General features: G+C 70.6%; 50 protein-coding genes and 1 pseudogene (1 of these 51 running past the window's edge). 31 read left to right on the top strand and 20 right to left on the bottom strand.

The features are described from left to right. From mnmG to O5O54_RS17515, 4 genes are all read left to right on the top strand, one after another. A protein-coding gene (gene mnmG / locus O5O54_RS17530; protein ID WP_279483130.1) for a tRNA uridine-5-carboxymethylaminomethyl(34) synthesis enzyme MnmG crosses the window boundary here: on the top strand, positions 1 to 806 show its final stretch. It extends 1078 nt beyond the left edge of the window; the window shows 806 of its 1884 coding nt (coding positions 1079-1884); its start codon lies off the left edge, out of view; it ends in the stop codon at positions 804 to 806. Then, entirely contained in the window at positions 790 to 1530 is a 741-nt protein-coding gene (gene rsmG / locus O5O54_RS17525) for a 16S rRNA (guanine(527)-N(7))-methyltransferase RsmG (protein ID WP_279483129.1), read from the top strand. Before mnmG ends, rsmG begins: the two co-directional genes overlap by 17 nt. Positions 1531 to 1590: 60 nt before the next feature. Beyond that, positions 1591 to 2400 (top strand): ParA family protein, encoded by an 810-nt coding sequence (locus tag O5O54_RS17520; RefSeq protein WP_279483128.1) that lies wholly within the window; start codon positions 1591 to 1593, stop codon positions 2398 to 2400. 62 nt (positions 2401 to 2462) lie between these two features. Then, positions 2463 to 3437 carry a ParB/RepB/Spo0J family partition protein gene (locus O5O54_RS17515; protein WP_279483127.1) on the top strand — a complete coding sequence of 325 codons (975 nt, stop codon included), beginning with the start codon at positions 2463 to 2465 and terminating at the stop codon, positions 3435 to 3437. Positions 3438 to 3443: 6 nt separating this feature from the next. On the opposite strand, the gene O5O54_RS17510 is transcribed toward O5O54_RS17515, so the two are convergent. The 5 genes from O5O54_RS17510 to leuS all read right to left on the bottom strand — a co-directional run bounded on the left by O5O54_RS17510 (position 3444) and on the right by leuS (position 9251). Next, positions 3444 to 3848 (bottom strand): lysozyme inhibitor LprI family protein, encoded by a 405-nt coding sequence (locus O5O54_RS17510; protein WP_279483126.1) that lies wholly within the window; start codon positions 3846 to 3848, stop codon positions 3444 to 3446. Positions 3849 to 3936: 88 nt separating this feature from the next. After that, on the bottom strand, positions 3937 to 4980 hold the full coding sequence (locus O5O54_RS17505) for an aldo/keto reductase (RefSeq protein WP_279483125.1): 1044 nt from the start codon (positions 4978 to 4980) through the stop codon (positions 3937 to 3939). Between the two features lie 54 nt (positions 4981 to 5034). After that, positions 5035 to 6081, bottom strand: coding sequence for a DNA polymerase III subunit delta (holA, locus tag O5O54_RS17500; protein WP_279483124.1), 1047 nt, complete (start codon positions 6079 to 6081; stop codon positions 5035 to 5037). A 13-nt stretch (positions 6082 to 6094) separates the two neighbouring features. Next, positions 6095 to 6652: a hypothetical protein gene (locus tag O5O54_RS17495; protein WP_279483123.1), complete on the bottom strand. Its 558-nt coding sequence runs from the start codon at positions 6650 to 6652 to the stop codon at positions 6095 to 6097. Beyond that, positions 6639 to 9251, bottom strand: a complete 2613-nt coding sequence (gene leuS / locus O5O54_RS17490; protein ID WP_279483122.1) for a leucine--tRNA ligase — start codon at positions 9249 to 9251, stop codon at positions 6639 to 6641. The genes O5O54_RS17495 and leuS overlap by 14 nt, the downstream gene beginning before the upstream one ends. A gap of 392 nt (positions 9252 to 9643) precedes the next feature. Here leuS and O5O54_RS17485 point away from each other — a divergent pair, with 392 nt between their 5' ends. Continuing rightward, positions 9644 to 10312, top strand: coding sequence for a YggS family pyridoxal phosphate-dependent enzyme (locus tag O5O54_RS17485; protein WP_279483121.1), 669 nt, complete (start codon positions 9644 to 9646; stop codon positions 10310 to 10312). Between the two features lies 1 nt (position 10313). On the opposite strand, the gene O5O54_RS17480 is transcribed toward O5O54_RS17485, so the two are convergent. Further along, a complete protein-coding gene (locus O5O54_RS17480; RefSeq protein ID WP_279483120.1) occupies positions 10314 to 11630 on the bottom strand; it encodes a DUF6056 family protein in 1317 nt (438 codons plus the stop codon). 131 nt (positions 11631 to 11761) lie between these two features. On the opposite strand from O5O54_RS17480, the gene O5O54_RS17475 reads away from it, so the two are divergent. Together O5O54_RS17475 and acs are read left to right on the top strand one after the other, a co-directional pair. Next, positions 11762 to 12832, top strand: a complete 1071-nt coding sequence (locus tag O5O54_RS17475) for an AI-2E family transporter (protein WP_279483119.1) — start codon at positions 11762 to 11764, stop codon at positions 12830 to 12832. Positions 12833 to 12945: 113 nt separating this feature from the next. After that, positions 12946 to 14895, top strand: a complete 1950-nt coding sequence (gene acs / locus O5O54_RS17470; protein WP_279483118.1) for an acetate--CoA ligase — start codon at positions 12946 to 12948, stop codon at positions 14893 to 14895. An 18-nt stretch (positions 14896 to 14913) separates the two neighbouring features. On the opposite strand, the gene O5O54_RS17465 is transcribed toward acs, so the two are convergent. Further along, entirely contained in the window at positions 14914 to 15561 is a 648-nt protein-coding gene (locus O5O54_RS17465) for a YqaA family protein (RefSeq protein WP_279483117.1), read from the bottom strand. A 554-nt stretch (positions 15562 to 16115) separates the two neighbouring features. On the opposite strand from O5O54_RS17465, the gene O5O54_RS17460 reads away from it, so the two are divergent. Beyond that, the gene (locus O5O54_RS17460) at positions 16116 to 16598 is read left to right on the top strand and encodes a DUF1003 domain-containing protein (protein WP_279483116.1); all 483 of its coding nucleotides are present in this window, start codon (positions 16116 to 16118) and stop codon (positions 16596 to 16598) included. On the opposite strand, the gene O5O54_RS17455 is transcribed toward O5O54_RS17460, so the two are convergent. The 4 genes from O5O54_RS17455 to O5O54_RS17440 all read right to left on the bottom strand — a co-directional run bounded on the left by O5O54_RS17455 (position 16589) and on the right by O5O54_RS17440 (position 19215). Further along, positions 16589 to 17887 (bottom strand): cyclopropane-fatty-acyl-phospholipid synthase, encoded by a 1299-nt coding sequence (locus tag O5O54_RS17455; protein WP_279483115.1) that lies wholly within the window; start codon positions 17885 to 17887, stop codon positions 16589 to 16591. The genes O5O54_RS17460 and O5O54_RS17455 overlap by 10 nt on opposite strands. 77 nt (positions 17888 to 17964) lie before the next feature. Next, positions 17965 to 18285, bottom strand: coding sequence for a multidrug efflux SMR transporter (locus O5O54_RS17450; RefSeq protein WP_279483114.1), 321 nt, complete (start codon positions 18283 to 18285; stop codon positions 17965 to 17967). A gap of 128 nt (positions 18286 to 18413) precedes the next feature. Further along, complete coding sequence (locus O5O54_RS17445) at positions 18414 to 18893, bottom strand: thermonuclease family protein (protein WP_279483113.1); 480 nt, start codon at positions 18891 to 18893, stop codon at positions 18414 to 18416. Positions 18894 to 18996: 103 nt separating this feature from the next. Beyond that, on the bottom strand, positions 18997 to 19215 hold the full coding sequence (locus O5O54_RS17440) for a DUF1674 domain-containing protein (RefSeq protein ID WP_279483112.1): 219 nt from the start codon (positions 19213 to 19215) through the stop codon (positions 18997 to 18999). Between the two features lie 156 nt (positions 19216 to 19371). Between O5O54_RS17440 and htpX the strand changes: the two genes are divergently transcribed. Together htpX and O5O54_RS17430 are read left to right on the top strand one after the other, a co-directional pair. Next, entirely contained in the window at positions 19372 to 20313 is a 942-nt protein-coding gene (gene htpX / locus O5O54_RS17435) for a zinc metalloprotease HtpX (RefSeq protein WP_279483111.1), read from the top strand. Positions 20314 to 20441: 128 nt separating this feature from the next. After that, the gene (locus tag O5O54_RS17430; protein ID WP_279483110.1) at positions 20442 to 21605 is read left to right on the top strand and encodes a GGDEF domain-containing protein; all 1164 of its coding nucleotides are present in this window, start codon (positions 20442 to 20444) and stop codon (positions 21603 to 21605) included. Between the two features lie 11 nt (positions 21606 to 21616). Here the strand turns inward: O5O54_RS17430 and O5O54_RS17425 are convergent, their stop codons facing one another. Beyond that, a complete protein-coding gene (locus tag O5O54_RS17425; protein WP_279483109.1) occupies positions 21617 to 22129 on the bottom strand; it encodes an ankyrin repeat domain-containing protein in 513 nt (170 codons plus the stop codon). Positions 22130 to 22234: 105 nt separating this feature from the next. On the opposite strand from O5O54_RS17425, the gene O5O54_RS17420 reads away from it, so the two are divergent. From O5O54_RS17420 to purH, 5 genes are all read left to right on the top strand, one after another. Continuing rightward, positions 22235 to 23617, top strand: coding sequence for an RsmB/NOP family class I SAM-dependent RNA methyltransferase (locus O5O54_RS17420; protein WP_279483108.1), 1383 nt, complete (start codon positions 22235 to 22237; stop codon positions 23615 to 23617). A gap of 165 nt (positions 23618 to 23782) precedes the next feature. After that, entirely contained in the window at positions 23783 to 25477 is a 1695-nt protein-coding gene (locus O5O54_RS17415) for a heparinase II/III family protein (protein ID WP_279483107.1), read from the top strand. 78 nt (positions 25478 to 25555) lie between these two features. Continuing rightward, positions 25556 to 25759, top strand: coding sequence for a hypothetical protein (locus O5O54_RS17410; RefSeq protein WP_279483106.1), 204 nt, complete (start codon positions 25556 to 25558; stop codon positions 25757 to 25759). Between the two features lie 343 nt (positions 25760 to 26102). Beyond that, positions 26103 to 26894, top strand: a complete 792-nt coding sequence (locus tag O5O54_RS17405) for a DUF2189 domain-containing protein (protein ID WP_279483105.1) — start codon at positions 26103 to 26105, stop codon at positions 26892 to 26894. Between the two features lie 117 nt (positions 26895 to 27011). Next, positions 27012 to 28625 carry a bifunctional phosphoribosylaminoimidazolecarboxamide formyltransferase/IMP cyclohydrolase gene (purH, locus tag O5O54_RS17400; RefSeq protein WP_279483104.1) on the top strand — a complete coding sequence of 538 codons (1614 nt, stop codon included), beginning with the start codon at positions 27012 to 27014 and terminating at the stop codon, positions 28623 to 28625. Positions 28626 to 28668: 43 nt separating this feature from the next. Here the strand turns inward: purH and O5O54_RS17395 are convergent, their stop codons facing one another. After that, positions 28669 to 29121, bottom strand: a complete 453-nt coding sequence (locus O5O54_RS17395; RefSeq protein ID WP_279483103.1) for a PaaI family thioesterase — start codon at positions 29119 to 29121, stop codon at positions 28669 to 28671. A 129-nt stretch (positions 29122 to 29250) separates the two neighbouring features. Here O5O54_RS17395 and O5O54_RS17390 point away from each other — a divergent pair, with 129 nt between their 5' ends. Together O5O54_RS17390 and O5O54_RS17385 are read left to right on the top strand one after the other, a co-directional pair. Continuing rightward, complete coding sequence (locus tag O5O54_RS17390; protein ID WP_279483102.1) at positions 29251 to 29673, top strand: SRPBCC family protein; 423 nt, start codon at positions 29251 to 29253, stop codon at positions 29671 to 29673. 93 nt (positions 29674 to 29766) lie between these two features. Further along, entirely contained in the window at positions 29767 to 30102 is a 336-nt protein-coding gene (locus O5O54_RS17385) for a hypothetical protein (protein ID WP_279483101.1), read from the top strand. 45 nt (positions 30103 to 30147) lie between these two features. Here O5O54_RS17385 and O5O54_RS17380 read toward each other — a convergent pair whose 3' ends face one another. Beyond that, positions 30148 to 35031: an NAD-glutamate dehydrogenase gene (locus O5O54_RS17380; protein ID WP_279483100.1), complete on the bottom strand. Its 4884-nt coding sequence runs from the start codon at positions 35029 to 35031 to the stop codon at positions 30148 to 30150. Positions 35032 to 35222: 191 nt separating this feature from the next. Between O5O54_RS17380 and O5O54_RS17375 the strand changes: the two genes are divergently transcribed. The 4 genes and pseudogenes from O5O54_RS17375 (at position 35223) to O5O54_RS17360 (ending at position 37879) form a co-directional block, all read left to right on the top strand. Next, complete coding sequence (locus O5O54_RS17375) at positions 35223 to 35480, top strand: hypothetical protein (protein WP_279483099.1); 258 nt, start codon at positions 35223 to 35225, stop codon at positions 35478 to 35480. 9 nt (positions 35481 to 35489) lie between these two features. Then, positions 35490 to 36395, top strand: coding sequence for a pyridoxal kinase PdxY (gene pdxY / locus O5O54_RS17370; RefSeq protein ID WP_279483098.1), 906 nt, complete (start codon positions 35490 to 35492; stop codon positions 36393 to 36395). Further along, a pseudogene (locus O5O54_RS17365) lies at positions 36392 to 37099 on the top strand (DUF429 domain-containing protein); the annotation flags it as partial. The gene pdxY and the pseudogene O5O54_RS17365, both read left to right, overlap by 4 nt. A gap of 117 nt (positions 37100 to 37216) precedes the next feature. Next, positions 37217 to 37879: a carbonic anhydrase gene (locus O5O54_RS17360; protein WP_279483192.1), complete on the top strand. Its 663-nt coding sequence runs from the start codon at positions 37217 to 37219 to the stop codon at positions 37877 to 37879. Between the two features lie 14 nt (positions 37880 to 37893). On the opposite strand, the gene O5O54_RS17355 is transcribed toward O5O54_RS17360, so the two are convergent. After that, the gene (locus O5O54_RS17355) at positions 37894 to 39258 is read right to left on the bottom strand and encodes a dicarboxylate/amino acid:cation symporter (protein WP_279483097.1); all 1365 of its coding nucleotides are present in this window, start codon (positions 39256 to 39258) and stop codon (positions 37894 to 37896) included. Between the two features lie 298 nt (positions 39259 to 39556). On the opposite strand from O5O54_RS17355, the gene O5O54_RS17350 reads away from it, so the two are divergent. The 9 genes from O5O54_RS17350 to lpdA all read left to right on the top strand — a co-directional run bounded on the left by O5O54_RS17350 (position 39557) and on the right by lpdA (position 51409). After that, a complete protein-coding gene (locus tag O5O54_RS17350; RefSeq protein WP_279483096.1) occupies positions 39557 to 40099 on the top strand; it encodes a protease inhibitor Inh/omp19 family protein in 543 nt (180 codons plus the stop codon). Between the two features lie 127 nt (positions 40100 to 40226). After that, positions 40227 to 41429 carry a cell division protein ZapE gene (gene zapE, locus O5O54_RS17345; protein ID WP_279483095.1) on the top strand — a complete coding sequence of 401 codons (1203 nt, stop codon included), beginning with the start codon at positions 40227 to 40229 and terminating at the stop codon, positions 41427 to 41429. Positions 41430 to 41824: 395 nt separating this feature from the next. After that, positions 41825 to 43015 carry an ADP-forming succinate--CoA ligase subunit beta gene (gene sucC / locus O5O54_RS17340; protein WP_279483094.1) on the top strand — a complete coding sequence of 397 codons (1191 nt, stop codon included), beginning with the start codon at positions 41825 to 41827 and terminating at the stop codon, positions 43013 to 43015. A 53-nt stretch (positions 43016 to 43068) separates the two neighbouring features. After that, a complete protein-coding gene (sucD, locus tag O5O54_RS17335) occupies positions 43069 to 43974 on the top strand; it encodes a succinate--CoA ligase subunit alpha (RefSeq protein WP_279483093.1) in 906 nt (301 codons plus the stop codon). A 235-nt stretch (positions 43975 to 44209) separates the two neighbouring features. Next, on the top strand, positions 44210 to 47218 hold the full coding sequence (locus tag O5O54_RS17330; protein WP_279483092.1) for a 2-oxoglutarate dehydrogenase E1 component: 3009 nt from the start codon (positions 44210 to 44212) through the stop codon (positions 47216 to 47218). Positions 47219 to 47269: 51 nt separating this feature from the next. Next, complete coding sequence (odhB, locus tag O5O54_RS17325; protein ID WP_279483091.1) at positions 47270 to 48532, top strand: 2-oxoglutarate dehydrogenase complex dihydrolipoyllysine-residue succinyltransferase; 1263 nt, start codon at positions 47270 to 47272, stop codon at positions 48530 to 48532. 188 nt (positions 48533 to 48720) lie between these two features. Beyond that, entirely contained in the window at positions 48721 to 49479 is a 759-nt protein-coding gene (locus O5O54_RS17320; RefSeq protein ID WP_279483090.1) for an SDR family oxidoreductase, read from the top strand. An 85-nt stretch (positions 49480 to 49564) separates the two neighbouring features. Further along, on the top strand, positions 49565 to 49963 hold the full coding sequence (locus tag O5O54_RS17315; protein ID WP_279483089.1) for an MAPEG family protein: 399 nt from the start codon (positions 49565 to 49567) through the stop codon (positions 49961 to 49963). A 30-nt stretch (positions 49964 to 49993) separates the two neighbouring features. Beyond that, complete coding sequence (gene lpdA / locus O5O54_RS17310) at positions 49994 to 51409, top strand: dihydrolipoyl dehydrogenase (protein WP_279483088.1); 1416 nt, start codon at positions 49994 to 49996, stop codon at positions 51407 to 51409. A gap of 66 nt (positions 51410 to 51475) precedes the next feature. Here the strand turns inward: lpdA and O5O54_RS17305 are convergent, their stop codons facing one another. The 4 genes from O5O54_RS17305 to O5O54_RS17290 form a co-directional block, all read right to left on the bottom strand. Beyond that, entirely contained in the window at positions 51476 to 51715 is a 240-nt protein-coding gene (locus O5O54_RS17305) for a hypothetical protein (protein ID WP_279483087.1), read from the bottom strand. A 73-nt stretch (positions 51716 to 51788) separates the two neighbouring features. Further along, positions 51789 to 52067, bottom strand: a complete 279-nt coding sequence (locus O5O54_RS17300) for a hypothetical protein (RefSeq protein WP_279483086.1) — start codon at positions 52065 to 52067, stop codon at positions 51789 to 51791. Positions 52068 to 52183: 116 nt separating this feature from the next. Then, positions 52184 to 53302 (bottom strand): TraB/GumN family protein, encoded by a 1119-nt coding sequence (locus O5O54_RS17295; RefSeq protein ID WP_279483085.1) that lies wholly within the window; start codon positions 53300 to 53302, stop codon positions 52184 to 52186. 111 nt (positions 53303 to 53413) lie between these two features. After that, entirely contained in the window at positions 53414 to 54373 is a 960-nt protein-coding gene (locus tag O5O54_RS17290) for a tyrosine recombinase XerC (protein ID WP_279483084.1), read from the bottom strand. Positions 54374 to 54552: 179 nt separating this feature from the next. On the opposite strand from O5O54_RS17290, the gene O5O54_RS17285 reads away from it, so the two are divergent. Further along, complete coding sequence (locus O5O54_RS17285; RefSeq protein WP_279483083.1) at positions 54553 to 54987, top strand: OsmC family protein; 435 nt, start codon at positions 54553 to 54555, stop codon at positions 54985 to 54987. Between the two features lie 41 nt (positions 54988 to 55028). Here the strand turns inward: O5O54_RS17285 and O5O54_RS17280 are convergent, their stop codons facing one another. Further along, positions 55029 to 55475, bottom strand: a complete 447-nt coding sequence (locus O5O54_RS17280) for a Fur family transcriptional regulator (RefSeq protein ID WP_279483082.1) — start codon at positions 55473 to 55475, stop codon at positions 55029 to 55031. Between the last annotated feature and the right edge of the window lie 207 nt (positions 55476 to 55682).

Raw genomic sequence — 55682 nt, 5'->3', positions numbered from 1 at the left:
TCGAGGTCCGCGCGGCGAGCGGCCTGTTCCTCGCCGGCCAGATCAACGGCACAACGGGCTACGAGGAAGCGGCCGCGCAGGGGCTCCTCGCCGGTCTCAACGCCGCGCGCCGGGCGGGCGGCACCGATCCCGTCGTGATCGACCGCTCCGACGCCTATCTCGGCGTCATGGTGGACGACCTGACGCGCACCGGCGTCACCGAGCCCTATCGCATGTTCACGAGCCGCGCCGAGTTCCGCCTCTCGTTGCGCGCCGACAATGCCGACCGGCGCCTGACGCCGCTGGCGATGGACTGGGGTCTCGCGGACGCCGAGCGCGCCCGCGTCTTCGCGGCGAGCGAGGCGGCCCTGGCCGAGGCGCGGGAAACGCTGGAATCGTTGACTCTCACCAGCAGCGAGGCGGCCCGCCGGGGTCTCCCCGTCAATCAGGACGGCCGCACGCGCTCGGCCTGGACGCTCCTGTCCCATGCCGATATCGGCCTCGACGATCTCGTCTGCGTCTGGCCCGAACTGCAGGCGATCCGGGGATCGGTTCGCGAGCGGATCGAGATCGAGGCGGGTTACGACGTGTATCTGGAACGACAGCGCCGCGACCAGGCGCAGCTGAAACGCGACGAGGCGCGGCACTTCCCCATCGGCTTCGACTTCGCCGCCATCAAAGGCCTCTCCAACGAACTGCGCCAGAAGCTGATGGAGCGCCGCCCGGCGAGCCTTGCCGAGGCCGAACGTATCGACGGCATGACGCCGACGGCGCTTGCCCTCCTCCTCGTCGCCCTTCGGAAGCACGACCTTGCCCGCGCCGCGTGACCGCCGGGGCGGGCCGCCCCGCAAGCCCGCTGACCTCAAGCGACCTCCGCCCAAGCCCCGGATGGGCAAGGCGGCGACCGACGCCAAGCTCGCCGAGGAGCGCGCGTTGGTCCTGTCGCGCCATGCTGTTTCACGTGAAACAGTGGAGCGGCTCGACGCCTATGTCGCGCTGCTGCGCACCTGGCAGAAGAGCATCAACCTCGTTTCCCCCGCGACCATCCCGGAGATCTGGACGCGCCATGTCGAGGACGGGCTCGTGCTGGGCGAGCGGGCCAAGGGCATCGTGCGCTGGGCCGATCTCGGCTCGGGCGCCGGTCTGCCGGGCCTGATCCTCGCCATTCTCCTGGCGACCCGCGAGGGCGCGGCCGTGCATCTCGTGGAAAGCAACGCCAAGAAGGCGGCCTTCCTGCGCACGGTGGCGCGCGAGCTGGCGCTGCCCGCGACCGTCCATGCCAGCCGCATCGAGGATTGCGGCGCGGTGCTTTCGAGTGTCGAGGCGATCAGCGCGCGGGCCTTGGCCTCGCTGGAGGATCTTTTCGGCCTCGTCGCGCCGAATGCGCGGCCGGACACCGTCTACTGGTTCCTGAAGGGCCGGGCGCACGAGAGCGAAATCACCGATGCCGCTGCCCATTGGCGTTTCGACATGGTAAAGCATGCCTCGCCGGTCGAAGACGGCTCGGTGCTCCTGGAGATCCGCTCGCTGGAGCGCCTGCCCGCCGCCTGACGGCCGGCTGCAACTTGCAAGGTATGGCCCGGTTTCTCCCGACCGGGTTGGAGACCCCACATGGACACGCTTTCCGTCCCGCGCATGCGCGTCATCACGGTCGCGAACCAGAAGGGCGGCGTCGGCAAGACGACCACCGCCATCAACCTCGCGACCGCGCTCGCGGCCATCGGCAAGCGCACGCTCCTGATCGACCTCGACCCGCAGGGCAACGCCTCGACGGGCCTCGGCATCGACCGCGAGGACCGGGCGGTCTCGTCCTACGACGTCCTGGTGGAGAACGCCTCGATCACCGAGGCCGCAATGGAGACCGCGGTTCCCAACCTGTCGGTGGTGCCCTCGACGATGGACCTACTCGGCGTCGAGATGGAGATCTCGGGCGCGGCGAGTCGGGCCTATCGCCTGCGCGACGCGATCCACTTCCATGTCGAGGAACGGGCGCAGTTCGACTTCGTGCTGGTGGACTGCCCGCCCTCGCTGAACCTTCTCACCGTCAACGCCATGGCGGCGGCCGACGCCATCCTGGTGCCGCTCCAGTGCGAGTTCTTCGCGCTGGAAGGCCTCAGCCAGCTTCTGGAGACGGTGGAGCAGGTGCGCGACACCTTGAACCCGGCGCTGTCGCTGCACGGCATCGTGCTGACCATGTTCGACGGGCGCAACAACCTGGCGAGCCAGGTGGTGCGGGACGTGCGCTCCTACATGGGCGACCATGTCTACGAGACCATCATCCCGCGCAACGTGCGCGTGTCGGAGGCGCCGAGCTTCGGCAAGCCGGCGATCCTCTACGACATGAAGTGCCCCGGCAGCCAGGCCTATATTCGCCTCGCCTCCGAGGTCATCCAGCGCGAGCGCGATCTGGCCGCGGCCTGATCGCCGCGCCCTTCCCGCCTTTTCGGGCACGAGCCCACCCGCATCAGTTTCAGGAGACCGGCATGAACGAGGACAAGGGACGCCAGAGGCTGGGACGCGGGCTCGCGTCGCTCATCGGCGGTTCGGCATCCTCGACGCTGCCGCCGCGCTCGGGCGCGAGCTTTCCCGGCCCCGGTATGGCGCGCGAGACGCCCGTCGGCGAGCGGCGCGTGGCGCCCGGCGAGCTGCGGCCGAACCCGAAGAACCCGCGCCGGCATTTCGACGAGACGGACCTGGCCGAACTCACCGCCTCCGTGCGCCAGCACGGCGTGGTGCAGCCGATCCTAGTGCGCAAGGTGGACGGCGCCGGCGGCTTCGAGATCGTCGCGGGCGAGCGGCGCTGGCGCGCGGCGACGGCCGCGGCGCTGAAGGACGTTCCGATCGTCCTGCGCGAGATTTCCGATCGCCAGTCGCTCGAGATCGCGATCATCGAGAACGTCCAGCGTGCCGACCTCGACCCGATCGAGGAGGCGATGGGCTACGAGATGCTGATCGCGGAGCACGGCTATACGCAGGCCGACCTCGCCGATGTCGTGGGCAAGAGCCGCAGCCATGTCGCCAACACGCTGCGCCTCCTGAAGCTGCCCGACAGCGTCAAGGATATGGTGCAGCGGGGCGAACTGTCGGCGGGCGCGGCGCGCACGGCCGTCGCGCAGGACGACCCCGAGCGTTTCGCCCGCCGCATCGTGGAGGAGGGTCTCAGCGTGCGCGAGGCCGAAAGCCTGGCGCGCGGCCCCGAAGCCCCCCCTGCCCCGAAGCCCGCGCCCCGCAAGCGCACGCCGGTCGCGCCCGCCGCGCCGGAAGCCTCGGACGCCCGTGCGCTGGCCGATCTCCTCGCGGAAACGCTGGGCCTGCCGGTGTCGATCGACATGACGGGCCAGGGCGGCACCCTGCAGATCGCCTTCCGCGACCTCGACCAGCTCGACGCCGTGTGCCGCCTCCTGCAGGCGGGCGGGCGCGCGGACGGCCCCGGCGGCCCGCGCATTCGCAGTCTGTAAGCCGGCTTACCGGGCGGGCAGCGGGCAGGCCACGTCACCTTCCTCGCAGGCGAGCGTGGCCTCGAAGTCGGCGTTCCGGCGCGTCGTCTTCTCCGTCGCGCATTGCGCTTCCACCATCGGCTGCGCGCTGCCGCCCTCCACTGCCGAGGATTGGAAGGCGCATTCCGCGTCGCGATAGGCGACCCAGGCGCGCTGCGCGTCCCGCAGCAGCGTGAGCTTGGCGTCGTCGCCCTTCAGCCGTTCGCGCATCGTCGCGTAGAGCGCGTTCAGCCTCTCGTCCGCCGTATCGAGATCGGCCTGGGCGCAGAGGGTCATGTCGGTCTGGGTCTGCGGGTCCGTGCAGTCGATCTCCTCCGCCGTCGCAGGGAGCGTGACGGCGGCAAGGGCGATGGCGGCGAGAGCGAGGCGCATGGAAGTCCCTGTCTGTGGGCGTTGCGGATGGGGCGGCACATGGTCTGCGAGCGGTGGGAGCGCGGGTGGTCCCGCGCCCCTCGGGTGGTCACCCGTGGTCGAGCACCCGGTCGGCGGGGCCGAAGCGGTCGCGCGCCGTGTTGTACTGGTGCCAGTAGGGATAGAGCACCGGCGGGCGGCTGACCGCGTCGAGACGCCCGCGCTCCTCGTCCGTGAGCTTCAGAGAGGCGGCGGCGATGTTGTCGCGGAACTGGTCTTCGCGGCGCCCGCCGATCACGAGCGAGGCGACGGCCGGGCGGCCGAGCAGCCAGGCCAATGCCACCTGAGCCGCCGAAACCCCCCTGCCCTCGCCGATCTCCACCAGGACGTCGACGATCCGCCAGAGCCGATCCTCGTCGCGGATCGGCGGCTCGGTCCAGCCCGCGGTCAGGCGCGAGCCTTCCGCGCTCTGGCCCCGCCGGTGCTTGCCCGACAGGAGGCCGCCGGCGAGCGGGCTCCACACGAGGACGCCGAGCCCCTGATCCACCGAAAGCGGCAGGAGTTCGTATTCGGCCTCTCGCGCTTCCAGCGTGTAGTGGATCTGCTGGGTGACGAAGCGCGGATGGTGGTGGAGGTCGGAGATCCCGAGCCCCTTCATCACCTGCCAGGCCGAGTAGTTGGAGCAGCCGATGTAGCGGATCTTGCCTTGGCTGACGAGCGTGTCGAGCGCGGCGATCGTCTCTTCCAGCGGCGTCGTGCCGTCCCATTCGTGGCAATAGTAGACGTCGATGACGTCTGTCTTCAGGCGCTTCAGCGAGCGCTCGCATTCGCGGATGACGTGATGGCGCGACAGGCCCTCGTCGTTCGGCCCTTCGCCGACGCGCATGCGCACCTTGGAGGCGATCAGCACGTCGTTCGGACGCTCGCCGCCGAGCACCTCGCCGATGATCTCCTCCGACAGGCCGTTGGAATACATGTTGGCCGTGTCGATCAGGTTGATGGCGGCGTCGAGACAGAGGTGGATCAGCCCCCTCGCCTCTTCCGTCCCGGTCGCGCCGACGCTGCCGAAGACGCCCCGGCCCCCGAACGTCATCGTGCCCATGGTGAGCGCCGAGACCTTCAGTCCCGAGCGGCCGAGCGTGCGGTATTCCATTGGATCATCCCCCATGCTGAACGAGGGTCGATCCTCCCGACCCCCGAGATCGGATCAGCGGCGGGCGCGGGCGCGCCGTCGGGCCGCTTCGACGCCGATCTCGATCAGGCTACGGCGCATCACCGTGACAGCCAAGGCGCTTTCGCGCCGCGAGAGGAGAATGTCGTGTTCCAGGCGGCGAAGAACGGCCGCGATGCCCGCCCCGTCCCAGGCGCCGAGCGCGGCTTCCATGGCCGGGCGGCGCCGGAAGTGGGGGCGGCGCCGCTCCACCACGGCCGAGACGGGCGCGCCCTTCCCTTCCACCTCGCCGCGCATGACCTGCAGCCCCTGGAAGAAGCGCAAGAGCGCGCCGTGGAGCTGAAAGGTCGAGGTTCCCGACGAGACGAGCCGCCCGATCAGCTCCGGCAGGCGCTTCACCTCGCCGCTCGCCGCCGCGTCCACGGCCTCGTCCACCGTTTCGGCCGAAACGTCGCCGACGATCGCCTCGATGTCCTCCTCGGTGACCTGTCCCTTGCCGAGCGCATAGAGGCAGAGCTTCCTCACCTCGCCGCGCGACGCCAGGCGGTCGGCGCCGAGCCGGGCGCGCAGCGCCTCGCGCGCGGAGCGGTCGAGGCTGAGGCCGGCTGACGCCATCTCCTCGTCGATCATCCGGTCCAGCGCCTTGTCCTCGTCCTGGTAGCAGGGCAAGGCCATGGCGGCGCGGCCGCGCTCGACCTGGGTGCGCAAGGGGGCGCTCTTCTTCAGGTCGCCCGCCTCGATGACGATCGTGCAGCCGTCCGGCGGATCGGCGGCGAGATCGGCCACGGCGTCGGCGAGGTTGCGCCCGTTGCCGGCGCCCTTCACGCGCAGGAAGCGCCGGCCGCCGAAGAGCGACATGGTGCGCGCCTCGTCGAACAGGCGCCCGATATCGCGCTCGAGTTCGTCCGCCTGCAAGATCACATGCGAGAACGGATCGTCCGACGCGACGCCGGAGAGCTTGGCCGCCGTGTCCGCCCGCTCCGACACGAGGCCGGGGTCCGGCCCGTAGAGGAGGAGGACCGGAAAGGACGTATCGGGCCGCGACAGGAAGGCGTCGACCTCGTGCGCCTTCTTGGCAGCCAAGCGTCCCGCCCCGTCAGTTCTTGGCGACGGCCGGCGTCACGTCGGTGAAGGCCTCGCGCTGGAGAACCGGCGCGATGGCGCCGAGCACGCGCTCGGCCACCGCCTCGCCGGCCTGGTCGCGCGCGTCGATCACGGCGCGGCTCGCCGCGAAGAGCTGGCTTGTGCGGTCGTAGGGCACCACGGCGAAGCGCTGGCCTTTGTCGAGGGTTTTCAGGTCGGCGGCGCGGATCAGCTCGTAATTCACCGTCATGCGGTAGAGCGCGGCGCTCGGCGTGCCCGTGCCGGCTTCGACGGTGGAGATCTGGTCCGTCGCCGTCACCGAATAGCGCAGCTCGTAGAGCGGGTTCGACACCGGCGTCGCGCCGTTCAGCTTGTAGAGCATGGCGTTGCGGAACACCTGGGCGGTGCGGCTGGTCGCCGGGGTGAGGGCGACGCGTCCGCGCAGGTCGGTAAGCACGGACGAACGCGCGCCCGTCGCCGGATCGACCGAGGTCGTGCCGTAGAGCGGGCCGTGGGTGCAGCCGGCGAGCGCCAGGGCGGCGAGGAGGACGACACGGCTAGACCACGACATTGACGATCCTTCCGGGAACCACGACGAGACGCTTGAGCGAGGCGGCCGCGATCGCCTCGGCGACGAAGGGCAGGGCGAGGACGGCGGCTTCCACCTCGGCCTTGTCGGCCTTGGCGGAGACGGTGATGTCGCCGCGCTTCTTGCCGTTGATCTGGACGGGGAGGGTGATCTCGTTCTCCACCAGCAGCGCCGGGTCGGCCTTGGGCCAACGGGCGCTGGCGCACAGGCCCTTCTCGCCCAGCGCCCGCCAGCATTCCTCCGCGAGGTGCGGCATCATCGGCGCGAGGAGACGCACGAGGATCGACAGGCTCTCGCGCGCGGCGTCGCGCAAGGATGCGTCGTCCCGGAGTGCCGCCACGTTGAAGGCGGCCGACAGGGTGTTGACCAGCTCGTAGAGCCGGGCGACGGCCTTGTTGAAGGCCAGGCGCTCGATGTCGTCGCCGACGCCCGCCGCCGTGCGATGGGCGGCGCGCCGCACGGCCGTCGCCGTCGCGCTGGTCTCTCCGAGGCCTGTGCCCAGCGCGGCGAGGGTCTCGGCGGTCTCGGCCACGAGCCGCCAGACGCGCTGCACGAAGCGGTGCGCGCCCTCGGCGCCCGCCTCCGTCCAGATCACGTCGCGCTCAGGGGGCGAGTCCGACAGCATGAACCAGCGCGCGGTGTCGGCGCCGAGCGAGCCGATGATGTCGTCGGGATCGACGACGTTCTTCTTGGACTTCGACATCTTCTCGATGCCGCCGATCTCGATGGGCGCGCCGGTGGACAGGCGCCGCGCGGTGCGCCCGCCGTCCGTCTCCTCGATGGCCACGTCGGAGGGCGGGACCCATTCGCGCCCGTCGCGATAGGTCTCGTGGACCACCATGCCTTGCGTGAACAGGCCCTTGAACGGCTCGTCGAGGTTGAGATGGCCGGTCTCTCGCATCGCCCGGGTGAAGAAGCGCGAATAGAGAAGGTGCAGGATCGCGTGCTCGATGCCGCCGATATACTGGTCCACCGGCAGCCAGCGGTCGGCGACGGCCGGCACGGTCGGCTCCTGCGCATGGGGGGCGGTAAAGCGCGCGAAATACCACGACGAATCGACGAACGTGTCCATCGTGTCCGTCTCGCGCAGCGCCGCGCCCCCGCATTGCGGGCAGGTGGCCTGGCGCCAGGTTGGATGGCGGTCGAGCGGGTTGCCGGGCTTCTCGAAGTCGATGTCGTCCGGCAAGCGGACGGGCAGGTTCTCCCGTTTCTCCGGCACCGTGCCGCAGCTCTCGCAATGGAGCACCGGAATCGGGCAGCCCCAGTAGCGCTGGCGCGAGACGCCCCAGTCGCGCAGACGGAAGTTGACGCGCCGCTCCGCCACCGGACGGTTGCCCAGCGTCTCGGCGGTCAGCCTTGCGGCCACCGCCTCGAAGCCCTCGTCCGGCGTCATGCCGTCGAGGAAGCGCGAGTTGAAGAGGCGGCCCTCGCCGTCATGGGCGGTGTTCTCGACCTCGAAGGCCGCCGCGTCCGCGCCGTCGGGCAGAACGACGGGCGTGACGGGCAGGCCGTACTTCCGGGCGAAGTCGAGGTCGCGCTGGTCGTGCGCCGGGCAGCCGAAGATGGCGCCCGTGCCGTAGTCCATGAGCACGAAGTTCGCGACGTAGACCGGCACCGTCCAGGACGAGTCGAGCGGATGGACGGCGCGCAGGCCGGTGTCCATGCCACGCTTTTCCGCCGTCTCGATCTCGGCCGCCGAGGTGCCGCCGCGCTTCAGCTCCTCGATGAAGCCGGAAAGCTCCGGGTTCGTTTCGGCGGCGGAACGGGCCAGGGGATGGTCGGCGGCGATCGCCAGGAAGCTCGCGCCGAACAAGGTGTCGGGGCGTGTGGTGAAGACCTCGACCTCGCGCAGCTCGCCGGCCGGCCGATCGAGCGCCCAGCGCAGCGACAGGCCTTCCGACTTGCCGATCCAGTTGCGCTGCATCAGGCGCACCTTTTCCGGCCAGCCGGGCAGGGCGTCGAGCGCCGTCAGGAGGTCGTCGGCGAAATGGGTGATGCGGAAGAACCACTGGGTCAGTTCGCGCTGCTCGACCTCGGCGCCCGAGCGCCAGCCGCGCCCGTCGATCACCTGCTCGTTGGCGAGCACGGTCTGGTCGACCGGATCCCAGTTCACCTTGGACTTGCGGCGGTAGGCGAGCCCCTTGTCCAGCATGTCGAGAAAGAGCATCTGCTGGCGGTGGTAGTATTCGACGTCGCAGGTCGCGAACTCGCGCGACCAGTCGAGCGACAGGCCCATGCTTTTCAGCTGGCCGCGCATGGTCGCGATGTTCTGGTAGGTCCAGTCGCGCGGATGGACCTTGTTCTGCATGGCCGCGTTCTCGGCCGGCATGCCGAACGCGTCCCAGCCCATCGGATGAAGGACGTTGAAGCCCTTGGCCCGCTTGTAGCGCGCGACCACGTCGCCCATCGCGTAGTTGCGCACGTGGCCCATGTGGATGCGCCCCGACGGGTAGGGGAACATCTCCAGGACGTAATAGGCCTCGCCGGCCGCATCCGTGTCCGTCTCGAAGAGCTTGGCCTGGTCCCAGGCCTCCTGCCAGCGAGGTTCGGAGGAGCGCGGATTGTATCGTTCGATGGCCATTTCGGACGGAATTCTCGTGTGCGTGAGGCGGGCGGGCGAGGGCGCGGCGAAGCGCTGTCGGGTGAAGTCAATATTGACTTATGCCCGCCTTCACAAGCTTGAGGAGCCGCCGCATAAACGGCGATCGGACGGCAGAAGCAGACGCGCGAAGCCAGCCCGCGCCGCCGTGGAGGATGAGCCACCACGGCCGAGGCATCGGCTTTGCCGTCCGAAGGAGTGAAGCGATGTGGATGATTCCGCTAAGCGTCACGCTTGAGGTGAAAAGGACCCGGAGAGGCTGGCGAGCTATCCTCCGGGTCCAGTTCTTCACCTAAGGCGACGGGTGCCGGAGTTCGCGCTCCGGCATCCACTCCTCAAAATAGCTTCAAACCGCCCAGCCTTCAAGGAATGCCATGAGCGCCACCGCCGTCGACCGCCTCCAGGAGATCCGCGACCGCATCCGCACCGCGACGAGCGAGGCCGGGCGCCCCGCCGGCTCGGTCGAACTCGTCGCCGTGTCCAAGACCTTCGACGCCGACGCGATCCGCCCCGTGCTGGAGGCGGGTCAGCGCATCTTCGGCGAGAACCGGGTGCAGGAGGCCACGGGCAAGTGGCCGGCGCTGCGCGAGGCGTTCGACGGCGTCGAGCTCCATCTCATCGGCCCGCTCCAGTCCAACAAGACGGCGGAGGCGGTGGCGCTGTTCGACGTGATCGAGACGGTGGACCGGGAGAAGATCGCCGAGGCGATCGCCAGGGAGATGGCGCGCCAGGGCCGAACGCCGCGGCTCTATGTCCAGGTCGATATCGGCGAGGAGGCGCAGAAGGCCGGCGTGCCGCCGCGCGAGGCCGCCGCCTTCGTGCGCCGCTGCCGCGAAGAGCACGGGCTCGCCATCGAGGGGCTGATGTGCATCCCGCCGGTGGCGGAGCATCCCGGCCCCTATTTCGCGCTTCTCCAGAAGATCGCGGCCGAGGCGGGCGTGGAGAGGCTCTCCATGGGCATGTCCGGCGATTTCGAGCGCGCCATCCCGTTCGGCGCGACCAGCGTGCGCGTCGGCTCGGCGATCTTCGGCGCGCGAGGCTGAGCTAGTCGGGCACGACGCGCACGGAGGAGAGGCCGTAGGCCTTGGCGAAACAGGCGTTGTAGCCCTTGGCCGGGTCGCGCTCGAGGCCGACGAAGAGGACGGGCCCGCGCGCGCGGATCCGGCTCGTGCCGAGGAGGCGCTCGGGCAAGACGGCGTCCGTGCCTTCCTGGCCGATCGCCTTCGCCTGCCATTCCGCCGAGATCGCCGACAGGGTCGCAAGACGCGGGGCGGCAAAGCCGATCGTGCCGGCGAGCGCCAGGACGGTCGCGCCGGCCAGCCAGCGTTCCGACCGCCCGTCCCGCGCCCGTCCGCGAAACACGAGAAACAGGAAGCCCGCCAGCGCGACACTCGCGGGAAAGCCGAGGCGCGGGGCGATCGTGGGTGCCGGCAGGGCGAGGTGGAGGAGGAGGTAGAGGAGGGCGGCCAGCGGCAGGAGCCAGACCGCCGGACGCCCGAGGACGGCAAGACCCGCGCGCCGGCCGCCGGGCGCCACGAGCGCGGACAGGGCGAGAAGCGCCAGCGGCACCAGCCAGCCGAGGTCGAACAGCCGGCCCGCGAGGTCCAGCACCGCCGGCAGGCGGTCGAACGGATCGCTCGGCGGCAGGCTTGCCGCGCGCACGAAATTGCCCGGCGCCAGAACGGTGGACAGGAGGCCGATCGCGTGGGCGACGAGCGCAACGAGCGGCATGGGGCCGCCCCGGCGCCAGCGGAGCGCGCAGAGCCCGGCGAGAAACAGGCAGACGGCGATCGACAGGGGCTCGTAGAGGCTGCCGGCGACCAGCGCCAGCGGCGGCAGAAGCCAGCGGACGAGGGCGTCGCCGTCCCTGCGCAGGGCCAGAACCACTACGGCGAGCTCGGCCACCACCGCCCAGAGATAGCCGATCGACCCCGTGGTCCAGAGCGCCGTCTCGCCGATGCTCCAGGGCAGCCACCAGAGGGCGAGGGCGAGGAACAGGGTCTCGGTGAAGGCGGGCAGGGCACCGGGCGCCTCCGACCCGCGTCCGCGGACCCGCACCCGATCGAGAGCGGCGGCGAGCAGCGCGACGAGGCCGAGAAAGGCCAGCGTGTTCAGGACGTCGAAGACCGGGGAGGGGGCTCGCGCGTCGCCGAGCAGGAGATAGGTGGCGAAGGTGACGAGGAACCGGCCGGTCCATTGCCCGTATTCGCGCGCCGCCTCGCCCAGCGCTTCGAGCGGTCCCGCCCCGATCGCCCGGCACACGTCGTCGGCAAAGAGCGGCATCGCCCGGTTGGCGAGAAACAGCGGCACGGACAGGAGGAGGAGCGCGAGAAGGCGTCCGCGCGCGGTGGAGGAGAGCATGGTCGGCGTCCGTTCCCGATGGTGCCGCCCGCCTTATATCCGCAAGCGCCCGGCTGGAACCCCTCCGGGCGCCCCGACGGTCTCGCGGCCGGCCATGACCCGGCGCCGCGCCTGCCAGAAACGGACACGACGTGAGCGACCCGACCCCCCATCCCGCCGCCGTCCCGCCGCGCCTCGCCTATCGCACGGTGACCATGGCGGCGATCGTCCTCGGTCTCGTGCTCCTGATCGTGGTCTTCGCGCTGGCGTCCTCGGCCTTCTTCCTGATCTTCGCCGGCCTCCTGATCGCCTCGATCTTCTGCGGGCTGGCGCGCCTCCTGCAGCGGCTGGGCCTGCCGCGCATGGCGGCGCTCGTCCTTGTCTACCTCCTGACCTTAGTGCTGATCATCGCGCCCGCCGCCTGGGGCGGGGTGACGCTGGTGCAGCAGTTCAGCGACCTCCTGTCGGGCGTGCGCAGCCAGGCCGACCAGCTCCTGTCCTCGTTGAACGAGATGGGCCTGCCGATGGAACAGGAGATCAAAGCCGGCGACATCCAGGCGCTCCTGCCCGATCCGTCCGGTTTCGTGTCCTCGGCCGGTCAGGCGCTGTTCGGGGCGCTCGGGGGGCTCGGCAACTTCTTCATCGTCCTGTTCCTGGCGATCTTCGTGTCCTGGCAGCCGCAGCTCTACCGCAACGGGCTGGTGTCGCTGTTTCCGAGGGAGAAGCGTGCGCGCATCGCCGAGGTGCTCGACAAGAGCGCCCACTCGCTCCTGATGTGGGTGGCGGGGGACGCGGTCTCGATGGTGCTGATCTTTTCCGTGTCCTGGGTCGGCCTCTGGCTGATCGGGGTCAACAACGCGTTCCTCCTGGCACTGCAGGCCGGCCTCCTCGCCTTCATCCCGACGCTCGGCGCCTTCGTGGCGGGCGTCATCATCGTCTTGGCGGCGCTGGCGCAGGGCGTCGACATGGCGCTCTGGGCGCTCGGGCTCTATCTCCTGCTGCAGGGCATCGAGAGCAACATCGCCCAGCCCGTCGCCCAGCGCTACACGACCGCGCTGCCGCCCGCGCTCACGCTCTCGGCCCAGGTCATCTTCGGTCTCCTGTTCGGCCTTCTCGGCTTCGTGCTCGCCGTGCCGGTCGTGGCCGTCCTGATGACGCTCACGCAGGAACTCTACGTGAAGGACGTGCTCGGCGGCCCGGCTGAGCCTTCGTCCGGCGCCTGATCGTCCGATTTTTCCCCGGCGGGGCGGTTTTCTCCACCTGCGACCCGTTCTAGGTTCGCCTTGCGCCGTCGGGAGAGGCGCCGGCACCGATGGGCCGAGAGAGGGAGACGGGAATGACGACGATCGAGGTCAAGGACGCCTGGAAGGCCGGAACGCAGATCCCGCAAGCGACCTATGAGGCGTGGTACGCCAGGAGCCTGTCCGACCCGGAGGGCTTCTGGCGCGAGCACGGGGCGCGGCTCGACTGGATCAAGCCCTTCTCCAAGGTGAAGAACACCTCGTTCCAGCCCGGCGCCGTGTCGATCCGATGGTTCGAGGACGGCACGCTGAACCTTTCGGCCAACTGCCTCGACCGCCATCTCGAATCGCGCGGCGACCAGACGGCGATCATCTGGGAGGGCGACGATCCCGCCGATTCCCGCCACATCACCTATCGCGAACTGCATGCCGACGTGTGCCGCATGGCCAACGTCCTCAAGGGCATGGGCGTCGAAAAGGGCGACCGCGTCTCGATCTACCTGCCGATGATCCCGGAAGCCGCGGTGACCATGCTCGCCTGCGCCCGGCTCGGCGCCATCCATTCCGTCGTGTTCGGCGGCTTCTCGCCCGACGCGCTGGGCGGGCGCATGGAGGACTCCAGCTCCAAGGTGCTTGTCACCGCCGACGAGGGCCTGCGCGCAGGGCGCAAGGTGCCGCTGAAGGCCAATGCCGACAAGGCCCTCGGCATCGCGGCCAAGGCCGGCCACACGGTGGAGAAGGTGCTCGTCGTCCGGCGCACCGGGGCGGACGTCGCCATGGACGGGGCCCGAGACCTCTGGTGGCACGAGGAGCGCGAGAAGGTCTCGGCCGAGTGCGCGCCCGCCGAGATGAGCGCGGAGGACCCGCTCTTCATCCTCTACACGTCGGGCTCCACCGGAAAGCCGAAGGGCGTCCTCCACACGACGGGCGGCTATCTCGTCTGGGCCTCGATGACGCATCAATACGTCTTCGACTACCGCGAGGGAGAGGTGTTCTGGTGCACGGCGGACGTCGGCTGGGTGACCGGCCACAGCTACACGGTCTACGGACCGCTCGCCAACGGCGCGACGACGCTGATGTTCGAGGGCGTGCCCAACTATCCCGACGCCGGGCGCATGTGGCAGGTCGTCGACAAGCACGAGGTCGCCATCTTCTACACCGCGCCGACCGCCATCCGCGCGCTGATGGGCGCGGGCGACGAGTTCGTCACGAAATCCTCGCGCAAGAGCATCCGTCTCCTCGGCTCGGTCGGCGAGCCGATCAACCCGGAGGCCTGGAACTGGTACTACACCGTGGTCGGCGAGGAGCGCTGCGCCATCGTCGACACCTGGTGGCAGACCGAGACCGGCGGCATCCTGATCTCGCCGCTGCCGGGCGCGACGGCGCTGAAGCCGGGCTCGGCCACCAAACCCTTCTTCGGCGTGAAGCCGGAGCTGGTCGACGCCGAAGGCAAGCTTCTCGAAGGGGCGGCGGACGGGAACCTCTGCATCGCCGATTCGTGGCCCGGCCAGATGCGCACGGTCTACGGCGACCACGAGCGCTTCGAGCAGACCTACTTCTCGACCTATCCCGGAAAGTACTTCACCGGCGATGGCGCGCGGCGCGACGCGGACGGCTACTGGTGGATCACCGGCCGCGTCGACGACGTGATCAATGTGTCCGGCCATCGCATGGGGACGGCCGAGGTGGAATCGGCCCTCGTCTCGCACCCCAAGGTCGCGGAGGCCGCGGTGGTGGGCTACCCGCACGACGTGAAGGGGCAGGGGATCTACTGCTACGTCACGCTGATGGAGGGGCAGACCCCGTCGGACGAGCTGAGACGAGAACTCGTGGCCCACGTGCGCAACGAGATCGGCCCGATCGCCTCGCCGGACAAGATCCAGTGGGCGCCGGGCCTGCCGAAGACGCGCTCCGGCAAGATCATGCGCCGCATCCTGCGCAAGATCGCCGAGGACGAGTTCTCGGCGCTCGGCGACACCTCGACGCTGGCCGATCCCGGCGTGGTGGACGACCTGATCGCCAACCGCGAGAACCGTAAGGCCTGACGTTCGGGCGGGGTGCCCTCAGCGCCCCGCCCAGACCGTGACGCCGAGGACCGCTGCGAAGAGCGCCAGCGCCGAGGCGCCGAGCAGCAGCTTGTTGGTCCGCCACAGCGCCATCGCCCGCTCGCCGAAGAGATGGACGAGGAGCGCCAGACCGAAATAGCGGAGGCCCCGGGCGATGCCCGAGGCCAGCAGGAAGAGGGGGAGCGGATACTCCGCCGCGCCCGCCACCAGCATGGAGAGCTGGAACGGGATCGGGCTGACGGAGGCCGCGATCAGCGCGAAGAAGCCGCCCGCCTCGAACCGCTGCCGGAAGGTCTCGAACTCCGCCTCCCAGCCGAAGGCGGCGATCGCCGCGCCGCCGACCGTGTTCATCGCCAGGAGGCCGACGAAGTAGCCGATCGTCGCGCCCGCAAGACAGGCGAGCGTCACCACGGCCGCCGTGCGCCAGATCCGGTCGCGGTTCGCCGCCATGAAGGGGATCAGGATCACCTCCAGCGGGATCGGCACCACCAGCGATTCCGCGAAGGAGGCGAGGCCCAGCCACCAGAGCGCATGCGGCGAGCGGGCAAGGCGGCGAACGGTGTCGCCGGTGCGTTCAACGAGGGTCAGGACGAGGCTCCGTGCGGCGTGTGGCTCCTCGAATGCCTGAGACGGGCAACGAGGCAAAGCGCGACGGCCCGTCCCGCGGGTCACGTTTTTCGGAAGGCGCGGCGGGGCGGGGCGCGATGACGCAGCCTGCCGCCCCTTGCGAAGCGCCCCGCGGCATCCCATACTTTGCCTTGTGTTTAACGAAGCGAGAGGAGGTGATCCGATGTCGAGTGGTTATCCTATGCCGGCCGGGTCCATGGGTTCGACGATGACGAAGGGGCAGCCCTCTTCGCGCATCTGACGATCCGGTGCCCTCTGGTCGAGGTCCGCACGGGACCCGCCGGCAAGGCAGAGATCACGGAAGGCCGCTCCCTCGGGGGCGGCCTTTTTTGCGTGCCGGTACGCCGCCGAACGGCGCGACGATCACGCGGACTTGACCCCGATGCTCCCGAGGCGCATATCCGCCTTCGAACGCTTAGCGTTCGTTCCAGTCATCAGCCGATCCCGAGAAGGATCATGCCCAGCAACGATCTCAGTCGATCGACCGAGCCGCTTTCGCGCTCGCGCCGGAGCTGATCCGTCGGCTCACCGGGAGCGTCCGCCAAAGCGGCCGGTCGTCCCAAAGGTGAGCCATGAACGCGGCAATCCGTTCCATCGCCGGCCGTCTGCGCCGGAACTCCACCACCCGTGACTCCCACGAGGTGTTCGTCGAGGGCATGAGCTTCGGCGAGCGCCTGGCCGACCGCGTCGCAGCGGTGGGCGGCTCGTGGAGCTTCATCATCGGCTTTGCGGTGTTCCTCGTCGGCTGGGCGGTGCTCAACGTCTGGATCCTGGCGGCCAACGCCTTCGATCCGTTTCCCTTCATCTTCCTGAACCTGATGCTCTCCATGCTGGCCGCGCTTCAGGCGCCCATCATCATGATGAGCCAGAACCGGCAGGCGGCGAAGGATCGGCTCGAGGCCCGCCTCGACTACGAGACCAACACCCGTGCCGAGGCGCAGATCCTGGCGCTGTCGGACGAGCTGGCCGCCATGCGCGAGGACATGCGCCTCCTGATGGCGGCAGTCGGGGCGACCGGCGAGGAGCCGGCGGCGCGCCCACACCTTCAGGCGTAGAGGTCGGCCCGCGTCGGGGGCAGGCCCGACGGGCCCTTGTCGCGCTTGGAGACGAGGGTCTGGTTGATCATCACCGTGCCGCGCTCGAAGGCGAGGGCGCAGCCGGCGAGATAGAGGAGCCAGAGGCGGGCGACCGGTGCGCCCGCTTCCGCCGCCGCGGCCTCGAAGTTCGCCTCGAGGCGCTCGGCCCAGATCCGGCATGTGCGGCCGTAGTGCTCGCGCCAGTTCTCCACGTCATGGACCTCGAACCGGTGCGCCTCCAGCTTCTGGAGCGAGTGGCCGATATAGTCGAGCTCGCCGCCGGGAAAGATGAAGCGCGTGATGGCGCGATACTCGCGCGAGCCCTTGTGGAAGGTCTTGAGGTCCTTCTTGGCCGGCCGGGCGATCGTGTGGTGGAGGTAGAGCCCGCGCGGGCGCAGGAGCTTGCGGACAGCGCCGAAATAGGCGTCGTGGTTCCGGAAGCCGACATGCTCGAACATGCCGATCGAGGCGATCTTGTCGAAGGTGCCGGTCAGCTCCTGATAGGGCTTCAGCTCGATCGTGATCTTGTCCTCCAGCCCCGCCTCGCGCACGCGGCGGGTGGCAAGGTCGAACTGCGCCTTGGAGAGCGTCACCCCGTGGCCCGTCACGCCGTGGCGCGAGGCGGCATGGATCAGGAGCGCGCCCCAGCCGCAGCCGATGTCCAGGAAGCGCTCACCCGGCTGAAGCCGCAGCTTGCGGCAGATCATCTCCAGCTTGTCTTCCTGCGCCCGGTCGATGTCACCGTGCCACTCCTGGAAGTAGGCGCAGGAATAGACCATCCGCCTGTCGAGGAAGAGCTCGTAGAAGCGGTTGGAAACGTCGTAGTGGTACTGGATCGCCTGCTTGGTGGAGCCGCTCGCGCCCGCATCGGCGCCCGCCTCCGCCGCGCCGCCTTGCGCCGTCGAGAGCCGGCGCAGCCGCCACAGGGCGGGCAGGAGCGTCAGGAGCCCGCGCTTCTCCAGCCGCTTCCAGGCGCCTTTCGCCTTGGCGCGTGCCTCGCGCCGCCCTGCGAGATCCAGGAACGAGCCGCCCGCGACGTCGATCGTCCCGTCCATCCAAAGCCCGAGCAGCGTCTCGACCTTCGGGCTGAAGGCAAGCCGCGCCAAGGCGTCGGCGCGCCGGACGACAAGCGCCGGCCCCTCCGCCGCCCCGATCCGCTCGCCCGTCCACAGTTCGACGGGAAAGCCGGGGTCGAGCGTTTCCACGAGATGGCGGATCGCTGCGGCGACGCGCGCCTCGTCGGCGGAAGGGGCGGGGGAATGGGACATGCTCGACCGGGACCGTGTTTCACGTGAAACCCTTCTAAAGGCGTGAAGGGCGGGCCGCCACCCGGCCCCGTCCGGTTTCAGCCAGCCGGAGCCCATTTCATCAGGACGATGCCGGACAGGATCAGGACGGCGGCAAGGATGCGCATCGGATGGGCGCTTTCACCGAACCAGAGGAGGCCGACGAAGAAGGCGCCGAGCGCCCCGATGCCGGTCCAGACCGCATAGGCCGTGCCGAGCGGCAGCGAGCGCATGGCGGCGGCAAGCAGCCCGAAGCTCCCGAACATCAGCACGAAGGTGACCACGCTGGGAACGACGCGCGTGAAGCCGGCCGACTGCTTCATGGCCGACGCCCAGCCGATTTCCAGAAGACCGGCGACGAGAAGATAGACCCAAGGCATGGAAGGGAACTCCCCTGTTTCGAACCGGGTCGTCCCGAACGGAAGGCGCCGAGCGCCGGGGCGCGGTCGTCCGCCGCCCTCCTCGCAGACATGGGTCAGGCTCTGATTTCCGTCAAGACGAGGAACGGTCAGCCCGGGCTTTCGGACGGGGCGACACGGCGCGTGCCGACGGCCGCGCACCAGTCGCGCCGCCGGCCGCCGTCATAGGCATCCACATGGCCCTCGCGCAGGAGCCGGGCGCCGAGGTCGGGCTCCGTCCGGCTCGCGACATCGGCCAGGACGCGGCCGAAATACTTGTCGCCCGACACGCGGGTCAGCCAAACCGGCCCGTCGCCGACCAGTGCGGTCAGACGGTCGCGCGCGTCGCGGGCGGCGGCGGTCTCGGCCGCACAGGCACCCTTCAGCTCCAGCGCGTCGACGCCGCGCAGGCGCACCGCCACCCGCACCGTCTGCATCGGCCAGATCAGCGCCTCCACCTCGATCGTGTCGCCGTCGCGCACCTTCACGACATGGGCGAGGATCGGCCCGTCGATCTCGCGCGGCCAGTCCTGTGCCCCGGCGGGGGTGCCGAGGAGGACGGCCAGAAGGAGACAGAGGGAGAATCGCATGGGAGCCACGATGGCGTGGATAGGTTGAAATTCCTATAACCCGCGCCCGGCTTTTCGGTTCCGCCGAAAATCGGCGGCGGTCCGGAGGATGGTGGTCCTAGCTTCAGAAGTCGGAGATGATGCCGTTCTTCTCCCAGTCGCCGAAGCGCGTCGGCTCGGCGCCGCCGCGCCCGTTCACCTCGGGCGGGCGCTGGGCATCCGCTTCGGCCGCGCGCCGTGCCTCGGCTTCCGCCAGCGCCCGGCGGGCGGCGGGCGGGAGGTCTTCCAGCCGGCGGGTGGGTGCGGTCTCGGCGGCGGGGGCGGAAGGGGACTCGTCGGACATGGCGGCGCTTTCGGATCGGCTCACGGCAAGGTCAGAGGGCGGGACGGCGGCAGGCGTTGACCACGCTCGAACGGCTTCCCACCTTTTGCCCGAGAGATCGGCGGTGCCGCGCCCTTTGGCAAGCCCGCCTGCAATGTCGAGGAGATTCGAACGCCCATGAACCGCGTGAAGACCGCCATGCTGATCGCCGGGATGACGGCCCTCTTCATGGGCGTCGGGTTTCTGATCGGCGGAGGGCGCGGCATGACGATCGCCTTCGTGATCGCTGCCGTCATGAACCTCTTCTCCTACTGGAACGCCGACAAGATGGTGCTGCGCATGCACCATGCCCACGAGGTGGATGCGCGAACCGCCCCCGAATACTACGGCATCGTCCAGGAGCTCGCCGCGCGGGCGGGCCTGCCCATGCCGCGCGTCTTCGTGATCGAGAACGACCAGCCCAACGCCTTCGCCACCGGGCGCAACCCGGAAAACGCGGCCGTCGCCGCGACGACCGGCCTTCTGCGGCAGCTGACGCCCGAAGAGGTCGCCGGCGTCATGGCGCACGAACTCGCCCACGTCCAGAACCGCGACACTTTGATCATGACGATCACCGCGACGCTGGCCGGCGCGATCTCCATGCTCGGCAACTTCGCCTTCTTCTTCGGCGGCCACCGCGACAACAACAATCCCTTGGGGATCGTCGGCGTGCTGGTCGCGATGATCGTCGCGCCGTTCGCCGCGATGATCGTCCAGATGGCGATCTCGCGCACCCGCGAATACTCGGCCGACCGGCGCGGCGCCGAGATCTGCGGCAACCCGCTCTGGCTCGCCTCCGCGCTCGCCAAGATCGCGGGCGCTGCCGGGCGCACCGTCAACTACGACGCCGAGCGCAATCCCGCGACGGCGCACATGTTCATCATCAACCCCCTGAACGGCCAGCGGATGGACGGGCTCTTCTCCACCCACCCCGACACGCAGAACCGCATCGACGCGCTCAGCGCCATGGCGTCGGAGATGGGCGCGCTCGCCGCGCCGCGCGCGCCCTCGGTGCGGTCCGGGCCGTGGGGCGGGCAAAGCGGGGGCTCGCGCCGGTCGCCGGGCGGTCCCTGGGGCTGAAGGGCCAGCTCGGAGCTCACCGCCTGGGAGTTCACCCTCCGTTAACCTCTGCAGTGTCCGTCATCGGCTCTTAACGCACACTTGATCATGGCCGTCTACCCTTAGCCGCGACGGGAGGCGAGGGCGACGTGGTCAAGCGGTTTCAGCAGGACGAGCCGGAGGAGGTGCGCGCCGAACTCGTGGCCGCGCTCGTCGACAGCTCCGTGCCCGTGCTGGTCCTGGCCGCGACCATCGGGCTCGTCGGCCTGCACAGCTGGAGCATGAGCGCCGATCCGGTCGTTCTCGCGGCCACGCTCCTCGGTCTTGCGACGTCCCTTTATAAGGTCGCCGTGATGATGTGCCACCGCCGCGCGCTGCGGACGGGCCGGCAGGGCGGCATGCGGGAGATCCGGCGATGGGAGCGCGGCCATGCCGTCTCGACCATGGGTGTCGCGGCCTCCGTCGCCTTCTTCGTGGCCGCGGTCCTCGCCCTGCCGGAGGTCTCGCTGCATCTTGGGGCCACCTGCATCCTGTTCGCCTATTGCGCCGGCGTGACGCTGCGCGTGTCGATCCGGCCGCGCGTCGCGCTGGCCGCGCTGTTCTGCGCCGGATCGCCGCCCATCGCGATGGCGGCCGCAGCTAGCAGCACCGATCACCTGATCCTCGCATTGGTCTTCACCACCTTCCTGCTCGCGGCGATCCAGAGCGTGGACTATGCCTACACGACGGCGCTGCGGGGGGTGACCCTGCGCCTCCAGATGGCGCGGCTGGCGCGGCTCGATCCCTTGACCGGCCTTCTGAACCGGCACGGTCTGCGTGAGGCCTTCGACGCCGCGGCCAAGGGCGCGCGGAGTCTCGTCGCCGTCCACGCCTTCGACCTCGACGGGTTCAAGGCCGTGAACGACGGGTTGGGACATGCGGCCGGCGACCGTCTCCTGGCGATCCTGGCCGGACGCATCCGGCCGATCGCTCCGGACCCCGCGATCGTCGCCCGAACGGGCGGCGACGAGTTCATCCTGGTCCAGTTCGGGGTGGCGGGAACGGAGGAGGCGCGGCGCCTCGCCGCCCGCATCCACGACGAACTCACCGCGCCCTGCGACATCGGCGGCGACCGCATCGTCCGTGTCGGCCTCAGCCTCGGCTTTGCCCTCGGCGCCCTCGCGGAGGCGGACCTCGACGAGCTAACCCATCGCGCCGATGCGGCCTCCTATGTCGCCAAGCGCGCCGGCGGCGGCATCCGCGCCCATGGCGAGATCGCCGCCCCGTCCATGGTTCCCGCCCTCGGCGAGCCGCAGCGGGCCGCGATGGCCTGAGCCGGGAGGCCTCAGCCTTCGCGCCCGGGCTCCAGGAGCGCCGGCGTGCGGCGCGCGCCCATGGCCCTTGCGGCCCCCAGCGCGTCGAGCCCTTCCGGCGTCCGGCGTCCCGCGTCGGCGCCGTGGGCGAGAAGCAGCTCCACCATCTCCACCCGGTCGAACATGGCGGCCATCATCAGGGCGGTGCGCCCGTCCGGTCCGGCGGCGTCGACGCGCGCGCCGCCCGCCAGAAGCGCGCGGGCCGCCGCGATCTCGCCCCTGAAGGCGGTGCCGGCGAGCGGCGTCTGGCCGCGGTCGTTGGCTCGGTCGGGGTCCGCGCCGTGGGCGATCAGGAGGGCGGCCGCCTCCGCATGGCCTTGGTAGCTCGCCAGCATCAGGAGCGTGTCGCCCTTGTCGTTGGCAAGGTCCGCCGGCAGACCCTGTTCCAGAAGCGGGCGCAGCGCCGCCACGTCGCCCTCGCGCGCGGCGGCGAAGACGCGGGCGGCAAAGGCGAGGGTCTCGTCGTCGGGGGTCTCGTCGCTCATGTCCGGGCAGGCTCCGTCTTGGATGGCCTTTCTGTGCCTTTCCGGCGCGGCGAAGGCAACGGGGCGGACTTGCCCCCGGGCGCCCGGCGGCCCATAGGGTCGGCCATGACCAAGATCGCCAAGCCGCGCCGTCCTTCCAAGCCCGCCGTCTCGCGGCCGGCCGCGCCCGAGCGCCCGGGCCTCGCCTCGCGGCGGGTCGCCGCCCGCCTCCTGTCCGCCGTGGTGGACACCCGCACCTCGCTCGACGGGCTGACCGACCGGGGCCACGGCCATCCGGAGTTCCGGGCGCTGGACGGGCGCGACCAGGCCCTGGTCAAGGCGATCCTGACCGTGGCTCTCCGCCGCCGGGGCACGATCGAGGCGGTGATCGCCGCCTGTATCGAGAAGCCGCTGCCGACGGGCGCGGCGGCGCTGCGACACATCCTCCATGTCGGCGTGGCGCAGATCCTGTTTCTCGACGTGCCCGACGCGGCCGCCGTGGACCTCGCCGTCAGCCAGGCCACGGCCGACCCGCGCGTCGCCCGCTTCGCCAAGCTCGTCAACGCCGTTCTCCGGCGCATCGCCCGCGAAGGAGAGACGCTGCTTCAGGGGACGGAGGATCCCCGCCTCGACACGCCGGCCTGGCTCTTCGAGCGCTGGACGCAGGCCTATGGCGAGGCCGCGGCGCTGGCGATCGCCGCGCACCACCGCGTGCCGGCGCCGCTCGATTTCACCGCGCGCGCGGACCCCGCGGCCGTCGCCGAACGGATCGGCGGCGACGTGCTGCCGACCGGGACGGTCCGGCTCACCGGCGGCGAGGGCCTGGTCGGCGAGCTGCCGGGTTTCGAGGCGGGCGAATGGTGGGTGCAGGACGCGGCCGCCGCGCTGCCCGCGCGCCTCTTCGGCGACCTGAAGGGCCGGCGCGCGGCCGATCTCTGCGCCGCGCCCGGCGGCAAGACGGCGCAGCTCGCCGCGGCCGGCGCCCGCGTCACCGCGCTCGACATCTCCGCCTCGCGCCTGCGGCGCCTCAAGGAGAACTTCGCCCGGCTGGGGCTCGAGGCCGACACCGAGGTCGGCGACCTCGCCGCCTTCCGCCCCGACGCGCCCTTCGACGCCGTGCTCCTCGACGCGCCCTGCTCCTCCACCGGCACGATCCGCCGCCATCCCGACGTCGCCTGGACCAAGACGCCCGAGGAAGTGGAGAAGCTTGCCGGGGTCCAGGCCCGCATGCTGCGCCAGGCGGCCGACCTGGTGGCGCCGGGCGGCCTGCTCGTGTTCTCCAACTGCTCGCTCGACCCGGTCGAGGGCGAGGCGGTGGCGCGCGACTTCCTGGCCGAGCGGCCGGACTTCCGCTGCGAGCCGGTGCTCCCCGACGAGGTGCCGGGCCTCGCCGAGGCGGTCACGCCCGAGGGCTTCCTGCGAACCACCCCCGCCATGCTGGCGCGCGGCACGCCGGAGGCCTCCGGCCTCGACGGGTTCTTCGCCGCAAGGTTGCGCCGCGCGGGCTGAGACCCCGGCCGCCGGGGCCTGGCATTCCAGTTCCGCATCAGCCTGCCGCCTTCTGGTTGCGTGCTTTTAAGGTTTCGTTAACCCTGTTGGCCGAAATTGCTCCTGCAAATCCCGTGCCCTTCTCCCGGCACGGGTCCACGGGAACGATTTGGCGGAGGAATGCGGATGACGACGGGCTTCGTCGACGAGCCCCGCCTGGCCGGCCTGATGGCGCGCGAGATCGCTCGCCGCGCCGTGGCCCGCCTGCGGGCGCTTCTCCGCCATCCCCTTCCCTTTGCCGCCAGCGGAACCGGACTTCCCGTAGCGACCCTCACCGACATGCGCCGGGGCGACCCCTCCGTCGCCCGCGGCTTCTATGTCGGCCATGTCTGGCTCGCCGGGCAGCTGGTGGAACTGAACGGCCGCTCCCCCTTCTCGCTCAAGGACGAGGCCCGCCCCTGGCGCGTCGAACTGCACGGCTTCGGCTGGCTGCGCCATTTCGCGCGGGCCGGCGACGCCCTGTCCTGCGAGCACGCGCGCTCTCTGGTCGGCGACTGGCTGCGCCTGCCCCGCCGCCAGCGCGGGGCGCTGGCCTACGAGCACGAGGTCGCGGCGGCCCGCGTCCTCGCCTGGATCTCGCATGCGCCGACCATCCTGTCCGGTGCCGACGCCGCCTTCTGCGAGCGCTTCGCGCGCGGTCTCTCCATCGAGGTCCGGCATCTGCGCCGCACCGCCTCCTCGGCCCCGGCGGGCCTGCCGCGGCTGAAGGTCCGCATCGCGCTGGTCGCGGCCGCGCTGGTGCAGCCGGCGGGGGCCGGCACCGTTCGGCAGGCTGCCCGGTTCCTCGGCGAGGAGCTCGACGCGCAGGTCCATGCCGACGGCGGCCACGTGTCGCGCAACCCGGCGGCCGTGTCTCAGATCCTCGCCGAACTCGTGCCCCTGCGTGCCCTCTTCGCCGACCAGGGGCTGCCCGCTCCGCGCGCCGTGTTCGGCGCCGTGGACCGCATGCTGCCGGCCCTGCGCTTCTTCCGCCACGGCGACGGGGCGCAGGCCCTGTTCAACGGCGCCGGCGCGGTCGACCATCACCTCTCCGCCGCGCTTCTTGCCCATGACGAGACGCTCGGCGAGCCGATCAGCCAGATGCGCCAGTCCGGCTACCATCGTCTGGCCGCGGGGCTCACCGTGGTCCTCGCCGATACCGGCCTGCCGCCGGCCCCGGACGTCTCGCACGAGGCGCATGCCGGCACCCTGGCCCTCGAATTTTCCTCCGGCGGCCGGCGCATGGTTGTCAACTGCGGATCGCCGGTGCGCATCGACGGGGGTTGGCGGCGCCTGTCGCGCACCACCGCGGCCCATTCCACGCTCACGCTCAACGACCAGTCCTCCTCGCGCTTCTCGCGCTCGGAGGCGGTGGACCGCTTCCTCGGCGGCCCGTTGCTGCCCGGTCCCACCCGCGTGCCGGTGAACCGCGAGGAAACGCACGAGGGCCAGCTCCTGACCGCCGCTCACGACGGCTATCGCCAGGCCTTCGGCTTCGTGCACGAGCGCCAGATCTTCCTGTCGCGCGACGGGCGGCGGATCGAGGGCATCGACCGCCTGTTCCAGGCGGCGGGGCGCGTCCACCGCATGGCCTGCGACGAGCCCATGGGGACCCTGCGCTTCCATCTCCATCCCGACGTCCAGGTCGACCAGGGGGGAGGGGGCCTGCGCCTCGTCCACGGCGAGGAGTTCTGGTGGTTCTTCGCCGACGGGGAGCCGCAGCTCGAGGAATCCATCTTCTTCGCCGATGCCGCCGGCCCGCGCCGGACGCGGCAGATCGTCCTGCCGCTGGACTGCCTCGACCGCACCGACCTCAACTGGCGCTTCGAGCGACAGGGCTGACGATGCAAGGCGCCTAACGGTCGCAGCCGGCCGGCCGGCGCGCCCTATCTCCCAGCGGACCCGTCCGGAGGTTCGCCCATGTCCCGCCTTCTCCTCGCCCTCGGCCTTCTGTCCCTTCTCGCCGGCTGTGCCGGCATGAACCGCGCAGTCGGGGTCCTGCCCAACACGCTGGACGATCTCGGCGGCCGGCGCGCGGCGGCGGCCGATACGCCGAACCCGGCACCCGCCCCGCCCGCCGGACCCAGCCAGCCGGGCGACGCGGCGCTCGCCGTGCGGCCCTGACACGGCCGCTCGCGACATCTTGAGGCGGCTCGCCGCTCTCCGTCTCGCCAAGCGGCGCCCGGAGGCTTAAGAGACTGTTTCGAAAGTCCGCCGGGTCGGCTCGACGGGTCTTTCGGCCGTCCACGTCGTTGCCAATCCTCGCCGATGCCGCCGGCATCGTCTGCGTTTGGCGCCTCGTGGAACGACCAAAATCCCGCACCGATCCTCCGCCGGGAACTTCCGAAACAGTCTCTAAGTTGACCCGATCGCACGCATGGGAGTTCGGCTCCTGGCCGCCCGCTCCCGCCGGTCCGACCGGCCCGACGATCCGACCGGCTCATCCTCGGCCAGAGGAGAACGGATCATGAGAGCTCTGCCCATCGACGCCTCCCGGCTGACGGGCCATCGCCTGCCCGCCATCCGCCGCATCACCACCGCCGACCTGACCCTCAGCCTCGCCAAGGGCCTGTCGGACTTCCGCCGCCGGCCGACCCATCTCGTGTTCCTGGCGGCCATCTATCCCATCGCCGGCATCGCCATCGCGCTGGCGGCCACCAACGCCAACGCCTTTCCTGTCCTGTTCCCGCTGGTCGCCGGCTTCGCGCTGATCGGTCCCGTGGCGGCGCTCGGCTTCTACGAGATCAGCCGGCGCGAGGAGCGGGGCGAACATGCCTCCTGGCGCGAGGCCTTCGGCGCGCTGCAAGGCCCCCAGCGCGGGGCGATCGCCCGCGTCGCGCTGGTGCTCTTCGCCCTCTTCGCCCTCTGGCTCCTCAGCGCGCAAGCCCTCTTCGCGCTCTTCGCGCCGGAGGTGTCCGCCGCGACCTACCCAGCCTTTCTCCAGGCGCTGCTCGCCACGCCCGCCGGCTGGGCGCTGGTGGTCGTCGGCCATCTCGTCGGCTTCCTGTTCGCGGCGGTCGCCTTCTCGATCGGCGCCCTGTCGCTGCCCCTCATTCTCGATCGCGGCTATGGGGCCGGCGAGGCGATGGCGGCCTCCGTCGCGGCGGTGCGGGCCAATCCGCTGACCATGGCGGTCTGGGCGGCCATGATCGCCGGCCTCGTGATGATCGGCTCGGCGCCGCTCCTCGTCGGCCTTGCGGTGGTGCTGCCGGTGCTCGGCCACGCGACCTGGCATCTCTATCGCCGCGTCATGGGCTGAGCGCCCTTCGAGCCGGAACCGGTTGTGCGCCGGGCCGGCCCGTCCTATGGGGGCGGCATGGGAGGCGTGCCCGGCTTGGGCGCGCGCCCCACGCGCTGCCGTCAGAAGGATGCCGCCATGGCCGTCGCCGCCAACCGCACCCCCGCTCCCGATCGGCACAGGATCGCCCGCGCGCTCCTGTCGGTCTTCGACAAGACGGGGCTGGTGGATCTCGCCCGGGGCCTTGCCGACCTCGGCGTCGAGCTCGTGTCCACCGGCGGCTCGCGCGCCGCGCTGGAAGCGGCGGGCCTGCCCGTGCGCGACGTCTCGGAGCTGACCGGCTTTCCCGAGATCATGGACGGGCGCGTGAAGACGCTGCATCCGGGCGTCCACGGCGGCCTTCTCGGCATTCGCGACGACGCGAGCCATGCGGGCGCCATGGAAAGCCACGGCATCGGGGGCATCGACCTCCTGGTGGTCAATCTCTACCCGTTCGCCGAGACGGTGGCGTCCGGCGCCGACCGGGCGTCGATCATCGAGAACATCGATATCGGCGGCCCCGCCATGGTGCGCGCGGGGGCCAAGAACCACGCCTATGTCTCCGTCCTCACCGATCCCGCCGACTATGCCGGCTTCCTGGAGGAGCTTCGCGCAGGCGGCGGCGCCGTCGGGCTCGACCGGCGCCGGCGCCTCGCGGGCAAGGCCTACGGCATGACGGCCGCCTACGACGCGGCGGTCTCGACCTGGTTCGCGGCCGAGGAGGGCGATGCCGCGCCCGCCCGGCGCGCCTTTGCCGGCACGCTGGCCTCCTCGCTCCGCTACGGCGAGAACCCGCACCAGTCGGCCGCCTTCTATCTCGACGGCTCGGGGCGCCCGGGCGTCGCCACGGCGCGGCAGGTGCAGGGCAAGGAGCTCTCCTACAACAACATCAACGACACGGACGCCGCCTTCGAGCTGGTCGCCGAGTTCGACCCCGAGCGCACGGCGGCGGTCGCCATCATCAAGCACGCCAACCCCTGCGGCGTCGCCGAAGGCGGCTCGCTCCTCGAAGCCTACGGCCGGGCGCTCGCCTGCGACCCGGTCTCGGCCTTCGGCGGCATCGTGGCGGTGAACCGCAGGCTCGACGCCGCCGCCGCCGCGGAGATCGTCAAGGTCTTCACAGAGGTCATCATCGCGCCGGACGCCGACGAGGCCGCGATCGAGCTGATCGCCGCCAAGAAGAACCTGCGCCTGCTCCTGACCGGCGGCCTGCCCGACCCGCGCGCGTCGGGACTCAGCGTCAAGTCGGTGGCCGGCGGGCTCCTCGTCCAGTCGCGCGATGCCGGCACGGTGGACGCGCTCGACCTGAAAGTGGTGACGAAGCGCGCGCCGACGCAGGCCGAGATGGCGGACCTGCGCTTCGCCTTCCGCGTCGCCAAGCACGTGAAGTCCAACGCCATCGTCTATGCGCGGGACCTCGCGACGGTCGGCATCGGCGCCGGGCAGATGAGCCGCGTCGATTCGGCCCGCATCGCCGCCCGCAAGGCCGAGGACGCGGTGGGAAGCGCCGGCGGCCCGGTGCTGACGCAGGGCTCGGTGGTGGCGTCCGACGCCTTCTTCCCCTTCGCCGACGGGCTCCTCTCGGCGGTGGCGGCAGGGGCGCGGGCGGTGATCCAGCCGGGCGGCTCGATGCGCGACGCCGAGGTGATCCAGGCCGCCGACGAGCACGACATCGCCATGGTCTTCACCGGCATGCGCCACTTCCGGCACTGACCCCGCGCCCGGCGCGAAAGGGGAGGCCCGATCCGCGCCGGTGTCAGCCCGCCGTCTCGGGCAGGACGTAGCCGACCGTCGCCTGCGCGACCGGCCGGCTTTCGCCGGCCTCCCGGATGCGCACGTCCACCGTCGCGACCCGGCGCCCGAGCTTCAGAAGCTCGGCCTCCGCCGTGATCGGCCGGAAACCGCAGGGACGCAGGAAGGTGATCGACAGGGTGTTGGTCAGGGCCATCGCCTCCGGCCCGTGATGGGCCGCGATCACGGCATAGGCCGCGACGTCGGCCAGACCCATCAGCGTCGGGCCTGCCACGATGCCGCCCGGCCGGAGCATGGCCGCGGTCGGCTCGAGCCGCATGCGCAGCCGCCCCGGCGCGATCTCGACGACCGTCCCCAGAGCCCCGCGCGCCTCTGCCGGAAAGGCGGCGTCGAGAAACGCCGTCACCTCGGCAAGGGTGAGGCGCGGCGTGAGGGAAGAGGAGGGGGCTCGGTGCATCCCGCTGGCGTAGCAACTCGTCCGCCGCTTGGCCACGGTTCGGCGCAGGGAAGAACCGCGACCGCCATTGTCTCGCCCTGCGGTTCGGGATGAAATGGGCCGGACGCAAGGCCGGGACGGAGGACGAGAATGACGAGCGACCGGATCACCGTGGAGACCCGCGTGCGCGCCCCCGTCGCGCAGGCCTGGGACGCCTATACCGCGCCCGACCGCATCCGGCAGTGGAACTTCGCCTCCGACGACTGGCACTGCCCCGCCGCCAGCGTCGATCTGCGGGCGGGCGGCGCCTTCAGCTGGCGCATGGAGGCGAAGGACGGAAGCATGGGCTTCGACTTCGCCGGGACCTACACCGCCGTCGTCCGGGAGGAGCGGATCGACACGCGGTTCGGCGATCGGCAGGCGACCATCCTGTTCGTTCCCGAGGGCGACGGGACGCTCGTTCGTGTGTCGTTCGATCCGGAGACCGAGCATTCCCGCGACGAGCAGCGGGGCGGCTGGCAGGCCATCCTCGACAATTTCCGCCGGCACGTGGACGGCGCGCCCGCCGGCTGAAACGGTCGCCGCCCTCGGCGCGATCGCCGCCGACGGGCGTCCGGGAGCGATCGGGCGCGGCCGGCGTTCCGTCTCCTCAACAGGAGATGCACGATGACCCGACGCCCGCTCGGCGCCCTTTGCGCCATGCTTCTTCTCGGCGCCGCGCCCGCCCTGGCGCAGACCACCCCGACGACGCCGGCGCCCGGCAGCCAGGACACGCCCCTCCAGGCCATTCCCCCGTCCACCGACCCATGCGCGGCGCAGCCGGACGGGGCGGACGGACAGACCCTCAGCGGCCAGCTCGCCGATTGCGGCGGCGTGCTGGTGCCGCCGCCGACCGGCGCGACCGGGATCGAAGCGCCGGTCCCGGCGCCCGATCCCGGCACGACGCCGGTGATTCCGCCGGAAGCGGCACCGGCTCAGCCCGGCGGCGCGAATCCGACCTGACGCGAAAGAGCCTCGGCGAAGCCGGTTCGCCGGGGCCGCGTACTCTCAGAGGCCGACGTCCTGGAGCAGACCGGCGGCCAGCGTCAGCCGGGAGACGGAGGTCTCGCCGGTTCCCGCCAGGCGCTGGAGCTGCTCGGCGGCGGTGCGGACGGCCTCGCCCTGCGCCGCCGTCCAGGCGGCCACGGGGTCCTCGCCGTCGCCCTCGCTGAGCGCGAGGATGGTCAGGCGCCGGCGCTCGCGCGCGATCTGGCTGCCGGCGCGCTCCAGCGCCAGCGTCTCGTAGTAGTCGGACGGGCGCAGCGAGACGAGCGCCTCCTCAAGCCGGCCGATGTGGAGCGCCTGCGTGATGGCGAAGGTGGCGCGCATCGCCTCGCCGAACGGCCGTCCCGTTTCACGTGAAACACGCTCGACGTCCGGCAGGAGGGCGAGAAGCGGCAGGCGGGCGATGCGGGTGGCCAACTCGTCGGGCACGCCGGCGGCGACCCAGGCGGCCTGGGCGGCGGTGAACTCGGCGCGCGCGCCGTCGCTGGCGAGATCCACCAGCGACGGGCCGAACTCGGTGGACAGGCGCTTGAGCGCCCCCGCCGTCTCGCCGAGGTCGAAGGCGCCCGAGCGCGCGAGGCCCGCGACCCCGACCTGCAGGAAGAAGGACACGGCTGCATAGAGGTCGTTCTGGACCGAACCCGGCAGGCGGGCGTCCAGCGCGTCGATCTGCCGGAGGAGGTCGGCGATGTCGAACCCGTCGTGGATCGCGACATAGGCGGCCGCCAGAACCGAGCCCGACCGGCCCGTCGCATCGCGCAGGACCGTGGCGAAGGACAGGCCGAGATGGTTGACGAAGCCGTTGGCGAGCCCGGTCGCCACGATCTCGCGCCGCAGGCGATGGGCGAGAACGTCCGCCTCGAACTTCTCGCGCAGCGCCTTGGGGAAGTAGGCGAGAAGCCGGCCGGCGAGATAGGGGTCGTCCGGCAGCGGGCCTGCGACCAAGGTGTTGAAGAGGTCGATCTTGGCATAGGCGAGCAGCACCGCCAGTTCCGGCCGCGTCAGGCACTGGCCCCGCGCGCGAAGGTCCGCGATGGCGCCGGGCGAGGGCAGGGTCTCGACCTGCCGGTCCAGCGCGCCCATCTCCTCCAGCGCCGACATCAGCCGGGCCTGAAGCGCGAGGCGCGACACCCCGGCCTTTTCCTCCAGCGAGATCGCCAGCGTCTGCGCGTAGTTGTTCGCCAGCACCAGCGCCGCCACCTCGTCGGTCATGGAGCCGAGCAGCCGGTCGCGCTCCTCGCGCGAGATGCGTCCCTCGGCGAGCGGCTGGCGCAGCGCGATCTTGAAGTTGACCTCGACGTCCGACGTGTTGACGCCGGCGGAATTGTCGATCGCGTCGGTGTTGAGCCGCACGCCCGAGCGCGCCGCCTCGATGCGCCCGGCCTGCGTCAGGCCGAGATTGGCACCCTCGCCGATGACCTTGGCGCGCACCTCGCGGCCGGCGATGCGCACCGCGTCGTTGGCGCGGTCGCCGACGTCGAGATTGGTCTCGGTCGAGGCGCGGACATAGGTGCCGATGCCGCCGAACCAGAGGAGGTCCACCGGGCTTTTCAGGATGGCCGAGATGATCTCGGCCGGCGTGCCTGAGGCCTTGTCGAAGCCGATGGCGTTGGCGGCTTCGGGCGACAGGCGGATCAGCTTGTCGCGGCGCGAGAAGACGCCGCCGCCGCTCGAGATGACCGAGCGGTCGAAGTCGGCCCAGGACGAGCGGGGCAGGGCGAAGAGGCGCTGGCGCTCTTCGAACGAGCGCGCCTCGTCCGGGTTCGGGTCGATGAAGATGTCGCGGTGGTCGAAGGCGGCGACCAGCCGGATCTTCTTCGACAGGAGCATGCCGTTGCCGAAGACGTCGCCCGACATGTCGCCGCAGCCCGCGACCGTGAAGGGTTCGGACTGGATGTCCCAGGCCTTCCCGTCGCGGCCCATCTCGCGGAAGTGTCGCTTCACTGCCTCCCAGGCGCCGCGCGCGGTGATGCCCATCGCCTTGTGGTCGTAGCCGGCCGAGCCGCCGGAGGCGAAGGCGTCGTCCAGCCAGAAGCCGCGCGCGCGCGCGACCGCGTTGGCCGTGTCGGAGAAGGTCGCGGTGCCCTTGTCGGCGGCTACCACGAAATAGGGGTCGAGCTCGTCATAGGCGACGACGCCGGTCGGCGTCACCGCCTCGCCCGACGGCTCGATATTGTCGGTGACCGACAGGAGCGAGGCGATGAAGACGACATAGGCCGAACGGCCTGCCTCGAACCAGGCCTCGCGGTTGGCGGCGTCCGGCAGGCGCTTGGGGTAGAAGCCGCCCTTGGAGCCGACCGGCACGATCACCGCGTTCTTGACCTGCTGCGCCTTCACGAGGCCAAGAATCTCGGTGCGGTAGTCCTGGCTTCGGTCGGACCAGCGCAGGCCCCCGCGCGCCACCGGGCCGAAGCGCAGATGCACGCCCTCGACGCGCGCGTCGAAGACGAAGATCTCGCGATAGGGAACGGGGGCAGGAATGCCCTCGATCCGGTGCGGGTCGATCTTGAAGGCGAGCGCGGGTTTGACCGCTGTCGGCACCGAGTTGGGGTCGGCCGAGACGTCGGGCACGGCGTAGAAGTTGGTGCGCAGCGTGGCCAGCACGGCGCCCATCAGACGGCGCACCACGCGGTCTTCGTCGAGGCTCGTGATGGCGTCCAGCGAGCGGCGCAGCGCCAGGAGCGGCTCCAGCGTGCCGCGGGCGGCGGCCTGGACCGCTTCCGCGTCCTCGGCGAGCTCGTCCGGCAGCGCGTCGGCGCGGCGCTCGCGCGCCGGGTCGAAGGCGCCGGTGAAGAGGGCGACCAGCGCGCGCGCCACGTCCGGCTGGCGCTCCAGCACCTGCGCCATGAATTCGGGCGTCGTGGCGAAGCCCGTCTGGCGGAGATAGCGGGCATAGGCGCGCAGCACGTTGGCCTCGCGCCAGTCGAGCCCGGCCCCGAGCACCAGCGCGTTGAAGGCGTCGTCCTCGATGCGCCCGTCCACCACGGCCTGGAGCGTGGCCTCCAGGGCGAGCCCCTTGTCGGTCGGCGCGGCGAAGGACCTGGAGCGCGGGATCAACTCCATGTCGTGCAGCCAGACATGGCTTCCGTCGGCGCGCAGGATCTCGTACGTCTGCTCGGCCAGCGGCGAGAAGCCCATGTTCTCCAGGATCGGCACCCGGCGCGACAGGGGGAGGGCCTCGCCGAGATGGAAGATTTTGAGGCGCAGCGAGGCGGCCTCGTCGCCCTCGCGGCGGTAGAAGTCGATGCCGAGCGGCGAGCCCGCGCGCAGCTCCAGGATGCGCGCGGCGTCCTCCACCGCCTCCTCGGGGTCGACCGCGTCACGGTAGCCGCCCGGCAGGCCGGGGGCGAGCGCCGTCAGCTCGCCCAGCCGTCCGGTGCGCGCGGCCGCCCGCTCGAAGGCGAGCGACCAGTCGCGCGCGATGGCCGCGATCACCATCTCGATCTCGGTGACGTCCGCCTCCGGCGTCGGCCCGCCGGTGCGTCCGATAATGTAGTGGATGGAGGCGAGCGAGCCTTCCGGGAAGTTCGGGTAATAGGCCGAGACGTGGCCGTCGTAGCGGTCGGCGAGGATGACGCCGATCTCGTCGCGCAGGCGCGCGTCGTAGCGTTCGCGGGGCACGAAGACGAGCACGGAGACGAAACGGTCGAACCGGTCGATGCGCGGCAGGACGCGGATGCGCGGGCGCTCGCCGAGTTCGGTCACGATGCCGACGAAGCGCTCCAGGAGATCGACGTCGATCTGGAACATCTCGTCGCGCGAATAGGTCTCGAGCGCGACCGCCAGCGCCTTGCCCGAATGGGAGCGCGGGTTGAAGCCGAAGCGCTCGGTGACGGTGGCGGCCTTGGCGCGCAGGTAGGGGATGGAGGCGAGCGGCTGGGTATAGGCGCCGGACGCGAAGAGGCCGACCACGCGCAGCTCGCCGGTCAGCCGCCCGTCCGCGTCGCGCAGCTTGACGCCGACATAGTCCATGTAGGCGCGGCGGTGGACGCGCGCACGGCTGTTGGCCTTGGCGACGATGAGCGGCTCGGGATCCTCCAGGAAGGCCCGCAGCTCGGGGCTCGGTGCGTCCGTCGCCCCCTCGCGGCGCAGGACACGCACGTTCGGGTCGCGCAGGATGCCGAGATCGCTGCCCTCCACGCGGCGCAGCGCCTCGCCTTCGGCATGATAGGAGAATTCGCGCAGGCCCAGGAAGATGAAGTTGCCGGCGGCGAGCCAGTCGAGAAGGGCGGCGCCCTCCCGGTCGGCGCCCGCCTTGCCCTCGTCGCGCTGCGCGGCGGCGCGCGCCTCGATGGCGCGGGCGGCCTCTTCCACCCGCGCGCGCATGGCCGGGAAGTCGGCATTGGCGACGGCCACCTCGCCGAGGATCGCCTCCAGGCTGCGGGCCAGCGCCTCCTCGGCCGCCGGGTCCGGCATCGGCTCGATCACCACCTGGATCAGGCTGACGGGATCGCCGCCCGCCGCCCCCGGCCGGCGCTCGGACAGGCGCAACGGCGCACCGTCCGCGCCGCGCTCGATCAGGAGGATCGGATGGGAGATCTCGTGGATGGCGGGCGCCCGGTCGGCGATCTCGGCGATCACCGAATCGAACAGGAAGGGCATGTCGTCATGGGCGATGGTGACGGCGGTGACGGGCTCGCCGGCCCGGAGCTCGCCCCGCAGGCGCCGCACGGAGACCACCGCCCGGCCCGGCCGGTGGCGGTCGAGCACCGACACCGCCTCGTCGGCGAGCTTGGCAAGGGCGTCCGGCGAGAAGGCGGCGAGGTCCTCGGCCGGCGGGCGCGCGAACAGGAGCGGCGCCAGCCGCGCCCCGGCCCCGCCCTCGGGCAGGTGCGCCAGGGCGCCGGTGATGATCCGGGTCTTGGTCGGGTTCGGCTCGGTCGCCATGCGGATCCCCTCGGGAAGAACTGCCTGCCGGGGCGCTAAACCGGCCCCATGCGAATCATCTCATCGGCCCGTGACGGGACCATGAGGGACCCGCCGGGGCAACCTCCCTTATAGGGCGGCACGACCGCAAGTCGCCCGGCGGGCCGCCGGCTCGTATTGCTCTCGCCACGCTTTTGCGCGAGGGTCCGGCCATGACGAACCGCCCCGACGACCACGCCCGGCAGGCCGAGGCCGAGGCCATCCTGCGCCGCGTCCGGCAGGAGACCGACCCCCAGACCGGCGCGGCGGCCGAAAGCATGTCGCGCGGGCTGCGCCGCCACTTCTGGGCGGGCGACGCCGATCCGGCCGACCGGATGGAGGTGATCGGCACGCGCATCGGGCGGCTTGCCGGCCTTCTCGCCTTCTTCGCCCTCGCGATCGGCCTCGCCGTCCAGCTCTCGTCCCCCTGATCGGCGCCGATGTCCTCTTCCGTTTCCTCCCCCGGCGGGGACAAGCCTGCCGTCCTGTCGATCTCCAGCCACGTCGCGCGCGGCACGGTGGGCAACCGGGCCGTGGTGTTCGCGCTGGAGTCGCTCGGGCATCCCGTCTGGTCGGTGCCGACCGTGACGCTGCCCTGGCATCCCGGCCACGGGCCGGCGACGCGCATCGTGCCGGACGAGGCGGCGTTCTCCGCCTTTGTCGACGATCTTGCCCGCGCGCCCTGGCTCGGCGAGGTCGGGGCCGTGATCACGGGCTATTTCGGCGCCGCCCATCAGGTGGAGCCCGCCGCGCGGCTGGTGGATGCCGTGCGGCGGGCGAACCCGAAGGCTCTCTACCTCTGCGATCCTGTCGTCGGCGACGGCGGGGAGGGGGGCGGGCGCCTCTACCAGCCGGCCGAGACGGTGGCCGCCATTCGCGACCTGCTTGTCCCTCGCGCCGACATCGCGACGCCCAACCGCTTCGAGCTGGAATTCCTGACCGGGCTCGAATTCTCCACCAACGACCACCTGATCGAGGCGGCGAGCGCGCTGGGGCCGGCCCAGGTCGTCGTCACCTCGGCCTTTCCGCTCCTGCGCGGGGGGATCGGCAATCTCCTGGTCGCCGACGGGATGGCGATGCTGGCCGAGCACCGGCGCATCGAGGGCGTGCCCAACGGGCTCGGCGACCTCACCGGCGCCGTGTTCCTCGCCCGCATCCTTTCGGGCGCCACCGGCGAGAAGGCGCTCCAGGGGACCACGGCCGCCGTGTTCGAGATCCTCGCCCGCACCACCAAGCGAGGCAAGGACGAGCTGACGCTGGAAACCGACACCGACAGCCTGAGGACCCCCATGGCCATGGTCCAGATGCGCCGCCTGGCACCGGCGGGGGGCGGTCGGCGCGCTTGAGGACCCTTGTCGGCATCGACGGCTGCCGGCGCGGCTGGGCGGCGGCGATCGAGCACGGCGACGGGCGTGCGGAGCTGCGCGTCTTTCCCGACTTCGCGGCCCTCATCGCCGCCGTTCCGGAGGATGCGCTCGTCGTCGTGGACATGCCGATCGGCCTGCCGGAGCGGATCGACGGCCCGGGGCGGGCGGCCGAGGCGGCGGTGCGGCCGCTTCTCGGGGCTCGGCGGTCGAGCCTGTTTCCGATCCCGGCGCGCGGCGCGGTGGAGGCCTGGGACGGCCCGCATGCCGGGGAGGCGGCGCGGGGGGCGGCGCACGCGCGCGCCTCGGCCCTTGCTCGTGCGGCCTCCGAGCCGCCGCGCGGCGTGTCGCGCCAGGGCTTCATGCTGTTTCCCAAGATCCTGGAGATCGACCGGCTCCTGCGGGCCGACCCGGCGCTGTGCGGCCGTGTCCTGGAAAGCCACCCGGAGGCGGCCTTCGCGGTCCTGAACGGCGGCCGGGCGATGGCGTCTGCCAAGAAGGCCGGCGGGCGGCCGCAGGGGGCGGGCCTTGGAGAGCGGCGGGCGCTGCTCGTCCGCCTGGGCGTGCCCGCCGCGCTGATCGACGCGCCCCGTCCGGCGGGCGTCGGCGAGGACGACCGCCTCGACGCCTGCGCGATGCTTCTCGTCGCGCGGTCCGTGGCGACGGCGCGCGCGCGGCCCTTTCCCGATCCTCCGGCGCGCGACGCCCACGGCATTCCGATCGCGATCTGGCTGCCCCGTCCGGACCTGTGCAGTGCGGAAGAAATTGGTCTAGAAGCGTTGCAAACCAGCGACGGAGCGACGATGCCCCTTCTCCCCGATGCCCTCGTGTCCGGCTACCGCAGCTTCGTGCAGGGCCGCTATCTTCAGGAAACGCAGACCTACCGGGCGCTCGCCCGCGACGGCCAGACGCCGGAGACCATGGTGATCGCCTGCTGCGACTCGCGCGCGGCGCCCGAGACGATCTTCGGTGCGGGGGCGGGCCAGCTCTTCGTCGCGCGCAACGTCGCCAACCTCGTGCCGCCCTACAACCCGGACGGCGAGTTCCACGGCACCTCGGCGGCGCTGGAATTCGCGGTCCAGGCGCTCAAGGTGAAGAACATCGTGGTGATGGGCCACGGCCGCTGCGGCGGCATCAAGGCGGCGCTGACTTCCGACGCCGAGCCGCTCTCGCCGGGCGACTTCATCGGCAAGTGGATGAGCATCCTCCAGCCGGTGGCCGAGACGGTGGCCTCCAACGAGCTGATGACGCCGAGCGAGCGCCAGACGGCGCTGGAGCGGATCTCCATCCGCACCTCGATCGCGAACCTCCGGACCTTCCCCTACATCGCCGCGCGCGAAGAGGCGGGCGAGCTCAGCCTCCATGGCGCCTGGTTCGACATCTCCACCGCCGAACTCTGGGCGATGGACCCCGAGACCGGCGACTTCCAGCGCCCCCTGGTGGACGTGGAAGACGCCGTGATCTGAGGCGGCTCCGGGCCCTACTCCGCCGGCACCGGCGAGGCGTCCAGGGCCTCGATCGTGCCGCCGCGGTTGTAGGCGGCCTCGTCGAGGATCCCCTGGCGCTTGGCGACGATGGTCGGCACCAGCGCCTGACCCGCGACGTTGACCGCCGTGCGGCCCATGTCGAGGATCGGGTCGATGGCGAGCAGGAGGCCGACGCCTTCGAGCGGCAGGCCGAGGGTGGAGAGCGTCAGCGTCAGCATCACGGTGGCGCCCGTCAGGCCTGCCGTCGCCGCCGAGCCGACCACGGCCACGAAGACGATCAGGAGATAGTCCTCGATCCCGAGCGGCACCCCGAAGAACTGGGCGACGAAGATCGCGGAGATCGCGGGGTAGATGGAGGCGCAGCCGTCCATCTTGGTGGTTGAGCCGAGCGGCACGGCGAAGCTCGAATATTCGCGCGGCACGCCGAGGCTCTTCTCCGTCACCCGCTCGGTGATCGGCATGGTGCCGATGGAGGAGCGCGACACGAAGGCGAACTGGATCGCCGGCCAGGCGCCCTGGAAGTATCGCAAGGGGCTGAGGCCGTGGGCGAGGAGCAGGGCGGGGTAGACCACGAAGAGCACCAGCGCGAGGCCGACATAGATCGCCACCGCATAGGTGCCGAGCTGGGCCAGCGTCTCCCAGCCGTAGACCGCGACCGCGTTGCCGAGGAGGCCGACGGTCGCGATCGGGGTCAGGCGGATGATCCACCAGAGCACCTTGTGCACGACCTTCAGGAAGGACCGGTTGAAGGCGAGGAACGGCTCGGCCGCCTCGCCGACCTTCAGCGCCGCGACGCCGACCGCGATCGAGATCACGAGGATCTGCAGGACGTTGAAGTTGAGGCTGGTCGAGGCGCCGCCCTCGCGAAGGCTCGTGGACGCCTGGAGGCCGAGGATGTTGGAGGGGATCAGCCCGGTCAGGAAGTCGAGCCAGGAGCCGGAGCGGGCCGGGGCGCTCGCCGCCTCGCGCGCGACGGACGTCGAGAGGCCCGGCTGGAAGACGAGCCCCAGCGCGATGCCGATCAGGACCGCGATCAAGGCGGTGATCGCGAACCAGAGAAGCGTCTGCCAGACGAGGCGCGCGGCGTTGTCGAGCGCGCGAAGGTTGGCGATGGAGGCGACGATCGCGGTGAAGACGAGCACCGGCACCACCGTGCGCAGCAGCGACACGAAGGAGGAGCCGACGGTGGACAGGGTCTGTGTGAGCCAGTTCGGCCCGTCCGCACCCGGCCCCATGGAGCGGGCCACGAGGCCGAGCACGATGCCGAGCACCAGCGCGACCAGGATCTGGAAGCCGAAATTCGTCCAGAGCGGCTTCGTCGGCCGGGACGGCGAGGGGGGGGCGGCTTGAGCGGCCATCGGGAAACTCCGGAAGGGACGGCGGCCTTCGAGGCCGGCGCGGATGGGCTCTATCTAGGGCCGGGCCAGCGCCGCGCCGAAGCATGAGCGTGTCGCGCGGCAGACCATAAGGGAAACATTCTTTCGCGCGCGGGAATTCCGGCATCGGTGTGTCGGCGTGGCGCGCCGGACACAGGACCGGGGACGGCGGCGGCTTTTGCGGGCGCTCGGCTTGCGAAACATGGTAAACACCCTTTCTACAGCCAGTGATGCGGACGACGCGCGAGTGCCGCGCGACAACGAAAGACGGGGAACGGGGATGACCCAGATGATCAGAACGGGCTTGGGCCTTGCGGCGCTCGTGGCCCTGGCGGGCTGCCAGTCGGCCGCGCCGAGCTTCGGCGGCGGCAATGTCGGCGGCCCGGCGCCGCTGCGCCCCGCCCCGACGGGCCAGGTCTATTCCAATCAGCTTCCCCCGCCGCCCCCGCCGCCCGCCGCGCCCGTGACCCCGCCGCCCACGCCGCCGGCCGACGCGAGCGCCGCGAGCCAGACGCCGGCCCCGACCCAGACCGCCTCCAATGCACCCGTCACCCGCGAGGGGCTGGTCGGCGCGTGGCGCGTGTCGTCGGGCGGCGGCAACTGCCAGATCTTCATGGCGCTCACCCAGTGGACCGGCGGCTATCGCGCCGCCTCGCGCGGCTGCCCCGGCCAGGTCGCCGACGTCTCGGCCTGGGACGTTTCGGGCAGCCAGGTTCTCCTGAAGGACTCCAGCGGCTCCACCGTTGCCACGCTGAGCAACACCGGCGGGACCCGCTACGAGGGCACCACCAGCGGCGGCCAGTCCGTCAGCCTCTACCGCTGATCCGCAGGCCCGGCGCCGCGACCGTTCGCGGCGCCGGCTCTCGGCCGGCCGGACGCGCGGCCCCGGCCGTCGCTCCCCTGCCGAAACGCGGCCGCCCGGCGCGTCCATTTCCAGAAGGTCTCGTGTCATGCCGCATCAAGGCTACGGCTCAGTCGGGTCCGAGCGCGGTCCGGTGCGCGCCGAGCTGGCACGGCGGGTGGGATCGGGGCGGTTGCGCGAGGATGCGGTGCAGGCCGGCGTCGCAGACCGCCTGGATCGGCTGGGGCGCGAGCTGAAGGCGGCGGCGCTGCCGGCCAAATCCAGCGCGCTCGGCTGGCTCTTCGGCCGGCGCGAACGGCCCCCCGCGCCGCGCGGCGTCTATATCCACGGCTCGGTCGGGCGCGGCAAGTCCATGCTGATGGACCTCTTCTTCGACACGGCGCCGGTCGAACAGAAGCGCCGCCTGCACTTCCACGAGTTCATGGCCGAGATGCACGGGCGCATCAACGCCCACCGCACGGCGGTGAAGGCGGGCGAGGCCAAGGGCGACGATCCGATCGGGCCGGTGGCCGAGACGGTCGCCGCCGAGACGCGGCTTCTGTGCTTCGACGAGTTCACCGTCACCGACATCGCCGACGCGATGATCCTGTCGCGCCTCTTCGACGCCCTGTTCGCCCGCGGGCTGACGCTGGTCGCGACGTCCAACGTCGCGCCGGACGATCTCTACCGCAACGGGCTGAACCGGCCGCTCTTCCTGCCCTTCGTCGACACGTTGAAGGCGCATACCGACATCCTGTTCCTCGACGCGCCGACCGACTACCGGATGGAGACGATCGGCGCGGGCGACCTTTATGTCACTCCGCTGGGGCCTGAGGCCGAGCGGCGCATGGACGCGCTCTGGCGCTCGATCCTGGCAGGCGCGGCCGAGGCCCCGGAGACGCTGCCCTTTCGCGGACGCTCGATCGCGGTGCCGCGCGCGGGCGCCGGGGCGGCGCGCTTCTCCTTCGCCGACCTCTGCTCCAGGCCGCTCGGCGCCGCCGACTTCCTGGCGCTCGCAGCCCGCTACCATACGCTGATGGTGGACGGGGTGCCGGTGATCGGGGCAGGGGAGAGAAACGAAGCCAAGCGGTTCATCCTTCTCGTCGACACGCTCTACGACGCGCACCGGCGCATCGTCGTCTCGGCCGCCGCGCCCGCCGAGGATCTCTACCGAGCCCCGAGCGGCACGGAGGCCTTCGAGTTCGACCGCACGGTCTCGCGCCTGATCGAAATGCGCTCGGACGCCTATCTGGAGGAGGCCGAACGCCGCCGCGCGGCGGCGGGAACGGCCGCCGACGCGCCCGGCGCGTGAAAATTTTCCGACAAGGCCGGTCCGCGGCACACCGTTGGAATCATGGCCGGAACCGATTGACGCTTACGTAATCCCCGCATAGCCTAACCGGTTGAATTTGTTCGACGTGGCGCGCGGCCATTGCGCGCGGCGGCCGGTCGGGCTATCCCCCTGCCCGACACGAGGGAAACCCGAGCCCGCCCCATCGCACCGGGGCGGTTCGGAATCCGCCCTTGTCCGGGGGGCCGCAGCGTCCGCCGCTTTTTCGGGAAACCAGGGCGTCCGATGACGAGAACCCTTCCGCCTCTCACGCCTTCGCGCCCGTTCGCGGCGCCGGGCGCGTGGACGGACGGGCAGCCCTGCGCCCCGACCCATTCTCCTTCGTCCCTCGCACCCATCCGAGACGGGAAGCTTTCATGAACATCCACGAGTATCAGGCCAAGCAGGTCCTCAAGGGCTTCGGCGCCCCGGTCGCCTCGGGCGTCGCGATCACCAGCGCCTCCGAGGCCGAGGCCGCCGCCCGGCAGCTCCCCGGCCCGCTCTATGTCGTGAAGTCGCAGATCCATGCCGGCGGTCGCGGCAAGGGCAAGTTCAAGGAACTGGGCCCCGACGCCAAGGGCGGCGTGCGCCTGGCCAAGTCCGTCGAGGAAGCCGTAGCCCACGCGACGGAGATGCTTGGGCATACGCTCGTCACCGCCCAGACGGGCGATGCCGGCAAGCAGGTGAACCGCCTCTACATCGAGGACGGCGCCGACATCGCCCGCGAGCTCTACTGCTCGCTGCTCGTCGACCGCTCGGTCGGCCGCGTCGCCTTCGTGGTCTCGACGGAAGGCGGCATGGACATCGAGGCGGTCGCTCACGACACGCCGGAGAAGATCATCACCGTCGCGATCGACCCGGAGACGGGCGTCACCGACGCGGACGTTGCCAGGATCTCGGACGCCTACGGCCTCGAGGGTGCCGCCCGTGAGGACGCCAAGTCCCTCTTCCCGGCGCTCTACAAGGCCTTCACCGACAAGGACATGGCGCTCCTCGAGGTGAACCCCTTGATCGTCATGACCGACGGCCACCTCCGGGTGCTGGATGCGAAGGTCTCCTTCGACGGCAACGCGCTGTTCCGCCACGACGACATGAAGGCGCTGCGCGACGAGACCGAGGAGGACGCCAAGGAGATCGAGGCCTCCGAGTGGGACCTCGCCTATGTCGCGCTCGACGGCAACATCGGCTGCATGGTCAACGGCGCCGGTCTCGCCATGGCGACGATGGACATCATCAAGCTCTACGGCAAGGAGCCGGCGAACTTCTGCGACGTCGGCGGCGGCGCGTCGAAGGAAAAGGTCGCGGCGGCCTTCAAGATCATCACGGCCGATCCGGCGGTGCAGGGCATCCTCATCAACATCTTCGGCGGCATCATGCGCTGCGACGTGATCGCGGAAGGCGTGGTCGCGGCGGTGAAGGAAGTCGGCCTCAAGGTTCCGCTTGTCGTGCGCCTCGAAGGCACGAATGTCGACCTCGGCAAGAAGATCCTCAACGAGAGCGGCCTCGCCATCACGGCCGCCGACGACCTCGACGACGCCGCGCAGAAGATCGTGGCGGCGGTCAAGTAACCGCGCCGTTCTCTCGCCCGTCGATCCCTTTTCCGGAGTCTAAAGAAGACACCATGTCCATCCTCGTCGATAAGAACACCAAGGTCCTCGTCCAGGGCCTGACCGGCAAGACCGGCACCTTCCACACCGAGCAGGCGCTCGCCTACTACGGCACCAAGATGGTGGGCGGCATCCACCCGAAGAAGGGCGGCGAGAGCTGGTCTTCGGGCGTCGACGGCACCTCGCTACCGATCTTCGCGTCCGTCGCCGAGGCGCGCGAGCGCACCGGCGCCGACGCCTCGGTCATCTACGTGCCCCCGGCGGGCGCCGCCGACGCCATCATCGAGGCGATCGAGGCCGAAGTGCCCTTCATCGTCTGCATCACGGAAGGCATTCCGGTGCTCGACATGGTGCGCGTCAAGGCGCGCCTGGAGAAGTCGAAGTCGCGCCTTCTCGGCCCGAACTGCCCGGGTATCCTGACGCCCGAGGAGTGCAAGATCGGCATCATGCCGGGCTCGATCTTCAAGAAGGGCAATGTCGGCATCGTCTCGCGCTCCGGCACCCTGACCTACGAGGCGGTGTTCCAGACCACCAACGAGGGCCTGGGCCAGACCACGGCCGTCGGCATCGGCGGCGATCCGGTCAAGGGCACCGAGTTCATCGACGTCCTCGAGATGTTCCTCGCCGACGACGAGACCCAGTCGATCATCATGATCGGCGAGATCGGCGGCTCGGCCGAGGAGGACGCCGCGCAGTTCCTGATCGACGAGGCCAAGCGCGGCCGCAAGAAGCCGATGGCCGGCTTCATCGCGGGCCGCACGGCGCCCAAGGGCCGCACCATGGGCCATGCCGGCGCGGTGGTCTCGGGCGGCAAGGGCGACGCGGAATCCAAGATCGCGGCCATGGAAAGCGCCGGGATCAAGGTTTCGCCCTCGCCGGCCCGCCTCGGCAAGACGCTGGTGGAAGTGCTCAAGGGCTGAAAACCACCGGTTTGCGGGCGCGATCATTCGATTTTTAACGATCGCGCCCCTATCTGGCCGGAATGATACGAAATGCCAGCCGCGCGGCGTTCCGGCCCGCGCGGCCGCCCCGTCTTCGGGGTGTCGACGAGCCGAACGCGTTCGAGTGAGCGGCGGAGAGCCTGACGCCTCCGCCTCCGATCATCTTTCAGGGAGACGGCGTCCGCGAAACGGCGGGGGCCGCTTTGTCATCATCATGGCACGCAATCCGGCGAACGAGACCTTCGCGGCGACCTCCTTCCTCTACGGCGGCAATGCCGACTACATCGAAACGCTGGCCGCCGCCTACGAGCGCGACCCGTCGTCGGTGCCGGCCGAGTGGCGCGCCTTCTTCGGCGAGGTCGCCGACGACAAGGCGACCGTCGTCAAGAACGCCGAAGGGCCGTCCTGGACGAAGTCCAACTGGCCGGTGACGCCGAACGGCGAACTCGTCGCCGCGCTCGACGGCAACTGGGGCGAGGCGGAGATCCGCGTCGAGAAGAAGCTGCGCGACAAGGCGGCGGCCGCCGCGCCCAAGGGCGAGGCCCCGTCCGAGGCTGCGATCCTGCAGGCGACGCGCGATTCGGTCCGTGCCCTGATGCTGATCCGCGCCTATCGCGTGCGCGGCCATCTCCACGCCAAGCTCGACCCTCTCGGCCTCGCCGCCCCGGAGGACGACTACAACGAGCTGTCCCCGGAGAACTACGGCTTCACGGAAGCCGATCTCGACCGCCGCATCTTCATCGACAACGTGCTCGGCATGGAGTACGCGACCGTCCGCCAGATGGTCGACATCCTCCAGCGCACCTATTGCGGCACGGTCGGCGTCGAGTTCATGCACATCTCCAACCCTGCCGAGAAGCAGTGGATCCAGGAGCGCATGGAAGGCGCGGGCAAGGGCGTCGAGTTCACCGACCAGGGCAAGCGCGCCATCCTCAACAAGCTGATCGAGGCCGAGGGCTTCGAGAAGTTCCTGGACGTCAAGTACAAGGGCACCAAGCGCTTCGGCCTCGACGGCGGCGAGGCGCTGATCCCGGCGCTTGAGCAGATCATCAAGCGCGGCGGCCAGATGGGCCTCAAGGAGATCGTGCTGGGCATGGCCCATCGCGGTCGCCTCAACGTGCTCGCCCAGGTCATGGGCAAGCCGCGCCGCGCCATCTTCCACGAGTTCAAGGGCGGCTCCTACAAGCCGGAAGACGTCGAGGGCTCGGGCGACGTCAAGTACCATCTCGGCGCCTCGGCGGACCGCGAGTTCGACAACAACTCCGTCCACCTGTCGCTGACGGCCAACCCGTCGCATCTGGAGATCGTCAACCCGGTCGTCATGGGCAAGGCGCGCGCCAAGCAGGACCAGCTCGGCGGCGGTCGCACCCGCACCGAGGTCGTGCCGCAGGAAGTGCGCAACCAGGTCCTGCCGCTCCTCATCCACGGCGACGCGGCCTTCGCCGGCCAGGGGGTCGTCGCCGAGTGCTTCGGCCTGTCGGGCCTCAAGGGCCACCGCGTCGGCGGCACCCTGCACTTCATCATCAACAACCAGATCGGCTTCACCACCAATCCGCGCTTCTCGCGCTCCTCGCCCTACCCGTCGGACGTCGCGAAGATGGTCGAGGCGCCGATCTTCCACGTCAACGGCGACGACCCGGAAGCCGTGACCTACGCCGCGAAGATCGCCATCGAATACCGGCAGACCTTCCACAAGCCGGTGGTGGTGGACATGTTCTGCTACCGCCGCTTCGGCCACAACGAAGGCGACGAGCCCGGCTTCACGCAGCCGATCATGTACCGCAAGATCCGCGAGCATAAGACGACGCTCGAGATCTACACCAAGCGCCTCGTCGAGGCGGGCGTCCTGACCGAGGCCGACGTCGAGGCGCGCAAGGCGGAGTTCCGCACGCAGCTCGACGGCGAGTACGACGCCGGCCAGAGCTACAACCCGAACAAGGCCGACTGGCTGGACGGCGCCTGGTCGGGCCTGCGCCGCGCCGACGACGAGGACGAGCAGCGCCGCGGCACGACCGGCGTGCCGGTCAAGACGCTGAAGGAGCTAGGCCAGAAGCTGACCGAGGTGCCGGAGGGCTTCGAGGTCCACAAGACCATCGGCCGCTTCCTCGACAACCGCGCCAAGGCGATCGAAACCGGTGAGAACCTCGACTGGGCGACCGGCGAGGCGCTGGCCTTCGCCTCGCTTCTGGCCGAAGGCACGCCGATCCGTCTGTCGGGCCAGGATTCGGAGCGCGGCACCTTCTCGCAGCGCCACTCGGTCCTCTACGACCAGCGCGACGAAAGCCGCTACATCCCGCTGTCCCACCTCGTGAAGGGGCAGGCCAATTACGAGGTCATCAACTCGATGCTCTCGGAAGAGGCCGTGCTCGGCTTCGAATACGGATACAGCCTAGCCGAGCCGAACGCGCTGACGCTCTGGGAAGCCCAGTTCGGCGACTTCGTGAACGGCGCGCAGGTCGTCATCGACCAGTTCATCTCTAGCGGAGAGGCCAAGTGGCTGCGCATGTCGGGCCTCGTGATGCTCTTGCCGCACGGCTACGAGGGGCAGGGGCCGGAGCACTCCTCCGCGCGCCTCGAACGCTTCCTCCAGGCCTGCGCCCAGGACAACATGCAGGTCGCCAACTGCACGACGCCGGCCAACTACTTCCACATCCTGCGCCGGCAGATGAAGCGCGACTTCCGCAAGCCCCTGATCCTGATGACGCCGAAGTCCCTCCTCCGCCACAAGCGCGCGACCTCGGACCTGTCGGAACTCGCCGGCGACACGACGTTCCACCGTCTCCTGTGGGACGACGCCGAGATGAAGCCAAACTCGGTCTCGGTGAAGCTCAAGAAGGACAAGGACATCCGCCGCGTCGTGCTGTGCACCGGCAAGGTCTATTACGACCTTCTGGAGGAGCGCGAGAAGCGCGGCATCGACGACATCTATCTCCTGCGCGTCGAGCAGCTCTATCCGTTCCCGGCGAAGGCCCTGATCAACGAGCTGTCGCGCTTCCGCCAAGCCGAGATCGTCTGGTGCCAGGAGGAGCCCAAGAACATGGGCGCCTGGAGCTTCATCGAGCCCTATCTCGAATGGGTGCTCGACCGGATCGGCACGGAAAAGCGCCGGGCGCGCTATGCCGGGCGCCAGGCCGCGGCTTCGCCCGCCGTCGGCACCATGTCCAAGCACATCGCCCAGCTCGAAGCCTTCCTGGAGGAAGCGCTGGGGAACGCGGCGGCCTGACGGCCGCCTCGCCCGCCCTTTCCCCCGACACCCTTTTCAGATGAGATCCCGATGAGCACCGAAGTCAAAGTCCCCACCCTTGGCGAATCCGTCACCGAGGCCACGATCGGCCAGTGGTTCAAGAAGGCGGGCGACACCGTCGCGCAGGACGAGACGATCGCCGAGCTGGAGACCGACAAGGTCACGGTCGAGGTCCCGGCGCCGGCTGCCGGCGTCCTGTCGGAGATCCTCGTCAAGGAAGGCGAGACGGTCGAGGTCGGCGCGCTGATCGCGATGATCGGCGAGGGTGCGGCCGGCGGCGCCTCGGCGCCCAAGGCCGACGCGCCGAAGGCGGAGACGCCCAAGGCCCCCGAGCCGGCCGCGACGCAAGGCTACGGCAACGCCTCCACGGCCCCGGCGGCCCCCGCCGGCAACGGTGGCGGCACGAGCCCGGCTCCGTCGGCCGCCAAGCTGATGGCCGAGAAGGGCCTCCAGGCCTCGGACGTCGAAGGTTCGGGCAAGCGCGGCCAGGTGCTGAAGGGCGACGTCATCGACGCCATCGCCAAGGGCTCGTCGGCCCCGGCGCAGGCCAAGGCGCCCGCCGCCCCGCGCCCGGCCTCCTCGGCCGACGACGCGAGCCGCGAAGAGCGCGTGCGCATGACCAAGCTCCGCCAGACCATCGCGCGCCGCCTCAAGGACGCGCAGGACACGGCGGCGATGCTGACCACCTTCAACGAGGTGGACATGTCGGCGGTCATGTCGCTGCGCGCCAAGTACAAGGACATCTTCGAGAAGAAGCATGGCGTGAAGCTCGGCTTCATGGGCTTCTTCACCAAGGCGATCACCCACGCCCTGAAGGAGATCCCGGCGGTGAACGCCGAGATCGACGGCACCGACATCATCTACAAGAACTACGCCCATGTCGGCATGGCCGTCGGCACGGACAAGGGCCTCGTGGTGCCGGTCATCCGCGACGCCGACCAGATGTCGATCGCCGAGATCGAGAAGGAGCTCGGGCGTCTGGCCAAGCTCGCGCGCGACGGCCAGCTCACCATGGCCGACATGCAGGGCGGCACGTTCACGATCACCAACGGCGGCGTCTACGGCTCGCTGATGTCGACGCCGATCCTGAACGCGCCGCAGTCGGGCATCCTCGGCATGCACAAGATCCAGGAACGTCCGATGGTCGTCGGCGGCCAGATCGTGATCCGCCCGATGATGTATCTCGCGCTGTCCTACGATCACCGGATCGTCGACGGCAAGGAAGCCGTGACCTTCCTCGTGCGGGTCAAGGACTCGCTGGAGGACCCGGAGCGTCTGGTCCTCGACCTCTAAAGACAACGCGGGCGCCGGCGGCTCGTCCCTCGGCGCCCGTCCCCATGATCGGACGGTCTGCCGAAATCCGCCCAGCGGAATGTTTCACGTGGAACAGTCCCCGGGAGCCGAGTTGAGCCGGGAGCTTCTCCAACCCGCCACCGGGCAAGCCACCATCGCCTTTACGATGCCAACGGGAGACTTACGCCATGTCTGAGCGGGTCATGATCGTCACGGGAGGCTCGCGCGGGATCGGGGCCGCGACCGCGCGGCTCGCCGGCGCGGCGGGCTACACGGTGCTCGTCAACTACGCCGCCAATGCCGAGGCCGCCGAGAGCGTGGCGGCCGAGATCCGTGCGGCCGGCGCGCAGGCGGAAACGGTGCGCGGCGACGTCGGCTCGGAAGCGGACGTGCTCGCGATCTTCGCGGCCGCCGACCGGTTGGGCCGCCTTGCGGTCCTCGTCAACAACGCGGGCGTCGTGGACCAGCCGGCGACTGTCGCCGACATGGATCTGCAGCGCCTCGAGCGCATGTTCCGCATCAACACGATCGGCTCGATCCTCTGCGCCCGGGAGGCCGTGCGCCGCATGGCCACGGGGCGCAGCGGGCAGGGCGGTGTCATCGTCAACCTGACCTCGGCCGCGGCCAAGCTCGGCGCGGCGGGCCAGTATGTCGACTATGCCGCCGCCAAGGGCGCGATCGACAGCTTCACCATCGGCCTTGCAAAGGAAGTGGCCGCGGAGGGCGTGCGCGTCTGCGCCGTGCGTCCCGGCATCATCGAGACCGACATCCACGCCTCCGGCGGCCTGCCGAACCGCGTCGCCGAGATGACACCCGGCCTTCCCATGCGCCGGCCCGGCAGCGCCGAGGAGGTCGCCCGCGCGATCCTGTGGCTCGCATCGGACGACGCCACCTATTCCACCGGCACGATCCTCGACGTGTCCGGCGGACGGGCGATCCTGCCGTGAGGCCCTTGTTTCCTTCCGCGCTTCCCGTTCCAAGTGCTCCGGCAGGAGAGGCGGCACCCGCCTCGCAGCCAAGGCTCGGGCACCCATGACATCCCTCCCTACCGAACTCGCCCTTCTCGGCTGGTCCGTCGTCCTCCTCGTCGCCCAGATCATGCTGCAGGGGCGGCTGGCGACCCAGGAACGGGGGCTCGACTGGAACGCCGGCCCGCGCGACGGCGAGGCCAAGCCGCTGGGTGAGAAGGCCGGCCGCGCGGCGCGGTCGCTGGCGAACTTCCAGGAAACCTATCCCGCCTTCGTGGCGCTCGCGCTCGGCCTTGCCGTGTCGGGGCGCACCGGCGGGATCGGCGAGGCGGGCGCGATCCTCTGGTTCGTCGCGCGCATCGTCTACGTGCCCCTCTATCTCTTCGGCGTGCGATACGTGCGCAGCCTGGCATGGGCGGCCTCGATGCTCGGCCTCCTCCTGATGCTCATCCGCTTCCTCTAGACAGTCCCAACTTCGAGAAGACCCGACATCATGTCCGACACCTCCTCCTTCGATCTCGTCGTCATCGGCTCCGGCCCCGGCGGCTATGTCGGCGCCATCAAGGCCGCCCAGCTCGGCCTGAAAGTGGCCGTGGTGGAGAAGCGCCAGACCTACGGCGGCACCTGCCTCAATGTCGGCTGCATCCCGTCCAAGGCCCTGCTCCATGCCTCGGAGATGTTCGCGGAAGCCGGCCATTCCTTCGCCGACCTCGGCATCAAGGTGGCGCCCGAGCTCGACCTGCCGACCATGCTCGGCCACAAGGACAAGACGGTGAAGGCCAATGTCGACGGCGTCGCCTTCCTGTTCCGCAAGAACAAGATCGAGGGCATCACTGGCACGGGGCGCATCGTCAAGGCGGGCGAGGTCGAGGTGACGGGCGCGGACGGCGCCAAGCGCACGCTCGCCACCAAGGCCATCTGCATCGCCACCGGGTCCGAAGTCGCCGGCATTCCGGGCCTCGACGTCGCCTTCGACGGCCAGACGATCGTCTCGTCCGACCACGCGATCGCGCTCTCGAAGGTTCCGGCCTCGATGGTCGTCGTCGGCGGCGGCGTGATCGGCCTCGAGCTCGGCTCGGTCTGGTCGCGCCTCGGCGCCCGCGTCACGGTGGTGGAGTATCTCGACAAGATCCTTGGGCCGATGGACGGCGAGGTGTCCACCCAGTTCCAGAAGCTCCTCGTGAAGCAGGGCTTCACCTTCAAGCTCGGCGCCAAGGTGACCGCCGTCGCCAAGACGGAATCGGGCGCCTCGGTCACCTTCGAGCCGGCCAAGGGCGGCGCGGCCGAGACGCTGGAGGCCGAGGTCGTGCTGATCGCGACGGGCCGCCGCCCCTTCACCGAAGGGCTCGGCCTCGACGAGGCGGGCGTCGCGCGCGACAAGGCGGGCCGGGTCGAGATCGACGCGCACTATCAGACCAGCGTGCCCGGCATCTACGCGATCGGCGACGTCGTGAAAGGACCGATGCTGGCCCACAAGGCCGAGGACGAGGGCATCGCGCTCGCCGAGATCCTGGCCGGCCAGGCGGGCCACGTGAACTACGGCGTCATTCCTTCGGTGGTCTACACCTCGCCCGAGATCGCCTCCGTCGGCAAGACGGAAGAGGAGCTGAAGGCGGAAGGCGTCGACTACAAGGTCGGCAAGTTCCCCTTCATGGCGAACGGGCGCGCGCGCGCCATGCTCCAGACCGACGGCTTCGTGAAGGTTCTGACCGACGCGCGGACCGACAAGGTGCTCGGCGGCCATATCGTCGGCTTCGGCGCGGGCGACATGATCGCCGAGATCGCGGTCCTGATGGAGTTCGGCGGCTCGGCCGAGGATCTGGCGCGCACCTGCCACGCCCATCCCACGATGTCGGAAGCCGTGCGCGAGGCCGCCTTCGCCGCCTTCGCCAAGCCGATCCACGTCTGACCGGATCGGCGATCCTACTCCAAGCAAAAGGGGCGGCGCATCCGGTGCGCCGCCCCTTTTCGTTCGTCAGGCGTTGCCGCCGGCCCAGAAGCCCTGGTCGAGGGGAAGCCGGGCGATCTCGTGACGCTCGCCGTCGAGCACGCGGGCATGGTCGCCCCAGTCGTCGGCGAATCCCGAGCGCGTCAGCACCTCGCGCACCGCGCCCACCGCCTGCTGGTCCGTCACCGCGTTGATCGCGTCGTGAAACGGCCCCGGCACCCAGGCCGACCCGTCCACCCGTCCCGTTTCGATCCGGTATCGCGACATCCGTTCATCCTCCCGAGATGGATCACGACGGGAGTGTGAACCCATCGGACGGCCCTGTCACCTTTCGAATCCGTCAGGAGCGCCGTCCCTCGACGCAGCGGCGATAGGCCCGCTCGCCGTCCCGCTCGGCCTGAACGCGCGCCAGGGCGTTGGAGCCGAAGCCGTCGCGCGCGTCCGACAGGTTCTCGTAGGTGTTGCGCGCCGTCTGGTCGGCGTAATTGTCGCAGCCCGGCCGCACGGGCGGACGGTAGGACGCCGGCGCAAGGCCGATCGGCGGGCCGGACACCGGACCATCGACGGCGGTGCAGCCGGTCAGGAGAAGAAGGGCGACAAGAGGAAGCGCAGCGCGCATGGGGAAACCTCCGCGCCGCCGTGCCGCGCGAAACGCGCGGGAAGCCGGCGGCCTGATCATCCCCCCTCAACTCGGCCCCCGCGCCCTGCGTTCCCGGCAATCCCGTCAGGCGGTTCTCAGTCCGCCCGCGTCACGGTCCAGCCGGTCCGGCGCAGTCCCTCGACGAGGCCGGTCTCGCCCGGCAGGTGGAGGGCGCCGACGGCCACGAACCGGCCGCCCTTGGCCAGAATCGGCCGGAGCCGCTCGGCCATCAGCGCGTTGCGGCGATGGACCACGCGGTCCTCGAAGGCCTGGGTGACGGCGAGCGAGGACGCCTCGTCCGTTCCGGACGGCAGGGCGCGCTCGGTGGCCGGGCCGATCAGGGCGATCCGGCCGTCGAGATAGAGCGCGATCATGGTCTCGAAGATGTCGGGCAGCCGGTCGGCGAGTTCGACGGTCGCCACGAGATTGTCGGCCTGGAGGTCGAGCGGCATGGAGGCGAGAGCCTCCAACTGCTCGGCGGCCGATTCCAGCCCCTCCAGCTCAAGCCCTTCGCCTTTCGCCCGCTCGGCGATGGCGACGTCGAGCACCTTGGCGCCGCCCGCCGTCCGCTTCACCTCGCAGTCCGGCATCATCAGCCCGGCCGCCACGAACCAAGGCTGGAGGCGGGCGACGGCGGCGGCCGGCGTGCCGCGCGCTTCGAGAAGCGGCAGGACGTCGGCCATGCCGTCCGGCCCGACCACCTCGGCCAGGGTGTGGCCGGGCGGCAGGATGGTAAGGTCGGCGCGCGACAGGAGCGTCGCGGCCATGCGCTGCGGGTCGAGGATGTCGGTGGTCTCGATCACGACGCCCCGTGCCTGCGCCAGCGCGGCCTCGGCCGCCGCCGGCAGCGCGAGGATGCGCGGGTCCGACAGGTGCATGGTGCCGAACAGGAAGGAAGGGGCGAGCCCTTCGCGCTCGATCCGGTAGAGGCGCCCTTCGCCGTTGATCGTGGAGGCGGCCTCGCGCACGAGGTCGGGCATAGCGCCCTTGGCCTCGAGGTCCGGCAGGAGGCTGCGCCCCTGCGTGCAGGCGAGCGCGGCGGGACGTTCCTGGACGGCTGCCGGACGCTCCTGCAAAGCTGCCGGACGCTCCTGCGCGTCCGCCGCCGAGACCGCGGCAGCGAGCAGGAGCGCGATGCAGACGGCGAGCGGAAACAGGTGCGGCAGCGCCGAGAGGATCAGCGGCAGGGCGCTGCGCAAGGGGCGTTTCGTCATCGGACCTCGGGTCCCGCGATCGTCGGGTCGGCCGGCACGGCGCCGGGCGGGATGCATGTCTAGCGGCAAAATCCGACGAAATGCTGAAGGCGGCGGCCGTGATACGGCGGGTCAGCCCGCGCGGGCGCGCCGGGCGCGGGGATGGGCGTCCTCGAAGGCCTGGAGCAGCCGCACCCCGTCCACCGCGGTGTAGATCTGCGTCGAGGACAGGGAGGCGTGGCCGAGGAGGTCCTGGATGGTGCGCAGGTCTCCGCCCTTGGCGAGGAGATGTGTCGCGAAGGAATGGCGCAGCGCGTGGGGCGTCGCGGACGAGGGAAGGCCGAGGAGCCCGCGCAGCCGCGCCATCTCGGCCTGCACGATCTGCGGGCGCAGCGGCCCGCCCCGCGCGCCGCGGAACAGCGGCTCGCCGGCGGCGAGATCGAAGGGGCAGAGCCGGCGATACTCGGCCACGGCCTGCGTCACGGCCGGCAGGAGCGGCACCAGGCGCTGCTTGCGCCCCTTGCCGGTGATGGTCATCGAACGCGCCGTCTCGTCGCGCAGCGCGTCGCCTTCGAGCCCGAGCGCCTCCGAGATGCGCAACCCGCAGCCGTAGAGGAGGGTCAGCACGGCGACGTTGCGCGCCGCGATCCAGGGCTCGGACGCCATGGCGCCGGCTTCCTCCGTCACGGCCAGCGCGTCGGCGACGGGCAGGGGGCGCGGCAACGACTTGGGTTGCTTCGGCGCGCGCATGGCGGCGGGACCGGCCGAGGAGGCCAGGCCCTCGCGCTCCAGGAAGCGCACGAAGGAGCGGATGCCCGAGAGGATGCGGTTGAGGCTGCGCGGCCCGATCCCCTCGCGCCGCCGCTCGGCGAGAAAGGCGCGCAGGTCGATCGCCGACAGGGCGGCGAGGTCGCCGGGCTCGGCCGGTCGTCCGTGGTAGCGGCCGAGGAACTGCAGGAACTGACGCACGTCCCGCTCGTAGGCGTCGATCGTCAGCCTGGCCCCGTGGCGCTCGACGCCCAGCCGATCGAGCCAGGCGGCCTTGAGGGCGAGGAGCGGAGCGGTGGCGGAGACGAGGAGGGGCTCGGACATGGGCGGGGTCTCGTGGTTCGCTCGAACAGGACCACCTCACCGCCGAGAGGTAAAGGGAGCGTTGCGGCTGGACGAAACACCGCCCCGGCCCATTTCGCCGAGAGCGCCCCGGCAAGGTTGCCGTGGCCCCGAGATCCAAGCCGCCGCCCTCGCGCGGCGCAGAGAAGGGAAGAAGATCCATGAAACGTCATGCCACCGCTATCTGGAACGGCGCGCTCGCGGACGGTCGCGGCACGCTGACCACCCAGTCCGGCGCCCTCGACGCCCACGGCTATTCCTTCAAGGCCCGCTTCGAGGACGAGAGCGGCAAGTCGGGCACCAATCCGGAAGAGCTGCTGGCGGCGGCCCACGCGGGCTGCTTCGCCATGCAGCTCTCGCACTTCCTCGCCGAGAACGGCACGCCGGCGGACGAACTCAAGGCGCGCGCCGTGGTAAGCGTCGAGCAGGCCGACGGCGGGTTCGAGGTCCGCTCCTCGAAGATCACGCTGGAAGCGCGCGTGCCCGGCATCGAGGACGGCACGTTCCAGCAACTCGCCGACAAGGCGAAGGCCGGCTGCCCGATCTCCAAGGCGCTGGGCGCCATCGAGGTGAGCCTCGACGCCAAGCTCGTCTGACGCGAAAGGCCGCGGGTCCGCTCGTCTGCGGACCTGTCCGGTCACTCCGGGCGCCGCTTGCGTCCGTAGAGTTCCAGCCGGTGGAACACGATCTCGTAGCCGAGCGATCGCGCCACCTCGTCCTGCAGCGCCTCGATCCGGTCGGACGAGAACTCGATCACATCGCCCGTGTCGATGTCGATCAGGTGGTCGTGGTGCTCGCCGTCCGCCTGTTCGAAACGTGAGGGACCGTTGCCGAAGGCATGGCGGTGGATCGCTCCCTTCTCCTCCAGGAGTCGCATCGTCCGATAGACGGTCGACAGGGAGATGGAGGGGTCGACCGCCGAGGCCCGGCGGAAGATCTCGAGCGCGTCGGGATGATCGGGGTGCTCGCGCAGGATGGCGATGATCGTGCGGCGCGGACGGGTGATGCGCACGCCCGCCTCGCGCAGGAGCGTCTCGTAGTCCGGCGGCACCGGGCCGGGCGGCGAAGGGCGGGTCGTCGTCATGGCCGCTTCTTAGCGGATCGGCGGGGGCGGGAAAACGGGGCAGGCACGGGGAAGGGGAACGTCGGCATCCCCGGCGCCCGAAAACCCCTCGCCGAGTCTCCGCTGGGGAAAGATTCGGGACCGATTCCGTCCGGCGTATCGAAGCTCTGACAGGCAGCTGACGGATAGCCCACACGACAAGGCGTTGATACCGCGACGATTTCCCAT

It is taken from the genome of Aureimonas sp. SK2, from assembly GCF_029813115.1.
Lineage (GTDB): Bacteria > Pseudomonadota > Alphaproteobacteria > Rhizobiales > Rhizobiaceae > Aureimonas.
This window is presented reverse-complemented; position numbering and strand designations above follow the sequence as displayed.

Excerpts from the sequence above, each read along its gene's own strand:
- sucD (WP_279483093.1), top strand. The coding sequence starts at position 43,069 with ATGTCCATCCTCGTCGATAAGAACACCAAGGTCCTCGTCCAGGGCCTG.
- O5O54_RS17410 (WP_279483106.1), top strand. The coding sequence starts at position 25,556 with ATGTCCCGCCTTCTCCTCGCCCTCGGCCTTCTGTCCCTTCTCGCCGGC.
- O5O54_RS17510 (WP_279483126.1), bottom strand. The coding sequence starts at position 3,848 with ATGCGCCTCGCTCTCGCCGCCATCGCCCTTGCCGCCGTCACGCTCCCT.
- sucC (WP_279483094.1), top strand. The coding sequence starts at position 41,825 with ATGAACATCCACGAGTATCAGGCCAAGCAGGTCCTCAAGGGCTTCGGC.
- htpX (WP_279483111.1), top strand. The coding sequence starts at position 19,372 with ATGAACCGCGTGAAGACCGCCATGCTGATCGCCGGGATGACGGCCCTC.
- O5O54_RS17420 (WP_279483108.1), top strand. The coding sequence starts at position 22,235 with ATGACCAAGATCGCCAAGCCGCGCCGTCCTTCCAAGCCCGCCGTCTCG.
- O5O54_RS17480 (WP_279483120.1), bottom strand. The coding sequence starts at position 11,630 with ATGCTCTCCTCCACCGCGCGCGGACGCCTTCTCGCGCTCCTCCTCCTG.
- O5O54_RS17330 (WP_279483092.1), top strand. The coding sequence starts at position 44,210 with ATGGCACGCAATCCGGCGAACGAGACCTTCGCGGCGACCTCCTTCCTC.
- acs (WP_279483118.1), top strand. The coding sequence starts at position 12,946 with ATGACGACGATCGAGGTCAAGGACGCCTGGAAGGCCGGAACGCAGATC.
- O5O54_RS17290 (WP_279483084.1), bottom strand. The coding sequence starts at position 54,373 with ATGTCCGAGCCCCTCCTCGTCTCCGCCACCGCTCCGCTCCTCGCCCTC.
- O5O54_RS17415 (WP_279483107.1), top strand. The coding sequence starts at position 23,783 with ATGACGACGGGCTTCGTCGACGAGCCCCGCCTGGCCGGCCTGATGGCG.
- purH (WP_279483104.1), top strand. The coding sequence starts at position 27,012 with ATGGCCGTCGCCGCCAACCGCACCCCCGCTCCCGATCGGCACAGGATC.
- O5O54_RS17425 (WP_279483109.1), bottom strand. The coding sequence starts at position 22,129 with ATGAGCGACGAGACCCCCGACGACGAGACCCTCGCCTTTGCCGCCCGC.
- O5O54_RS17300 (WP_279483086.1), bottom strand. The coding sequence starts at position 52,067 with ATGCGCGCTGCGCTTCCTCTTGTCGCCCTTCTTCTCCTGACCGGCTGC.
- O5O54_RS17315 (WP_279483089.1), top strand. The coding sequence starts at position 49,565 with ATGACATCCCTCCCTACCGAACTCGCCCTTCTCGGCTGGTCCGTCGTC.
- O5O54_RS17485 (WP_279483121.1), top strand. The coding sequence starts at position 9,644 with ATGAGCGCCACCGCCGTCGACCGCCTCCAGGAGATCCGCGACCGCATC.
- O5O54_RS17445 (WP_279483113.1), bottom strand. The coding sequence starts at position 18,893 with ATGCGATTCTCCCTCTGTCTCCTTCTGGCCGTCCTCCTCGGCACCCCC.
- O5O54_RS17405 (WP_279483105.1), top strand. The coding sequence starts at position 26,103 with ATGAGAGCTCTGCCCATCGACGCCTCCCGGCTGACGGGCCATCGCCTG.
- O5O54_RS17515 (WP_279483127.1), top strand. The coding sequence starts at position 2,463 with ATGAACGAGGACAAGGGACGCCAGAGGCTGGGACGCGGGCTCGCGTCG.
- O5O54_RS17295 (WP_279483085.1), bottom strand. The coding sequence starts at position 53,302 with ATGACGAAACGCCCCTTGCGCAGCGCCCTGCCGCTGATCCTCTCGGCG.
- O5O54_RS17395 (WP_279483103.1), bottom strand. The coding sequence starts at position 29,121 with ATGCACCGAGCCCCCTCCTCTTCCCTCACGCCGCGCCTCACCCTTGCC.
- O5O54_RS17285 (WP_279483083.1), top strand. The coding sequence starts at position 54,553 with ATGAAACGTCATGCCACCGCTATCTGGAACGGCGCGCTCGCGGACGGT.
- O5O54_RS17505 (WP_279483125.1), bottom strand. The coding sequence starts at position 4,980 with ATGGAATACCGCACGCTCGGCCGCTCGGGACTGAAGGTCTCGGCGCTC.
- O5O54_RS17350 (WP_279483096.1), top strand. The coding sequence starts at position 39,557 with ATGACCCAGATGATCAGAACGGGCTTGGGCCTTGCGGCGCTCGTGGCC.
- O5O54_RS17355 (WP_279483097.1), bottom strand. The coding sequence starts at position 39,258 with ATGGCCGCTCAAGCCGCCCCCCCCTCGCCGTCCCGGCCGACGAAGCCG.
- O5O54_RS17495 (WP_279483123.1), bottom strand. The coding sequence starts at position 6,652 with ATGTCGTGGTCTAGCCGTGTCGTCCTCCTCGCCGCCCTGGCGCTCGCC.
- O5O54_RS17450 (WP_279483114.1), bottom strand. The coding sequence starts at position 18,285 with ATGCCTTGGGTCTATCTTCTCGTCGCCGGTCTTCTGGAAATCGGCTGG.
- O5O54_RS17375 (WP_279483099.1), top strand. The coding sequence starts at position 35,223 with ATGACGAACCGCCCCGACGACCACGCCCGGCAGGCCGAGGCCGAGGCC.
- O5O54_RS17385 (WP_279483101.1), top strand. The coding sequence starts at position 29,767 with ATGACCCGACGCCCGCTCGGCGCCCTTTGCGCCATGCTTCTTCTCGGC.
- O5O54_RS17455 (WP_279483115.1), bottom strand. The coding sequence starts at position 17,887 with ATGTCCCATTCCCCCGCCCCTTCCGCCGACGAGGCGCGCGTCGCCGCA.
- leuS (WP_279483122.1), bottom strand. The coding sequence starts at position 9,251 with ATGGCCATCGAACGATACAATCCGCGCTCCTCCGAACCTCGCTGGCAG.
- odhB (WP_279483091.1), top strand. The coding sequence starts at position 47,270 with ATGAGCACCGAAGTCAAAGTCCCCACCCTTGGCGAATCCGTCACCGAG.
- pdxY (WP_279483098.1), top strand. The coding sequence starts at position 35,490 with ATGTCCTCTTCCGTTTCCTCCCCCGGCGGGGACAAGCCTGCCGTCCTG.
- O5O54_RS17460 (WP_279483116.1), top strand. The coding sequence starts at position 16,116 with ATGAACGCGGCAATCCGTTCCATCGCCGGCCGTCTGCGCCGGAACTCC.
- O5O54_RS17440 (WP_279483112.1), bottom strand. The coding sequence starts at position 19,215 with ATGTCCGACGAGTCCCCTTCCGCCCCCGCCGCCGAGACCGCACCCACC.
- O5O54_RS17380 (WP_279483100.1), bottom strand. The coding sequence starts at position 35,031 with ATGGCGACCGAGCCGAACCCGACCAAGACCCGGATCATCACCGGCGCC.
- O5O54_RS17390 (WP_279483102.1), top strand. The coding sequence starts at position 29,251 with ATGACGAGCGACCGGATCACCGTGGAGACCCGCGTGCGCGCCCCCGTC.
- O5O54_RS17360 (WP_279483192.1), top strand. The coding sequence starts at position 37,217 with ATGCCCCTTCTCCCCGATGCCCTCGTGTCCGGCTACCGCAGCTTCGTG.
- lpdA (WP_279483088.1), top strand. The coding sequence starts at position 49,994 with ATGTCCGACACCTCCTCCTTCGATCTCGTCGTCATCGGCTCCGGCCCC.
- O5O54_RS17320 (WP_279483090.1), top strand. The coding sequence starts at position 48,721 with ATGTCTGAGCGGGTCATGATCGTCACGGGAGGCTCGCGCGGGATCGGG.
- zapE (WP_279483095.1), top strand. The coding sequence starts at position 40,227 with ATGCCGCATCAAGGCTACGGCTCAGTCGGGTCCGAGCGCGGTCCGGTG.
- O5O54_RS17305 (WP_279483087.1), bottom strand. The coding sequence starts at position 51,715 with ATGTCGCGATACCGGATCGAAACGGGACGGGTGGACGGGTCGGCCTGG.
- O5O54_RS17520 (WP_279483128.1), top strand. The coding sequence starts at position 1,591 with ATGGACACGCTTTCCGTCCCGCGCATGCGCGTCATCACGGTCGCGAAC.
- O5O54_RS17280 (WP_279483082.1), bottom strand. The coding sequence starts at position 55,475 with ATGACGACGACCCGCCCTTCGCCGCCCGGCCCGGTGCCGCCGGACTAC.